Annotated in this window: 49 protein-coding genes (1 of these 49 running past the window's edge); 22 read left to right on the top strand and 27 right to left on the bottom strand. The window is 65.1% G+C overall.

Features of this window, described 5'->3' with window-relative positions; genetic code table 11:
* Positions 1–255 precede the first annotated feature (255 nt).
* The 3 genes from QRN51_RS06480 to QRN51_RS06470 all read left to right on the top strand — a co-directional run bounded on the left by QRN51_RS06480 (position 256) and on the right by QRN51_RS06470 (position 2890).
* Entirely contained in the window at positions 256–1128 is an 873-nt protein-coding gene (locus QRN51_RS06480) for an NAD-dependent epimerase/dehydratase family protein (protein WP_284989130.1), read from the top strand.
* 8 nt (positions 1129–1136) lie between these two features.
* Positions 1137–2168: an aldo/keto reductase gene (locus QRN51_RS06475; protein WP_284989246.1), complete on the top strand. Its 1032-nt coding sequence runs from the start codon at positions 1137–1139 to the stop codon at positions 2166–2168.
* Positions 2169–2245: 77 nt separating this feature from the next.
* Entirely contained in the window at positions 2246–2890 is a 645-nt protein-coding gene (locus QRN51_RS06470; RefSeq protein ID WP_284989129.1) for a hypothetical protein, read from the top strand.
* Between the two features lie 26 nt (positions 2891–2916).
* Here the strand turns inward: QRN51_RS06470 and QRN51_RS06465 are convergent, their stop codons facing one another.
* Positions 2917–3816: a transglycosylase domain-containing protein gene (locus tag QRN51_RS06465; RefSeq protein WP_059388934.1), complete on the bottom strand. Its 900-nt coding sequence runs from the start codon at positions 3814–3816 to the stop codon at positions 2917–2919.
* A 290-nt stretch (positions 3817–4106) separates the two neighbouring features.
* On the opposite strand from QRN51_RS06465, the gene QRN51_RS06460 reads away from it, so the two are divergent.
* Positions 4107–5006 carry a diacylglycerol/lipid kinase family protein gene (locus tag QRN51_RS06460; RefSeq protein WP_284989128.1) on the top strand — a complete coding sequence of 300 codons (900 nt, stop codon included), beginning with the start codon at positions 4107–4109 and terminating at the stop codon, positions 5004–5006.
* 38 nt (positions 5007–5044) lie between these two features.
* On the opposite strand, the gene QRN51_RS06455 is transcribed toward QRN51_RS06460, so the two are convergent.
* Positions 5045–5395: a muconolactone Delta-isomerase family protein gene (locus QRN51_RS06455; protein WP_084784505.1), complete on the bottom strand. Its 351-nt coding sequence runs from the start codon at positions 5393–5395 to the stop codon at positions 5045–5047.
* A 152-nt stretch (positions 5396–5547) separates the two neighbouring features.
* On the opposite strand from QRN51_RS06455, the gene QRN51_RS06450 reads away from it, so the two are divergent.
* Positions 5548–6474: a LysR family transcriptional regulator gene (locus QRN51_RS06450; RefSeq protein ID WP_284989127.1), complete on the top strand. Its 927-nt coding sequence runs from the start codon at positions 5548–5550 to the stop codon at positions 6472–6474.
* A 47-nt stretch (positions 6475–6521) separates the two neighbouring features.
* On the opposite strand, the gene QRN51_RS06445 is transcribed toward QRN51_RS06450, so the two are convergent.
* The 9 genes from QRN51_RS06445 to QRN51_RS06405 are packed head-to-tail and all read right to left on the bottom strand — an operon-like array spanning position 6522 to position 16620.
* Positions 6522–7622: an ABC transporter permease gene (locus QRN51_RS06445; protein ID WP_284989126.1), complete on the bottom strand. Its 1101-nt coding sequence runs from the start codon at positions 7620–7622 to the stop codon at positions 6522–6524.
* Positions 7622–8731: an ABC transporter permease gene (locus QRN51_RS06440; RefSeq protein WP_284989125.1), complete on the bottom strand. Its 1110-nt coding sequence runs from the start codon at positions 8729–8731 to the stop codon at positions 7622–7624. The genes QRN51_RS06445 and QRN51_RS06440 overlap by 1 nt, the downstream gene beginning before the upstream one ends.
* On the bottom strand, positions 8728–9666 hold the full coding sequence (locus QRN51_RS06435; protein ID WP_284989124.1) for an ABC transporter ATP-binding protein: 939 nt from the start codon (positions 9664–9666) through the stop codon (positions 8728–8730). The genes QRN51_RS06440 and QRN51_RS06435 overlap by 4 nt, the downstream gene beginning before the upstream one ends.
* The gene (locus QRN51_RS06430; protein ID WP_284989123.1) at positions 9663–10949 is read right to left on the bottom strand and encodes a vWA domain-containing protein; all 1287 of its coding nucleotides are present in this window, start codon (positions 10947–10949) and stop codon (positions 9663–9665) included. The genes QRN51_RS06435 and QRN51_RS06430 overlap by 4 nt, the downstream gene beginning before the upstream one ends.
* Complete coding sequence (locus QRN51_RS06425) at positions 10942–11883, bottom strand: AAA family ATPase (RefSeq protein WP_284989122.1); 942 nt, start codon at positions 11881–11883, stop codon at positions 10942–10944. The genes QRN51_RS06430 and QRN51_RS06425 overlap by 8 nt, the downstream gene beginning before the upstream one ends.
* The gene (locus QRN51_RS06420) at positions 11870–12808 is read right to left on the bottom strand and encodes an XdhC family protein (protein ID WP_284989121.1); all 939 of its coding nucleotides are present in this window, start codon (positions 12806–12808) and stop codon (positions 11870–11872) included. Before QRN51_RS06420 ends, QRN51_RS06425 begins: the two co-directional genes overlap by 14 nt.
* A gap of 1 nt (position 12809) precedes the next feature.
* Complete coding sequence (locus tag QRN51_RS06415; RefSeq protein WP_284989120.1) at positions 12810–15203, bottom strand: aerobic carbon-monoxide dehydrogenase large subunit; 2394 nt, start codon at positions 15201–15203, stop codon at positions 12810–12812.
* Positions 15200–15736 carry a (2Fe-2S)-binding protein gene (locus QRN51_RS06410; protein ID WP_284989119.1) on the bottom strand — a complete coding sequence of 179 codons (537 nt, stop codon included), beginning with the start codon at positions 15734–15736 and terminating at the stop codon, positions 15200–15202. Before QRN51_RS06410 ends, QRN51_RS06415 begins: the two co-directional genes overlap by 4 nt.
* A gap of 5 nt (positions 15737–15741) precedes the next feature.
* Complete coding sequence (locus QRN51_RS06405) at positions 15742–16620, bottom strand: FAD binding domain-containing protein (RefSeq protein ID WP_284989118.1); 879 nt, start codon at positions 16618–16620, stop codon at positions 15742–15744.
* 212 nt (positions 16621–16832) lie between these two features.
* On the opposite strand from QRN51_RS06405, the gene QRN51_RS06400 reads away from it, so the two are divergent.
* The 4 genes from QRN51_RS06400 to QRN51_RS06385 all read left to right on the top strand — a co-directional run bounded on the left by QRN51_RS06400 (position 16833) and on the right by QRN51_RS06385 (position 19563).
* Positions 16833–17159 carry a YciI family protein gene (locus QRN51_RS06400; RefSeq protein WP_350224961.1) on the top strand — a complete coding sequence of 109 codons (327 nt, stop codon included), beginning with the start codon at positions 16833–16835 and terminating at the stop codon, positions 17157–17159.
* Between the two features lie 40 nt (positions 17160–17199).
* Positions 17200–18543: an RNA polymerase sigma factor gene (locus tag QRN51_RS06395; RefSeq protein ID WP_284989116.1), complete on the top strand. Its 1344-nt coding sequence runs from the start codon at positions 17200–17202 to the stop codon at positions 18541–18543.
* A complete protein-coding gene (locus tag QRN51_RS06390) occupies positions 18540–18878 on the top strand; it encodes a YciI family protein (protein WP_059389936.1) in 339 nt (112 codons plus the stop codon). Before QRN51_RS06395 ends, QRN51_RS06390 begins: the two co-directional genes overlap by 4 nt.
* Positions 18879–18957: 79 nt before the next feature.
* Positions 18958–19563, top strand: coding sequence for a DUF1326 domain-containing protein (locus QRN51_RS06385; protein WP_284989115.1), 606 nt, complete (start codon positions 18958–18960; stop codon positions 19561–19563).
* Between the two features lie 154 nt (positions 19564–19717).
* Here QRN51_RS06385 and QRN51_RS06380 read toward each other — a convergent pair whose 3' ends face one another.
* The 6 genes from QRN51_RS06380 to QRN51_RS06355 form a co-directional block, all read right to left on the bottom strand.
* Positions 19718–21469, bottom strand: a complete 1752-nt coding sequence (locus QRN51_RS06380) for a CocE/NonD family hydrolase (RefSeq protein WP_284989114.1) — start codon at positions 21467–21469, stop codon at positions 19718–19720.
* On the bottom strand, positions 21462–22430 hold the full coding sequence (locus QRN51_RS06375; protein WP_284989113.1) for an MBL fold metallo-hydrolase: 969 nt from the start codon (positions 22428–22430) through the stop codon (positions 21462–21464). Before QRN51_RS06375 ends, QRN51_RS06380 begins: the two co-directional genes overlap by 8 nt.
* On the bottom strand, positions 22427–23368 hold the full coding sequence (locus QRN51_RS06370; RefSeq protein WP_284989112.1) for an alpha/beta hydrolase: 942 nt from the start codon (positions 23366–23368) through the stop codon (positions 22427–22429). Before QRN51_RS06370 ends, QRN51_RS06375 begins: the two co-directional genes overlap by 4 nt.
* Complete coding sequence (locus QRN51_RS06365; protein ID WP_284989111.1) at positions 23365–24519, bottom strand: FAD-dependent oxidoreductase; 1155 nt, start codon at positions 24517–24519, stop codon at positions 23365–23367. The genes QRN51_RS06370 and QRN51_RS06365 overlap by 4 nt, the downstream gene beginning before the upstream one ends.
* 69 nt (positions 24520–24588) lie before the next feature.
* The gene (locus QRN51_RS06360; protein WP_284989110.1) at positions 24589–25542 is read right to left on the bottom strand and encodes a phosphotriesterase family protein; all 954 of its coding nucleotides are present in this window, start codon (positions 25540–25542) and stop codon (positions 24589–24591) included.
* Between the two features lie 46 nt (positions 25543–25588).
* Entirely contained in the window at positions 25589–26689 is a 1101-nt protein-coding gene (locus QRN51_RS06355) for a phosphotriesterase family protein (protein ID WP_284989109.1), read from the bottom strand.
* Positions 26690–26821: 132 nt separating this feature from the next.
* Here QRN51_RS06355 and QRN51_RS06350 point away from each other — a divergent pair, with 132 nt between their 5' ends.
* The 8 genes from QRN51_RS06350 (at position 26822) to QRN51_RS06315 (ending at position 34932) form a co-directional block, all read left to right on the top strand.
* Positions 26822–28543, top strand: a complete 1722-nt coding sequence (locus tag QRN51_RS06350; protein ID WP_284989108.1) for an MFS transporter — start codon at positions 26822–26824, stop codon at positions 28541–28543.
* Positions 28544–28590: 47 nt separating this feature from the next.
* On the top strand, positions 28591–29763 hold the full coding sequence (locus QRN51_RS06345) for a cytochrome P450 (RefSeq protein WP_284989107.1): 1173 nt from the start codon (positions 28591–28593) through the stop codon (positions 29761–29763).
* Positions 29760–29954: a ferredoxin gene (locus QRN51_RS06340; RefSeq protein WP_284989106.1), complete on the top strand. Its 195-nt coding sequence runs from the start codon at positions 29760–29762 to the stop codon at positions 29952–29954. Before QRN51_RS06345 ends, QRN51_RS06340 begins: the two co-directional genes overlap by 4 nt.
* Complete coding sequence (locus QRN51_RS06335; protein ID WP_284989105.1) at positions 29951–31144, top strand: NAD(P)/FAD-dependent oxidoreductase; 1194 nt, start codon at positions 29951–29953, stop codon at positions 31142–31144. The genes QRN51_RS06340 and QRN51_RS06335 overlap by 4 nt, the downstream gene beginning before the upstream one ends.
* A gap of 354 nt (positions 31145–31498) precedes the next feature.
* A complete protein-coding gene (locus tag QRN51_RS06330; protein ID WP_284989104.1) occupies positions 31499–32113 on the top strand; it encodes a TetR/AcrR family transcriptional regulator in 615 nt (204 codons plus the stop codon).
* Between the two features lie 79 nt (positions 32114–32192).
* Entirely contained in the window at positions 32193–32396 is a 204-nt protein-coding gene (locus tag QRN51_RS06325) for a hypothetical protein (RefSeq protein ID WP_059389943.1), read from the top strand.
* A gap of 99 nt (positions 32397–32495) precedes the next feature.
* On the top strand, positions 32496–33665 hold the full coding sequence (locus tag QRN51_RS06320) for a glutamate--cysteine ligase (protein ID WP_284989103.1): 1170 nt from the start codon (positions 32496–32498) through the stop codon (positions 33663–33665).
* A gap of 151 nt (positions 33666–33816) precedes the next feature.
* On the top strand, positions 33817–34932 hold the full coding sequence (locus QRN51_RS06315) for an AI-2E family transporter (RefSeq protein WP_284989102.1): 1116 nt from the start codon (positions 33817–33819) through the stop codon (positions 34930–34932).
* Positions 34933–34978: 46 nt separating this feature from the next.
* On the opposite strand, the gene QRN51_RS06310 is transcribed toward QRN51_RS06315, so the two are convergent.
* Together QRN51_RS06310 and QRN51_RS06305 are read right to left on the bottom strand one after the other, a co-directional pair.
* Complete coding sequence (locus tag QRN51_RS06310; protein WP_284989101.1) at positions 34979–36292, bottom strand: alkaline phosphatase family protein; 1314 nt, start codon at positions 36290–36292, stop codon at positions 34979–34981.
* A 91-nt stretch (positions 36293–36383) separates the two neighbouring features.
* Positions 36384–36968: a histidine phosphatase family protein gene (locus QRN51_RS06305; RefSeq protein ID WP_284989100.1), complete on the bottom strand. Its 585-nt coding sequence runs from the start codon at positions 36966–36968 to the stop codon at positions 36384–36386.
* 161 nt (positions 36969–37129) lie between these two features.
* Between QRN51_RS06305 and QRN51_RS06300 the strand changes: the two genes are divergently transcribed.
* Entirely contained in the window at positions 37130–38788 is a 1659-nt protein-coding gene (locus tag QRN51_RS06300; protein ID WP_284989099.1) for a phosphodiester glycosidase family protein, read from the top strand.
* 26 nt (positions 38789–38814) lie between these two features.
* Here QRN51_RS06300 and QRN51_RS06295 read toward each other — a convergent pair whose 3' ends face one another.
* Positions 38815–39786 (bottom strand): magnesium transporter CorA family protein, encoded by a 972-nt coding sequence (locus QRN51_RS06295; RefSeq protein WP_284989098.1) that lies wholly within the window; start codon positions 39784–39786, stop codon positions 38815–38817.
* A gap of 146 nt (positions 39787–39932) precedes the next feature.
* Between QRN51_RS06295 and QRN51_RS06290 the strand changes: the two genes are divergently transcribed.
* The 3 genes from QRN51_RS06290 to QRN51_RS06280 all read left to right on the top strand — a co-directional run bounded on the left by QRN51_RS06290 (position 39933) and on the right by QRN51_RS06280 (position 47895).
* The gene (locus QRN51_RS06290) at positions 39933–40109 is read left to right on the top strand and encodes a CsbD family protein (RefSeq protein WP_059389945.1); all 177 of its coding nucleotides are present in this window, start codon (positions 39933–39935) and stop codon (positions 40107–40109) included.
* A gap of 176 nt (positions 40110–40285) precedes the next feature.
* Entirely contained in the window at positions 40286–45115 is a 4830-nt protein-coding gene (locus tag QRN51_RS06285) for an NAD-glutamate dehydrogenase (RefSeq protein ID WP_284989097.1), read from the top strand.
* 611 nt (positions 45116–45726) lie between these two features.
* Positions 45727–47895: a bifunctional polysaccharide deacetylase/glycosyltransferase family 2 protein gene (locus QRN51_RS06280; RefSeq protein WP_284989096.1), complete on the top strand. Its 2169-nt coding sequence runs from the start codon at positions 45727–45729 to the stop codon at positions 47893–47895.
* A 28-nt stretch (positions 47896–47923) separates the two neighbouring features.
* On the opposite strand, the gene QRN51_RS06275 is transcribed toward QRN51_RS06280, so the two are convergent.
* The 4 genes from QRN51_RS06275 to QRN51_RS06260 all read right to left on the bottom strand — a co-directional run bounded on the left by QRN51_RS06275 (position 47924) and on the right by QRN51_RS06260 (position 51548).
* Positions 47924–49516, bottom strand: a complete 1593-nt coding sequence (locus QRN51_RS06275; RefSeq protein ID WP_284989095.1) for an AMP-binding protein — start codon at positions 49514–49516, stop codon at positions 47924–47926.
* A gap of 123 nt (positions 49517–49639) precedes the next feature.
* Positions 49640–49996, bottom strand: a complete 357-nt coding sequence (locus tag QRN51_RS06270) for a YegP family protein (protein WP_284989094.1) — start codon at positions 49994–49996, stop codon at positions 49640–49642.
* Between the two features lie 195 nt (positions 49997–50191).
* Positions 50192–51055, bottom strand: a complete 864-nt coding sequence (locus tag QRN51_RS06265; RefSeq protein ID WP_284989093.1) for an HNH endonuclease — start codon at positions 51053–51055, stop codon at positions 50192–50194.
* A gap of 28 nt (positions 51056–51083) precedes the next feature.
* Positions 51084–51548: a GatB/YqeY domain-containing protein gene (locus QRN51_RS06260; RefSeq protein WP_284989092.1), complete on the bottom strand. Its 465-nt coding sequence runs from the start codon at positions 51546–51548 to the stop codon at positions 51084–51086.
* Positions 51549–51719: 171 nt separating this feature from the next.
* On the opposite strand from QRN51_RS06260, the gene QRN51_RS06255 reads away from it, so the two are divergent.
* Positions 51720–54215 carry an ATP-dependent Clp protease ATP-binding subunit gene (locus tag QRN51_RS06255; RefSeq protein WP_284989091.1) on the top strand — a complete coding sequence of 832 codons (2496 nt, stop codon included), beginning with the start codon at positions 51720–51722 and terminating at the stop codon, positions 54213–54215.
* A 44-nt stretch (positions 54216–54259) separates the two neighbouring features.
* On the opposite strand, the gene QRN51_RS06250 is transcribed toward QRN51_RS06255, so the two are convergent.
* The 3 genes from QRN51_RS06250 to QRN51_RS06240 all read right to left on the bottom strand — a co-directional run.
* Positions 54260–55126, bottom strand: coding sequence for an SDR family oxidoreductase (locus QRN51_RS06250; RefSeq protein ID WP_284989090.1), 867 nt, complete (start codon positions 55124–55126; stop codon positions 54260–54262).
* A complete protein-coding gene (locus tag QRN51_RS06245; protein ID WP_284989089.1) occupies positions 55127–55579 on the bottom strand; it encodes an SRPBCC family protein in 453 nt (150 codons plus the stop codon).
* 144 nt (positions 55580–55723) lie between these two features.
* On the bottom strand, positions 55724–57034 hold the 3' portion of the coding sequence (locus tag QRN51_RS06240) for an ABC transporter permease subunit (protein ID WP_284989088.1). 807 nt of this gene lie beyond the right edge of the window; only the last 1311 of its 2118 coding nucleotides appear in the window; its start codon lies beyond the right edge, outside the window — the gene reads right to left on this strand; it ends in the stop codon at positions 55724–55726.

The raw sequence follows: 57034 nt of genomic DNA, 5'->3' as shown, positions 1-57034 counted from the left end.
AGAGTCCGGCGGGCTTGATCGGCGGAAGCATCTTCCTGCGGATCTGTAGCCAGTGTGGATGATCGGCGGCCCGGGCACAAGGTGAAATGCCGAAAAGTCTGGCGTGTCGGCAAAATCCCGTGGTCGCACCATCGGTGGACCACCTCACGTGTCAGCGGGTGCCTGACGTTCCTAGGATCAGGAGGGCCATGCGCAGGAGCAGGCTTCTGCCCTAGTGTCGATGTGAGACCACCAAGCCGTATCGAGGGAGTACTGATGAGAATTGCAGTGACGGGTGGAAGCGGAAAACTGGGCCGGCACGTGGTGCGCCGGCTTAGCGGGGACGGGCATCAGGTGTTGAACCTGGACCGTGCGGGCGAAAGGAGCCCGGGTCTGGCGATCGTCGACCTGCGTGACTATGGCCAAGTGCTGGATGTGTTCCTGGGGCTGGACGACCGGCACAGCGGCTTCGATGCCGTGGTGCATCTCGGGGCCATTCCAGCACCCGGCATTATCCCGGATGCTGCGACGTTCGAGAACAACATGCTCTCCACGTACAACGTGTTCCAGGCGGCCCGCCGGGCCGGCATCAAGAAGGTCGTCTACGCCTCAAGTGAGACGGTGCTGGGCCTGCCGTTCGACGTCGACCCTCCCTACATTCCGGTGGATGAGGAATACCCGGCGCGGCCCGAAAGCACCTATTCGCTGGTGAAGCATTTGGAAGAGCAGATGGCCATCGAGTTGACTCGCTGGGACCCTGAGCTCAGCATCGTGGGACTCCGGTTCTCCAATGTCATGGACGTGGAAGACTACGAACGGTTTCCATCCTTCGACTCCGACGCCACGCTGCGTAAGTGGAACCTGTGGGGTTACATCGACGGCCGGGACGGCGCGCAGGCCGTGGCGCGGGCCCTTGAGAACGGCAAGCCGGGGTTCGAAGCATTCATCATCGCCAACGCGGACACCGTCATGCGCCGGTCGAGTGCGAGCCTGGCTGCGGAGGTATTCCCCGGCGTCAAGGTGATCAAGGAACTGGGAGAGCACGAGACCATGCTGTCCATCGACAAGGCCAGGCGACTGCTGGGCTTCGAGCCCGAACACACCTGGCGCACCTACCATTCGAACCGCACCACCCCCGTCGAGGATTGAGGAACATGATGCAATACCGCACTTTGGGCAACAGCGGCGCCGTGGTGTCGAACTACGCGCTGGGAACCATGACATTCGGGGCCGAGGCCACCGAGGAAACGTCCCGCGACATCCTGGATAGCTACGTTGCGGCCGGTGGCAACTTCATCGACACCGCAGACGTCTACAGCGCCGGAGTATCGGAGGAGATCATCGGCCGCTGGCTGGCCGAACGGCCCGATGCGCGGGACCGCGTGGTGCTGGCCACCAAGGGCCGCTTCCCCATGGGGACGGCCCCGAACGACGTCGGCACCTCCCGACGCCACCTCACGCGGGCGTTGGACGACTCGCTGCGCCGTCTGGGCGTGGAGCAGATCGACCTCTACCAAATGCACGCATGGGACCCGATTACGCCATTGGAGGAGACGCTGCGCTTCCTGCACGACTCCGTCAGCAGCGGCAAGATCGCCTACTACGGTTTTTCCAACTTCCTGGGGTGGCAGTTGACCAAGGCCGTGCACGTGGCCAAAGCCTTTGGCTGGAGCGCGCCGGTGACGTTGCAGCCCCAGTACAGCCTGCTGGTCCGTGAAATCGAATCGGAAATCGTTCCGGCTTCCCTGGATGCCGGCATCGGGCTGTTGCCGTGGTCTCCCTTGGGCGGAGGCTGGCTCTCCGGCAAGTACAAGCGCGACGTGCCGCCTACCGGAGCCACCCGCCTCGGTGAAAACCCGGAACGCGGCATGGAAGCATGGCAGGCACGCAACGATGACCCCCGCACCTGGGACGTCATCGGGACAGTGGAAAAGATCGCGGCAGATCATGGCGTCAGTGATTCCCAAGTTGCACTGGCATGGTTGGCGGACCGGCCTGCCGTGACCTCCGTGATCCTCGGCGCCCGAACCACGGAACAGTTGGCGGACAACCTGGCGGCGGCTGACCTGGAACTCAGCCCTGAGGAAACCAGCCGGCTCACGGAGGCCAGCCAACCGCGCGTCGGCGTCTATCCGTACGGTCCGATGGCGCAGAACCAGCGCAGCCGGAAGATCGAGGGCGGCCGGTAACGCCGAGCCCGGGTTCGACGCCTGTCCGGCCTCGCAGCCGATTGCCCGCGAGGCAGGACAGGCGTTGAATGTGCCTTATGGTCGATTGGGTTCTGATCTCCAACCTCGGCACCGCCCTCGGTACGACGGTTCTCGCCGTCGCGACGTTCATCTCCACGAGATCGGCCAACCGATCCGCGCGGCTGGCCGAGCGTGCCCTGCTGAACGGATTGCGCCCGATCCTGCTGCCCTCCAACTGGTCTGACGCGCCGCAGAAAGTGCGGTTCATGGAAGGCAAGTGGATGGTGGTGCGCGGTGGCCACGCCACGCTGGAGATCAGCAGCAACGCCGCGTACCTGTTGATGTCTGTGCGCAATGCCGGTGCAGGAGTGGCGGTCCTGCATGGTTGGCACCTGCCACCGGACGCCAGGGCTCCGCTGGCGCCTGTCGAAGAGTTCCACCGGCTGACCCGGGACATCTACGTGCCTGCCAACGACGCCGGATTCTGCCAGGTTGCGATCCGGGACCCTGAGTCGGCCGACTTCCGCAACGCCACCGCGGGAGCAGCCGGAGAAGGCTTCACGGTCGATGTCCTCTACGGAGACGCCGAAGGCTCGCAGCGCGTTGTGTCCCGCTTCTTCATCACGCCCGGACCCGGCGGAGCGGGCCACGACGACGACGTCGACTGGCTGCTGATGGTCTCGCGCCACTGGAACCTGGACTTGCCAGCGCCGCGCGGCTGAACCCGGGTACGGCGCCGGCCGCGTTCCTAGCCGGCTTCGCTTTGGATCCGGTCCTTCACGCTTTGGGGCATGGTTGAGCACGCGTCGTTGTCGGAGCGCTGGCCGGCATGGCTGTCGGCAGTGTCTGTGATGCCGATCGTTCCAACGGCCGCTTGCCATCCGCCCAGGCCATCGAGTTGCCGGGGGACCCAGACGTTCGCGGCGCCGTTCACAAGGTTCCACACGGCAGGGTTGACGCCTGTGCCAAGGTAGATGCCTCCGTTGGGATCCCGCCTGACCAGATCCGGCAGCGGAAGGACGCCCATCAGCTGGGCCGACTGGTAATCGGACATGTTCCACGGTGGTGTTCCGAAGTAGTACCAGCTTGCGGCGCAGACCCCGTACAGATGGGGACCGAACTGGGCATAGTTCAGGTAGAGCTCCAAGGTGCGCTGAGGGCTCAACGTGTAGCTGAACTGAGTTGCCAGGACGGCTTCAATTCCCTTGCGGACGGCATTCTGGTCGTCCCAAAGGAAAATGTTCTTGACCAACTGCTGGGGGATGGTGGAACCGCTGGGGTCCGGCTTTCCCTGGAAGTACGCCTGCGCCCTCGCCTGGAGGTCTCCGACGTCGAAGGCTCCGCTGCGCGTGCCGAGCTGTTCGTCCTCATGGGCGATGGTCGCCGCCAGCAAGTGCCGGCTCATGTGGTTGATCGAGACGAACTGGTAGACGTTGGGTTCACCCGCTTCCAGCATGTAGGCGGTGCGCGGTGGGGTCACGCCCATGCTGAACATGAAAGCGACGATTTGGACCAGAACAAGCGGGGCGATCAGCGCCAAGAGGAGCTTGCGGCGCCACTTCCCTTTGGATCGTTTGGCCTTCTTGCCATCCGGGGGTACGGGCGGCTGGGCCCGATCCGGCTCTTGCGGCTCCAGCGGGACAGGCACCGGGGAGGTGATGACTTTGGCCCGGGCAGAATAAGGGCGGCCCGCTGAAGGAGGTCTTCCTGGCTGCGGACGCCGAGGCGGGGTCGGTGGTGTTGGAGTGTCCATCGGTCTGCCTTTGCTTCTCGTCCCGCGCGGTTACCCCTGGAAGGGGGGAGAGGATGGCACGAGAGTCTACCGGGCCTTGCTGATTGTTCCGTCCAGCTAAGTTGGCCGGAACCCGGTCCTTAGCGTGCAGGAGAAGATTGTAAGTACACTTACCGAAGTCATCACGAGCGAATATCGGAGCGGCAATGACGTCTGCACGGACCTTTGAATCGATCGTCATTATTTTTAATCCCAACAGCACGGGGGATGCACGCAGGCTGGCTGAGGGTCTCCACAACGAGCTGGAGAATCTTCTCAGCTACACCGCGGACATCAGGCTCCAGCCAACCGCCCATGCTGGCCATGCCGTCGAGCTGGCGCGCGACGCTGTGAGCGGTGGCGGGGATGTGTTGGTGGTTTCCGTCAGTGGTGACGGCGGCTACAACGAGGTTGTCAACGGCGTAATGCAAGGAGGCAACCCCAAGGCGGTGTGCGCGGTGCTGGGGGCGGGCAATGCCAATGATCACAGGCGGAGCACGGGCACCCAGCCGCTCGGGGAGGCGATCGCCGCGGGCAGGGTGCGGAGCATCGATTTGCTGCGCGTGCACACGGGAAAGGGGTCGGGCTCGCCGGGGGAGTACGCGCACTCGTATGTCGGCTTCGGGCTGACCCCGGTAATGGCGATTGACCTGGAAAAGGGCGGCAAGGGCGCCCTGAAGGAAATGGTCTCCGTGATCCGGACCTTCTCGAAGTTCGAGCCTTTCGAAATACGCCTGGCCGACGGCAAGCGCCGCCGTTTGGACAGCCTCGTGCTCGCCAACATTCCTGAGATGGCCAAGTATGCCACGCTCAGCGACGCCGACGACAAGCTCGCTGACGGAAAATTCGAAGTGGTCCTCTTTGCCCACAAGCCAAAGTGGCGGGTCCTCTTGACGGCGCTGCGGGCGGCTACCAAGGGGCTGGGGGACCAGCCCAGCGTGAGCAGCTACTCGTTCACCACCCTCAAGCCCCTGAGCTACCAGATCGACGGTGAAGTGAAATCCGTTGACGCGGACCTGCCGGTCAGGATTGAGTGCGCACCGGCGGCCCTCTCCACCCTGGGATAGGAGGGCGCGGGGCCGTCATCGTGCTGCTGATCTTCGGCCTATTCAGAGGACGTCGAAGCAGGGTCTAGACGTGGATGGCCCGCAGATGGGCAGGCCTTCGCCGGCACAGGATCGTTCGGGTGTGGATTCAGTGGCGTGATCTCTACGGTCATCCACACGTGCAACGGGAGCGAGGCAAGGATTTCCTTGAGATCGGCTTCAGTGTCGGCGCTCCAGAGGCCGACAGTGCGCCACTCGCCCGGCTCTGTGGGCGGCCGCCACAATCGCAGGAGGTGGCCCATCTGCGCGAGTTCGGCAGCGCGGATAGCCTCGCGATCCTTGGTGGAGTCGACCGTCGATTCCGGCGTTCCATGCGGGACGTTCGTGGTGAGGGTGGTGAGGAATTCCATCGGACTGATTTCTTTTTTGTTGTGTGATTGTTGGCCTGCGGGCGGGTGCCCTTTCTCTGAGTCAACCCGAGTACACGTCTGCGGTCCACGACTTGTATCCGAGCACTGGTAGGCCCCGCCTCCCAGCGGTCATTCCGGCGTACAATCAACCCGTGGAACTCCGGCAGCTCACCTACTTTGTCGCTGTCGCCGAGGAGCTGCATTTCGGTCGAGCCGCAGAGCGGCTCCACATTGCCGGCCCGTCGCTGTCCCAGCAGATCATCAACCTTGAGCGCGAGCTCGGGACTCAGCTCCTCATCCGTGATCGCAGGCATGTCGAGTTGACGCCCGCCGGCAGCGAGTTCCTGACTGACGCCCGCGAGGTGTTGGCCGCTGCCACGCGAGCGTTCGATCGGGCTCGCAACGGAGACCGACAGTTGCCGCTGCGGCTGGGCTATGTCAGTTGGCTTCCCCCGGGGATCGCGACAATGCCCACCCTTCGGATCCGTATCGACGAGTGGGTCCTGCCATCCCATACCCAAGCGGCGCGGGTGGCCGAAGGCAGCCTCGACCTCGCCATCGCGTGGATTGAGAATGCCGACGTCGTGCGGCAGAACCTGGTGGCCGAGCTCCTAATGTACGAGCGACTGCAGGCGGTCATGCCAGGCGCCCACCACGCGACCCGTCACGACAGCGTGCCAGCAGCCGAGCTCACGGTTCTCGTCGATGTTGACGAAGCGTCCTGGGACTCGTGGAACCGCTATGCGTTGGCCTTCGCGAAGGCCAGCGGGGCGTCCGTCACACACATCGACGACGGTGGCATTACCGGACCGGCATTCTTCGAACATGTGGCCCGCTTGAGGCGGCCAGTGCTGCAATCGCCTAAACGCCATGCGGCGCCGATGCCACCCACCTTGACCCGCCGGCCCGTCACGTCCCCGGTACCGCTGTGGGCATGGGATCTGCTGCATCGCGCGGATGACACACGGCCTATCGTCACGGGCGCGATCCGAACGTTGATCGACGGTGCATCGGCGGCTGGGTGGCGAATCCCCCCGACCGAAACCCACTGGCCCCCAACCACTGAAAAGCAAGCGTGAAACGTTTCGCACACCTAGGTCAAGGGAACTGAGGCAGCCATCGGAGCCTAGTAATCGACGAGCCGCCGCCGGAGGGACACCGTCCCCAAGACGAGTCCGACGGCGGCCGTAGCCAGCAGTACCGCGAGGTCGCGGCCGAGGTTGTCGGTCGATTGGTAGAAGATCGCGGCCTCCAAGGCATCCACGCCATAGAACGTTGGTGTGAAATGCGCTATGGCCTGGATCCAATCCGGCAGGAAGGCTGCAACACTGATTCCTCCGCTGAGGAAAAACAGGTAGATGGAGAGGTTGATGCCTGCCCCGGCAACGGCTGAAAAGCGTCGCAGCGCGCCTCCCAAAGCGGTCCCAAGCCCCGCGGCCGCCAGCGCGATCAATCCGATCGCGGCCAGAGCCGGCAACCAATACCAGCCGGCAGGCCGGAGCACCCCAAAGGCGAACGACAAGGCCAGCACCACCGCCGCCGCGAGCATTGTCGTCACCCAGCACGCCAGGATTTTGCCGGCAATCAGTGTCCCGCGGCCAATCGGCGAGAGCAACAGCGCCTTGATGGTCAGGTCTTCGAATTCGCGGGCCGCGGCCAACCCGCCGTTGACGATCCCCATGATCGTGAGAAGGAGCACGAGGATCGGCACGAGCTGGAACTGGACCAGGTCGACGTCGTGCGGCCTCAGGTCCGATTCGGACACGCCGACCATGATCGGAGTGTCCGGCTGGACGGCATAAAAATTCGTAATAGCGGCTGGCACTGAACGGCGCAGATCGTTGGTGAAGTCGAGGTTCAGGTTGTTGATCTGCACGCTGACGGGGTCGGGCCGCCGGGCCCGGTAGTCGTCGTCGAACGTGGCGGGCACGGTAATGACCGCCGCAACCTGAAGGGTGTCCAGCAGCTCGGTGGCCTCAGAGGGAGTTGCCCGCTGGACGCGGAAGGCGTCCGAGTTCTCAAGGATCGAGACGAGTCTCTGCGCTTGCGGCCCGTTATCCTCGACCACCAGGGCGACCGGGTTCCGGCCGACCGCGCCGGCAACTACGAAGATGATCAGCAGGAACGCGACGGGCGGCAGCAGGCTGGCCAGAATCGCCGACGGCGTGCGGAACCAGGTCAGGATGTCTTTCGCCGCGATAGCGAGCACGGCACGCCCGGACGCCATCAGTGCCTCGCCCCCCGCCGGCTGAACACGAAGGCCGCGAACCCTACGGCCACCACGGTGAAGCCCGCCAGCACGATCGCGTCCACAGTCAGGCCCTGCGGAGCCGTCTGGTAGCCGTGGAAGGCGTGCTGGAAAGCGGCGATGGCATACGTGAGGGGCGATATCGCGGCGATCCCGCCCGGGATGGCACCCAGCCAGTTCGCCGGCCCGAACGGTCCACTCAAGAAAAACAGGGGAAGAACGGCCGCGATGGACAAGGGGATTGCCTGCTGCCTCCGGCGGACCAGCGTCCCGACGAGGACGCCGAGGGCGAGGAACGCCGCCAGTATCAGGAGTCCGAAGCCCAATACTTCGAGGGGATGGAGCGGATGGACTCCGATAAACAGGACCACGACGGCGAGTAGCAGCAGCGCGGACGCCGCCGCGAGGACCGCGGCTCCCAGTACCTTGCCTACCCCGATGGTCAAACGGCTCACAGGCGCCAGTGCGAGTTCCTTGATGGTCCCGAGCTCGTAGTCCCTCGCGGTATTGACGCTGCCTTGTAGTTGGGACGCGAGCATCAGGCCGGCAACCATGATGCTCACGGCGAGGTACGGAATGTAGCCGGTGTCCTGGGCGTGGACGTCGGATTCGCGGGCGGTCACTACTACTTGGTCCGGGAAGGCGTCCGCGTAGAAGGACGTGATGGACAGCGGCACGGCCCGGCGGATGTCGTTGGTGAAGTCGACGTTCAAGTTGTTGACTTCCACGGGAATCTCGATCCGCGCTCGGGCGGCAAGTGCGGCGTCGAACTCTTGCGGCACGGTGACGACGGCGACGATGCTGCCGGAGTGGATCTCGCTCTCCGCTTCGGTCGGGGTTGCGGTGTGGATGATGAACGAATGCGAGCCGTCCATGGCCTGGACGAAGCGTTGCGCGAGCGGTCCGTGGTCGTTCATCACGACGGCGATCGGTGCCTGGCCCCCGCTGATCGCAAAGAGGAGGAAGAGCAGCAGGAAGTTGATCGGGATGAGGACGCCGATGATCGCGAAGAGCGGCTCCCGGAGGGTGAGGCGGATGTCCGTCGCCGCCACGGCCCGTATCACGCGGAGGTCATGGCGGAGGCTCATTCCCGGAGCTCCTTGCCTGTCAGGCTGAGGAAAACCTCGTCGAGGCTCGGCTCGCGGCTCTGGATCTCCTCAAGGCTCGTGGAATCGACGACGGCGGTCACCACCCTGCCGGTGACATCGGAACCGCCTTCCACAGTGACCTTCAGCGAGCCGTCGGATGTAACTGCCGAGACGACGCCGGGGAGCGCGAGGACCTTTTGAACGATGTCTTCCCCAGGCGCCGGATGGGTGCGCATTTCGACCACCGTGTCACCGAAGCTGCGCCGCAGCTTCGACGGCGAATCGAGCGCCACGAGCCGTCCGCGGTCGATGATGGCCAGGCGATCGCACAGGGCGTTCGCTTCCTCAAGGTAGTTGCTGGTGATGAGGACCGTGGTACCGCGGTCCTTAAGTTCGAGGATCCGGTCCCAGAGGGCATGCCTGCTCTGCACATCGACGCCGAGGGTCGGTTCGTCGAAGTAGAGCAGCTCCGGTTCGTGGAGCATGGCCCGGACCAATGCCAGCCTTCGCTTCATGCCGCCGGAGAACGTGGCGACGCGGCTCTTCCGGCGCTCCTCCAATTGCGCCAACTCGAGGAGCGCGGTGATCTTCCGCTCGAGACCATGCCTGGGCACGTCGAAGAGATCGGCGTGGAACCGCAGGTTGGCCTCGGCCGTGAGTTCCTCGTACAGGGCGTTCTCCTGCGGTACGGTCCCGAGCGAGCGCCGGATCTCGCGTGGATCCTTCAGCAGATCGATGCCCAGCACCTTGACATGGCCGGAACTTGGGCGGCTGAGGCCGCTGATCATGTTGATGATGGTCGTTTTGCCTGAGCCGTTGGGCCCCAGAAGGCCGAAAATCTCCCCGCGCTCCACCTGCAGGCTGAGATCGTCGACGGCGGTGAGGGAACCGAAACGCTTGGTCACACCTACGAGCTCGATGGCCGTTTCAGTCATGCCTTATCCTGCCCGTGCTGGCGGGTTGCACTGGCCGCCACTCGCGACGGGCGCGACGGGCGCGGCCCCTCGGCGCGAATCGCGGCGGCCGCTTCCGTCAAAGCGGCGTAGTTGTGCCCGCTCACGAAGGCGTCACAATAGGGCAGCGCAGCGGCCATCCCGCCTGCCAAAGGTTGGTAGCCGGTGCCAGCCTTCCTCGGATTAACCCAGACGATCCGGTACGCAAGGCGTCGCAACCGCGCCATCTGGGCTTCCACCAATTCCGGCGCGTCCTGGGCCCAACCGTCGGAGAGCACCACAACCACCGCGCCCCGTGCCAGCCCGCGGCGTCCATGGCCGTCGATGAAATGCCGGAGGCTCTCCGCCAGCCTGGTGCCACCCGCCCAGTCCGGGGCGGCTGCGGCTCCGAGGGCCAGGGCCTCGTCGGCATTCCGGTTCGAAAGCTGCCGGGTCAGCCTGGTCAGCCGGGTGGAAAACACAAACGCCTCGGCCTGGGCACCGGCCACCGCTCCCTGCAACAGGGACAGGAAGACCTGTGTATACGGTTCCATGGACCCGGATATATCGCACAGGAACACCAAGCGGCGCGGACGCGCGCGACGGCGGGAGTAGACCAAGGAGCTTGCGTCGCCGCCGGTGCGCCGGGCCGCGCGGATGGTGCGCCGGAGGTCGAGCTTCGCACCGTTGTGCGCCCATTGGCGTGTCCGACGGCTGCGGCGCTCCGGGGTTGCCAGCACGATGCGCCGCACCAGCTGGCGCACCTGGGCACTTTCTTCGGGGGTGAGCTCGGCGAACGACTTCGCATGCAGGTGCTCGTCAGCGGAGGCCATGGCCAGGATGGCCTCGAACCCGGGTGCGTTGGATTCGTCGTCGTTCCCTTCGCCGGCGACGGCGAGGGGTGCCCGCGACGCCGGGACGTGGCCGTCGGCATGTGCCAGGCGTCGCTCGCTTACAGCGGCCCGGGCGTGCTCCGCCGCGCCGATTGCTGGAGGACTGTTGGCATCACCGCGGGTGTCTGCCGGATCGAGCATCCCGTCAAATGCCGCCGAAAAGACGGCATCGAATGCCGGCAGTTGCTCATGCGAGGAGACGAGCGCCACCCGGCAGGTCCAGTACAGCGGCTCACGCGCAGTAGGAGGAACGATCCGGAGCGCCTGGGCCAGCCAGCCCGCACGGTCCGGGGAACTCGGCAGCCCTGCACGGCGCAGGGCCATGCTGAACCCCACCGCCAAAGCCGCCGCATCGACGCCCGCCAGGCCATCACTCGGCGCGTACTCAGGCATTGCCGCCCGCCACCCATCCCGGGCCGCGGGCCCACGCAAGGTCCAGGTCATCGCGATTCTTCAGGACCGAACCCCAGGTCTGATTCACCGCAACCGGATCCAGCCGGTCGACGCCAAGCACAGTGAGGGCGGACACCCAGTCGATTGCCTCCGCGATCCCCGGAGGTTTGGCCAAGTCCAAGGATCGCAGCCTGGTGATGGCAGCTGCGGCATCCAGGGCGAGTGGCTCGGCGCTCCCAGGCACCCTACGGCGAACAATCGCGGCGATCCGCTCCGGCCGGGGGTAGTCAATCCAGTGGTACAGGCAGCGCCGGGTCAATGCGTCGTGCAGGTCCCTGGTCCGGTTGGAGGTCAGGACGACGACGGGCGGGTGCGTGGCGCGGATAGTGCCCAGCTCGGGAATAGTCACGGCGGCTTCGGCCAGCAGCTCGAAGGTGAAGGCCTCGAACTCCGCGTCGGCCCGGTCGATCTCATCCAGTAGCAGGACCGCCGGACGCGGGCCCGGATGCTCGATCGCCTTCAGTAGCGGGCGACGCAGCAGGTACTGTTCCCCGAAGAGGTCGGCCTCCTCCATACGGACGTCCCGGACTTCCGCCAATCGGATGCCCAGGAGCTGGCGTTGATGGTTCCACTCGTAGAGCGCCTCGCCCACGTCGATGCCCTCGTAGCACTGCAAGCGATACAGGGGAGTGTCGAGCACCTTCGCCAGTGCCTTCGCCGCCTCGGTCTTCCCGACGCCGGCCTCACCCTCCAGCAGGATGGGTTGCGGCAAGCGGACGGACAGGAACAGTGCGGTCGCCAGTCCGACGTCGGCAAGATAGTCGCCGTCGTCGAGCGCGGACGTGAGCGCGGAAACGTCCGGGACAAGACGCCGCACCTCGTCTTCCGCGCCTGCCCGCACCGGCCCGGAGGTCCGGGGCTCAGGACGCGGCATATCGTTCCGGATCGGCGAGGAAGGCCCTCCTGCATCCAGGGGAACAGAAGTAGTACGTCGTTCCGGCATATTCGGCGTGCAGCGTGGACTCCACGGCCGCGACGCTCATGCCGCAGACGGGATCCACGGCGCTCGCAGGTTCGGCGCTCGCCGGCACCGGATCCGCCGTCGCAGCCTCCGGAGTCGTCGTGTCCGCAGTCCGGCCGAGGTGGCGCACGGACACTAGCTCGGCCAAGATCGACAGCGCGATCTCGGCAGGAGTCCGGCCGCCCAGCAGCAGCCCCGCCGGGCTGTGCACGCGCGCACGCTGGCCGTCGTCGACGTCGAGCGAGGCCAGGACGGCGGCGCCGCGCGTGCGGCTTGCGACAAGGGCGACGTACGGCACCCCTAGCCGGAGCGCGGCCTCCAATGCGGGTTCCTCGTCCCGGCCCTGCGACGCGACGATGAGGGCGGCGTCGTCGGCCCGCGGTTCCGCCGTGGCTCCGTCGCTGAGTTCCATGTCCAGGTCGAGGATGGCACCCAAGGCACCCAACGCTTGTGCCACGGGGGTCCCGCCGACCACCACCACCCGGGGAGCGGGCATTTGCGGCTCGAGGAAGATCTCCACGGCGCCGCCGCTGAGGCAGGGGTTTGAAACCTCGACGGCGCCCTCCTCGCGGGTGCGGGACGGTTCACCGGGGACGACGCGCAGCAACAGGGGTTCGTGCTTGGAAAGCGTCTGCAGGCCGTATTCGCGCACGGACGCCTCGACGCACGTGCCACCCAGGAACCCGTCGATGTCCCCGTTGGCCAGCACCAGGGCGGTGTCCCCGGCGTGGGCGCTGGTGGGGTGCTGCGCGCGGACCACCGTGGCACGCACAAACGGTTCCCGGCGCTCCACAAGTTCCTGCACCTTAGCGGCCAAGGCTTCTCCGTGCAGCGGCATGTCACACCGGTGGCCTGGCCCGGCCCTGCATGGCCTCCCACACCCGGGCCGGCGTGCACGGCATATCCATGTGGGTCACTCCATATGGCGTCAAGGCATCCACGATCGCATTGACGATGGCCGGCGGGGACCCGACCGTGGCGGATTCACCGATGCCTTTGGCGCCGATGGGGTGGTGCGGCGATGGCGTGACGGTGAACCCGGTCTCCCAGTCGGGGACTTCCATCGCCGTCGGGATGAGGTAGTCCATGAACGAGCCGCTGAGGCAGTTGCCCTCCTCGTCGAACGCGATGATTTCCATGAGCGCCATCCCGACGCCGTCGGTCAGCCCGCCGTGGACCTGGCCTTCGATGATCATCGGGTTGATCCGGGTCCCGCAATCGTCCACCGCGATGAAGCGACGGACCTTGACGTGGCCGGTACCGGCGTCGACGTCCACCACGCAGATATAGGCGCCGAACGGGAACGTCAGGTTGGGAGGGTCATACGTCACCTCCGCGTCGAGGTTACCGTCGATGCCCTCCGGGAGGGCCACCGTGCCGTGGGCGCCGAAGGCGATCTCGGCGATCGTCTTGCCGGCGCTTGGATCGCCCTTGACGAACCAGCGGCCCTTTTCCCACTCGAGGTCCTCGGGCCGGGTCTCAAGCATCGCAGCGGCAATGAACCTCGCCTTGTCCCGTACCTTCCGCGCCACCAGCGCTACCGCGCCGCCGCTGACCGGCGTCGAGCGGCTCCCGTAGGTGCCCAGGCCGAAGGGGGTCTGGTCAGTGTCGCCGTGGACGACGTCGATGCTCTCAGGCGGGATGCCGAGTTCCTCCGCCACGATCTGGGCGAACGTGGTTTCGTGGCCCTGCCCCTGGCTTTGCACCGAGATCCTGACGACGGCCTTGCCGGTGGGATGGACGCGGAGTTCCGCGCCGTCGGCCATGCCGAGTCCCACGATGTCAAAATGCTTACGGGGCCCGGCGCCGACGGTCTCAGTGAAGAAGGACACGCCGATGCCCATCAGCTCGCCGCGCTCCCGCTTTTCGAGTTGCTCGCGCCGGAGATCCTCGTACCCGGCCATTTGCATGGACAGCCGCATGGCAGGCTCGTAGTTGCCGGAGTCGTAGATCCAGCCGGTCTTGTTGGCGTAGGGGAACTGCTCGGGTTTGATGAAATTCTTGAGCCGGAGCTCTGCCGGATCCATCTCGAGTTTCCGGGCCAGGATGTCCACCATGCGCTCCACGAGGTAGACCGCTTCCGTCACGCGGAAGGAACAGGCATAGGCGACGCCACCGGGGGCCTTGTTGGTGTAGACACCAGTGACCTTGCAGTAGGCCGCCTTCAGGTCGTAGCTCCCGGTAAAGATGGAGAAGAAGCCGGCCGGGGTCTTGGTGGGCTGTGCGGTCGCGTTGAAGGCGCCGTGGTCTGCCAGCACGCTGGTCCGGACTGCCAGGATCTTGCCGTCGTTGGTGGCCGCGATCTCGCCCTGCATGATGTAGTCTCGGGCGAACGACGTGGACATCAGGTTTTCCGAGCGGTCCTCCACCCACTTCACCGGCTTCCCGGTGACGATCGAACCGACGACGGCCAGGACATAGCCGGGATAGATGCCCACCTTGTTGCCGAAGCCCCCGCCGATATCGGGGGAGACGATCCGGATCTTGTGCTCCGGAATGCCGGCGACTATCGCATACAGCGTCCGGTGGGCATGCGGGGCCTGGGTCGTTTCGTAGAGGGTCAGCCTGCCGTCGATCGGATCGAAGTCCGCCACGGCGCCGCAGGTTTCCATGGGCGCCGGGTGCACGCGCGGATACACGACCTCCTGGGCGACGACGACGTCGGCAGCGGCGAACACCGCCTCGGTTTCGGCCGCATCGCCGATCTCCCAGTCGAAGATCCGGTTGTCCGTCCGGCCCTCGATATCGTCGCGGATGACCGGCGCGCCGGGATCGAGGGCGCGGCGGGCATCAATCACCGGAGGCAACATGTCGTATTCGACGTCGATCAGCTCCAAGGCGTCCCGGGCGGCGTAGCGGTCCTCCGCGACCACGAAGGCGACTTCCTGGCCCTGGAAGCGGACCTTGTCCGTGACGAGGACTGCCTGGACGTCCGCGGACAGGGTGGGCGCCCACGCGAGGTTGAGGGCCTGCAGGTCCTTGCCGGTGATAACGGCGAGGACCCCGGGATGCGCCAATGCTTCGGACGTGTCTATGGAAACCAGTCGGGCATGCGCAACGGGAGCGCGCAGAATGGCCCCATGCAGCATGCCGGGCAGCACAATGTCGTCGAGGTAATTGCCCTTGCCGCGGACGAACCGCGGGTCCTCCTTGCGCTGGAGGCGGCCGAACCCGATCGGGCGGCCCGGGTCTCCGGCCGCCGGGTTGGGTGCATGCTCCTGGACGGTGGTCATGCCGTCACCTCTTCTTCGATGGTCCCTCCGGCACCGCCGTCGTCCGCCTGGGCGTCTGTCTCAGCGTCCCAACCGGGCGGGTGGGCTGCGGCCCACTTCACCGAGCGGACGATCGTCGCGTAACCTGTGCACCGGCAAATCTGGCCGGAAATGGCTTGGCGGATCTCGCCGTCGTCGGGATGCGGGTTGCGGTCCAGCAGGGCCCTGGCCGTGAGCATCATGCCTGGAGTGCAGAATCCGCATTGCAGGCCGTGCTCCTCCATGAACCCCTGCTGCACCGGATCGAGCGTGCCATTGACGGCCAGTCCCTCGACGGTCCGGATGTCGTGCCCGTCGGCCATGGCTGCCAGCACGGTGCATGATTTCACCGGTTGTCCGTCCATCAGGACCACGCAGGTTCCGCAGTTGCTCGTGTCGCATCCCCAGTGCGTGCCGGTCAATCCAAGGTTTTCGCGGATGAAGTGGACCAGCAACACGCGGGGTTCGATCTCCCGGGTCACCTTGTCCCCGTTGACCGTCATGCTGACCTGCATTGCTTTCAGCCTTCCTGTGCGCCTGCCGCGCGTGCACAAGCACGGCGCAGGACCCTGCGGGTGAGTTCATCGGCCAAGTGCCGTTTGTAGTCGACCGGCCCGCGCTGGTCGTCCACCGGGTGGCAAGCGGCTGCTGCGATGCGGGCAGCCTCGGCGAACAGGTCTTCCTGCGGCTGCTGTCCGCGGAGCACGGCTTCGGCCTCGGGGATAGTGCCGTCCAGCCCGACCGCCGTCAGCCCGATGGCGGCCTCCTCCACCGTGCCGTCTGCGGAAAGCCCGACGGCGGCCCCGGCCGCGACGACTGCCCAGTCACCCACCCGGCGCTCCACTTTTTCATAGGCGCTGCCCGAGCGCGGGCGGATCGTGAAGCGGACTTCGTACAACAGTTCGTTTTGCGCCACGGCGGTTTCGTAAGGGCCGCGGTGGAAATCCGACATCGCGACGATCCGTTCGCCGTCGGGCCCGCGGATCACGGCCTGGGCGCGCAGGACATCGCAAACGGTAGACAGGTCTTCGGCCGGATCCGCTTGGCAGAGCGAGCCGCCGATCGTTCCACGGTTGCGGACCACAGGGTCCGCGATCACCTGCTCGGCGTCGCGGATTATCGGAAAGAGCTCGGCGACTTCGGCTGACTCGAGGAGCGCCGTGTGGCGGGTTAACGCGCCCACACGCAACTGCTCGCCTTCCCTGCGGATGAATTCCAGTTCCGTCAGGTCGTTGATGTCGATCAGCCACTCCGGCCGCGCCAGGCGGAGCTTCATCATCGGCAGCAAGCTGTGCCCGCCGGCGATGATGCGCGACTCGGGACCGTGGCGTTCGAGGAGGGACAGCGCGTTTGCGACGTCGCTCGCGCGCTCATAATCAAATGGAGCCGGAATCTGCATTGTCCACCCCTTAGGGGCCAGACGTCCTGCACCTCGTAGGACGCGGACCTATGATCAGTCTTGCCCGCGTCATTGTGGGTGTCAACATAGTCAAGGGGCAAGATCACAGCCATTTTGACCCGAAAAAGAATTTCCCAGGCAGTGTCCTTTTCGCGACGTCCCGCCCGTCGTCATGGTGTATCAACCGAGAAGAAGGAGTCATCGTGGAGTACATGCTTTTCATTTGCAACGACCCGGCAGCGCCGGAATATGTCGCCGCCGAGGACAATATCGTTGAATGGGTGGCCGAGATGGAAGCCCGCGGCGTAACCCGTCACGGCGACCGGCTGCGTCCCGTCGAGGACGCCACCACCGTCACGGTGCGGGCGGGCGAAGTGGTTGTCTCGGACGGGCCGTTTGCGGAGACGAAAGAGTGGATCGCGGGCTACGACGTCATCGCGTGTGCCGATCTCGATGAGGCCATCGAGGTGGCGTCCAAGCATCCCATGGCACGATTCGGCAAGATCGAGATCAGGCCAGTGTGGACGCTCGGGCTGTAGCGGCTCGCCCGGCGTCCGGCGTCTTGAGCGGGGAGATGAAATGGCGAGAGAACTGACGGATGCCCGGACCGCCGTCGAGGCTGCCTCCGCCGAGGAGAACGCCCGGATCACCGCAACCCTCATCCGGGTGACGGGAGACTGGAGCCTGGCGGAGGATTGCGTCCAGGACGCGTTCGCAAAGGCATTGGTCGACTGGCCGGAGCACGGCGTTCCGCGGAACCCCGGGGCTTGGCTGACCACAGTGGCGAGGAACAGGGCGATCGATCGCATGCGGAGTGCGGCCAGTGAAAAGAGGGCTGTCCGTGAACTCGCGATCATCGCCCAACTCGAAGGCCTGGGGGATGGGGGCAGCAATGATCCGGGTGCGGAAGACGACCGGCTGCGGCTGATCTTCACCTGTTGCCACCCTGCCCTCCCGCTCGACGCAAGGGTTGCGTTGACGCTGCGCACCGTCGCAGGGCTGACGACGGGTGAGATTGCGCGTGCGTTCCTCGTCTCGGAGGCAACCATGTCAAAGCGGCTGGTCCGCGCACGGGCCCAGATACGTGACGCAGGAATCCCGTATCGGGTACCGCCCCCGGAGCTGAGAGCCGAACGCACGTCCGGGGTCCTGGCGGTGCTCTATCTCATGTTCAACGAAGGCTATTCCGCCACGGGCGGCGATTCCTTGATCCGGGAGTCCCTTGCGCGGGAAGCGATTCGCCTCAACCGCTTGCTCGTTTCGTTGCTTGCCGGTTCACAGCAGGAACCGGAGGCCATGGGCCTCCTCGCGCTCATGCTGTTCCACCATGCCCGGCGAAGCTCTCGAACGGACGCGGCGGGGGACTTGGTGACGTTGGAGGAGCAAGACCGCGAATCGTGGGACCAGGCTGAGGTTGCCGAGGCCGTTGCGCTCCTTGCCGCTGCCGAACGGCTTGGCATTTCACACCGATCCCGGCCAGGGAGCTACCGTGTCCAGGCCGCTATTGCGGCATGCCATATGACCGCCCGCACCCCAGGAAGTACAGACTTCGCCCGGGTGGCCTTGCTGTACGACTCCCTTGCGCAGATTGCGCCGTCGCCGGTTGTCGAACTCAACCGCGCTGTCGCCGTCGCAATGTCCCAAGGTCCGGAGGCCGGGCTGGCCCTCATCGAGCAACTGGACCGATCCCGCTCGCTCGAGGGGTACTACCTTCTGCCCGCCGCGAAAGCGGACCTCCTGAGGCGGCTCGGCCGAAGGTCGGAGGCGAGGGACGAATACCAGCGGGCCCGCGAACTCGCACCATCCGAGGCGGAACGCCGCTACCTTGGCAAACGCCTGGCGGAGACTGGTTCTGCGTCCTCGTCCTCATCTGAATCCACGCCGAATAGCAATGCGACATCCGCCGTCAAGGAGAAAAGATGAAACATCTCTTGCTGATTCAAAACAATTTCGACGCCTGGAACGCCCTTCCAGAGTCCGAGATCGACGCGATCATGGAGGCGCACACCTCCTTGCAGCAGGAACTCAGGGCCTCCGGAGAATTTGTGGAGGCTCATGAACTCGGTGAAGAAGCGAAGTTCGTGAGAAACAACGGCAGCGGGCCTACGGTGACGGACGGCCCGTTCATCGAGACGAAGGAAATCGTGGCCGGCTACTACGTGGTTGACTGCGTGGACATGGCAAGGGCTGTGGAGATCGCCGGCAAGTTCGGAGAGGCCAGGCTGTGGCCTATCGAGGTACGACCCATGGACCCGTGAGCGATCCGGAGACCGTTGACACTGTTCCGGGCCGCGAGGAGACTTTTTTCTGGGGATGCCTCGCCGAAAGGAGCCCCAGATGTCGTGGCACGTCGAGGGTACGTATTTTGAGAATTGCAACTGCGACATGGTCTGCCCGTGTTCCACTTCAGGGCTGACCGCACCGGCGGATAACGATCGATGCAACGTGGCCCTGGCCTTTCATGTGGACACAGGTGAGGTAAACGGCGTCGACGTCGGTGGCCTGACGGTCTGCGTCGTCGCCGATACGCCTGCCCTCATGAGCGACGGGGGATGGAAACTCGGCGTGCTGATGGACGCCGCCGCCTCACCCGAGCAAGCCGAAGCGCTCGGCGCTGTTTTCGGTGGCCAGCTCGGCGGACCGATGGAGGGCCTCACACCTCTGATCGGTGAAATGGCGGGAATGGAGTCCCTGGAAATCGCCTACACCGAAGACGGTCGTTCGCACCAGGTCCGCGTCGGCAGTGCCGTCGACTTGGCCGTTGAGGACTTCGTGTCTCCGATGGATGCCACAGGGCTCGGAGTGAAAGTCAGCGGGGTAGGATTCCCGGCGGACACCTTGGCCGCGGGCACAGCCAGCACGGCCCGCGTGGACGTGTTCGGGATGACCTGGGACAACGCCGGAAAGAACTCCTTCTCCGCTCCCTTTGCCTGGTCGGCCTAGGTGCCGCTTCCTGGACGCCCGCTCGCTTATACGGTCAAATTCCACGACGCTCGCTCTGATATGTCGTCAAATTCCGGGACGCTCGCTCACATCGTGTGAGCGAGCGTCGACGGAAAGCACCCTAAAAGTGAGCGAGCGTCCCGGGACGCGAAGCTTAGTCAAACGGTCCGACAACCCGGTGCGCTGAGCCGTCCACCCTCGTGAACGGCAAGACGAGCCGCGACTGGTGGGTGGCGTCGCGGTAGATCTTGTGCGTGACGGGGCGGCCTACCGGCAAGTGGAAGGCGTCAGGCGGGAGTAGTGCGTTGTGCTCGTCGGCCAGCGGCTCATCGTTGGACAGTTCAACCGTGAGGCGATGACCTGCCTTGAACGTGTTGGCGAACGGGTAGAGGCGCAGTACGTACTCCTCGATCGTCCCGGGCTCCACCGGCACTGATCGGGTGTGCGGGTGGTAGGGGTTGCCCTCGGTAGTCCGTTCGTCCAGTTCACGGTGCGATGCCTTGAGGTAGCCGGTGGTGATCAGCTGGCGTTCCCCGTTCGGCGCGGTGTCCCAGAGGCGCAGGATGAAGTTTGTGTCGGCCTGGTCGATTTCCGCGAAGATGTGGGCGGCGCCTGCGCCGATCAATTCCGTGTCCTGCTCGAACGGCTGGGTGCTCCACGAGAGGATCTCCACCTTATCTGTCACCGTTAGCGGGGCTTGGTAGAAACCGTCGGGGGCGGCGTACTCCGCACCCATGGGCTCCGGCTCTTCCGACAGCTTGTGGCGCGGCCGGAGGTAGAGGGACTTGTACTCGATGTCCTTCGGCGGCCACTGCCCGGCGGTCACCACTTCGCGCGAGCCCTCCACGAAGACGCTGACGGGCGGCTCGTCCATGACCCCGTTGTCGATGCCTTTGATCCAGTAGTCATACCACCGGAACATTTTGTCGTGCTCCTCGATGAAGGGGCGTGATTGCATGGGCGGGTAGGGGCCGATGGTCAGCTTTTTCGGGCCCTTGAGTGCGTTGTACAACTCGATGGTGCCGTCAAGGGTCCACCCGCGGCCTTGGTCGAGCTGCAGCCAGACCGGGATGTCGATGTTCGGGGCCAGCGTGATGGGGTTGCGTTCTTCGTACCATTCACCGTCCAGTTCGTTCATGACGATGTCGAACCAGGCCTCGTGGTTCTTGGGGTAGTTCAGTACATGGACCAGGTTCGGCCAGGCCGCGATGTCCGGATCCTCGAGGCGCTCGGCGACGAGCTTCTTGAGTTCCCCTGGAGAATGCTTCTCGATCATGCGGGACTTCACGTTGTCGGTGAACGCCCAGCCCGAGTCCCCTCCGCGTCCTTCGCGGGCGGCACGCGGCATGAACCACATGATGCCGCCGTGGTACGTCGTTTCATAGAAGTCGTAATGGCCGCCGGAGACGAAGATCGCCTTGAGGTGCGGCGGACGCTCGGCGGCGGCCAGAACCTGCATCGAACCGAAGTAGGAGATGCCCACCATGCCGACGTTCCCGTCGCACCATGGCTGCGCGGCGACCCATTCGATGAAGTCGTAGGCGTCCTGGCCAAGCGACACACCGCCGGCGTTGTAGTTGCCGATGTGCTCGCCGCCCGAGAAGCCCGAGCCTCGGAGGTCGCCGATGACATGGACGTAATCTTCCTTGACGATCCTGGCGATGTCCCCGGCCTCGATGCAGCCGTCCCACATGGGGCTGGGACGCCGCTGCGGGGGAGTGGTGAGGGCAAGGGCCTGCAGCTCCTTGCCGTACGGGCTGAGTGCCACCAATGCCGGGCGCGGCTTGTTTTCGGGGCCGTGGTAGGCGTCCGCGGCGAGCTCGACGCCGTCCCGCATCGGGACCCGAAGGTCCTTGCGGACAGCTATGGATTGCCCGCTGGCATTCAGCAACTGAAAGTCATCCATGAGTGGTGGTCTCCTCATCTTCGATCAAATGGTCCAGCGACGTGCGGTACCCCTGCAGGGTGGTGAAGAACGGGGAGGGCTCCAGCGTGGGGTCCCCGTCGTATCCAAGCTCCTTTGCCACGGGGGTGAAGGGGGAGTAGGGCGAGTCCGTATCCTGCAGGCCGGATGCTATGCAGCCGTAGGCCGCTTTGCTGACACGGGCCTCGATGTCCAGGCTCCCTTGGAGCGCTTCCCTTGCCTGTCCGGCGTCGAGCTCCACGCCGTAGGGCGTGCCGTCCCTGCGGCGGTACGGGTGCCCCAGGTACAAGTGCCGTGGACGGACCTCATCGCGCAGGTACTCAAGGCTCGAGCGGTAGGCGGCCGGGTCCACGAACCCCGGAAAGCCGTTTGCCGCGCCGTGGATTTGGACCGCGTCGCCGACGAACACGTCATTCTGCCCGTCGAGGACGTATGCCACAGACCCCGGGGTGTGGCCCGGAAGCGAATGGACCGAAACCGTCGCGCCACCGCCCAGCGGGATGGTCTCGCCGCCCCGCACCAACAGCGTCGGCTCCATCTCGCCCGAGATCACGGCATTCGTGGCCGCGGTGAGCTTCGCCTCGCCGTCGGGATCCCGCAGATACTGCGCCCGCCCGGAAAGGTATTCGTCCACATGGGCCCGGCGCGAGCGCAAGAACGGTGCGTCGGCCTCATGAATGACCACTTGGGCGCGCCGTCCGGTGAGCTCCCACAGGGCGTAGGCGCCGCCAATGTGGTCGATGTGTCCATGGGTCAGCAGGATCCAGCGGACGTCTTCGATCCGGCGTCCGATTGCCTCCAGTGCCGGCACCATGCCGTCGGCGGGGGAGGACGCGATCCCGGTGTCGACAATGGCCGGTTCGGCGGTGTCGATGAAGAAGCTGTAGAGACCGAAGCGGCCCCACGGCGAGACGAGGGGATGCACAGCGACCGGCGTCGTCATTGGCCGGCCCTCGCGTTCAGGAATTCGCCCGTCTCCTCGAATGCCCGGTACAGCTCCGGTATCCAGGAGAAGTGCTGGACAAAACCATGATTGGCGCCGGGGTAGCGGGTCACTTTTGTCTCGACGCCGGCCTCCGCCAAGCGCCGGCCATAGAGTTCGCCCTCGTCCCGGACGGGATCGTGCTCGGCGGTGATGACCAGCGCTGCCGGCAGCCCGGCGAGATCTTCCCGCTTGATGGGGGAGACACGGGGGTCTGCAGGGTCGGCCCCGTTCTCAAGGTAGAACGAGTTGAAGGGTTTGAGGCCCGCCGTCTCCAGCCCGTATCCATCGGCGTTTTCGCGCAGTGAGGGGTAACGCTCGACGTCGAAATCCAGGTCCAGCGACGGGTAGAAGAGAACCTGGTGGGTGATCCGGTTGAACCCGTCGTCGTGGGCTATCGCGGCGACGGCGGCGACGAAGTTGCCGCCGGAACTGTCGCCGGCAATCGCGAGGTTCTTCCCGTCCCACTTCAGGTTTCCGCCCTTCCCGGCCGCCCAGCGGACCACTCCATAACAGTCATCGAGCCCTGCAGGGAACACGGCCTCGGGAGCCAAACGGTAGCCAACCGAGATGACCTTGTGTCCGGTTTCCTTTGCCAGGGCGCGTGCCACGTGGTCGTGGGTGTCCAGGCCGCCCAGGAAGAAGGCGCCGCCGTGGAAGTACACCAGCAGGCCATAGGAGTCGGCCTCCATCGGCGTATAGATCCGCACCGGCACTTCGCCCGACGACGTGACAGCCGTGGCGTCGTCCACCGAGTACAGCGGTAGCCGCTCCGCCAGCGGCGGGACCTGGGCTGCCTCGCCGGCGCGCATGGCTCGAGGGTCCAAGGGCGAACCATCGGGTGCCGGCAAAGTGGCCAGGACCTTGGCGATTTCCGGATGGATGGCCATGGCGTTCATGCCCTCGCTTCTGCTGTTACGGGCGCGCTGGCGGGCTTTTGCGACGTGGGCTTCTGACCCGGGAAGACATCGTTGACCTCTTCCTCGCTCCAGCCTTGACGGGAGATGCGCTGCAGCTCATCCGTCACCGGCTTGCGGGTTGCCTGGAACAGGGCCAGCGCCTCCTTGACCGTGGCGGCCTGGGTGAGCGCGTCGGCGAGTGCACCTGCGTCCTCAATGGCCGAGTTTGCGCCTTGTCCCTGGTGGTGCAACATGGAGTGCGCCGCGTCGCCCATGAGCACCACGGAGTCGGTGTGCCACGAGTCGACCGGGTCGATGTCGTAGACGGCGCGGACATTGACCGTGTTCATGTCGAGGCCCCTTGTGATGTTCACGATGCGCTCGTCGAATCCGCTGACGGTTTCCAGGAGGCTTTCCTTGCTCACCTTCGGCGCCCAGGTACCGTCCGGGTTCAGGGCAGTAATGTCGAAGGACACCTGGTTCCGGTGGCGAAGCGGCAACAGGTAGACCTTGGTGCCCTTGCCGATGTACATCCGTAGGTTGTCGTCAACCACCAGGCCGTGGGCGTCGTCGGCGGAAATGACCACACGGTAAGCGTGTTCTCCCGAGAACACGGGGCCTTTGTCGCTGAAGAGCTGCTCGCGGACCACGGATTTGATGCCGTCGGCACCCACCACGAGGTCTGCCTCGACGGTATTGCCGTTCGTGAAGCTCAGCACGGAACGGCCGTCCATTTCCTCGATCTTCTCGAGCTTGTGGCCCAGGTGCACCATTCCCTTCGGGAGCACGCCGAGCAAGGCCTCGATGAAGTCCCCCCGGTGGATGAGGTAGGTGTGGGCCTGCTCGCCGAACTCCGGCCACGTGTCCTTCAAGATCGGTTCACCGCTGGCCGTGAGGATTTCGAAGTAGTCGCTCGGCGAACTGACCTTGGCGATAGCATCGAAGATCCCCCACCTGTTGAAACGGTCCATGGTGGCGGGACGCAGTCCAATGCCGGCGCCAACCTCCCGCATCTGCGACGCTTGCTCGTACACGTTGACGTTCGCACCGAGCAGGCTCAGGGCTTTGGCCGCAGCTGCGCCCCCATACCCTGCGCCGACGATGGCGATGTTGAGGTTCTTGATGTCTTCAGCCTTCATTGTTTGGATCACTTTCTTGACTCTTCCTTGGCCTGGGACCAAGTCTGGAGAAGCGGGTAGATTGTAGTGCCCGTCCGGAAGTCAGGCGTCCAGCGACAGGAAGCCGGCCGGGTTGTCTTCGAGCAGGAGTTTGAGAGTGGCGTCGTCGATTCCCGCGGCGCGCATGTCGGGGATCATGTCCTCGAAGAGGTAGTTGATGGTGTGGCCCTTGACCCCCGGCCAGCCCAGCGGGCTGCAATTCGCGTCCGCCGAAACGAGCAGCTTGTCTGCGTAGCCCTTTTTCACGAGGGTCACGAAGTGCTGCATGCGTTCGGCGCGCTTGCGGCCCCAAAACGGGGGATCCGGAAGTTCGAGGTCGTAGCCGAAGGTATCGAAGCCGATTCGGCCGCCCTGCTCGTAGATCCAGTCATGCGGGGTGATCGGAGCGTTCAATCCGTCGTCGGCGTGGCCGAAGAGCACGCGGTCCAGGGAGAGGCCCTCTTCGTTGAAGATGGAAACCGCCGGCTCGGGATCGATGGCCAGGTGGGTCAGTATTGGCGCACCGGTGACGACGGCGGCGCGGGCCGCGGCCCGGTAGACTCGTTTGTCCAGCTCTGTCATTCGTCCACCGCGGCTCACGCCCACCTTGATCACGCCGGCTTTGGCGCCGGTGTTTCCGATGCCCGCAGTGATCTCGTGGATGAACACTTTCGCGAGGTAGTCCACGGTGGCGCGGGAGAAATGCGGCAGGGCGGTGTCGCCGCCGACGAACCCGGTGCAGGCCACAATGTGCACCCCGGTCTTCCGGGACAGGGACTTGTAGTAGTCGACGTCACGGCCGTTGCAGATACCCGTGGCGTCCACTAACGTGCCGCCGCCGTATTCGCGGAACTTCCGCAACTTCGGCACGGTTTCTTCATAGGCCTGTTCCGGGGTCTTCCACCATTTGCTGTCGAGTTCGGACCCGGGCATGCCGTACCCGATGTGTTCGTGGACCGCCACGATTTCCAGTTCTTCGGCCGGAATGGTTCCGAGCACTGTATTGACCTTGGTCATTCGTTCACCTCAGGGGTTCTCAAGCTTGTTGCGGGTGGGCGGGTGCTTAGCGCACGGTCAGGAGATTGCGCGGATTGTCCACGAGGATGCGTTGGGCGTCTTCGTCACTCAGGCCCTGGGTCTTGAGGTGGGGCACGAACGTGGCCACCACGTGGCTGTAGGGCAGCTCGTACTCCGGGAGGCCCTTGGCCACTCCGATTGAGTTGCCCGAGAGGATGATCTTGCCGGCGTGGCCGGCGCTGACGAGTTCGAGTACCAGTGCAGTGCGTTCCTGGTCGCTGAGGTAGCCCGGATGGTCGTTCAAGCCCACGTGGTCGATGCCGACGAATGCTCCGCGGCGGGCCACCTCAATGGCCGTTCCGGCGGCGTCCTTGCGGTCCAAGTCACCGACAAGCACCCGCTCGGCCCCGATCTGCTCATCCAGGACGATGTCCAAGTCGTGCAAGGCGTCGGCGCCGAAGCGGATGGAGACCGGAATACCTGTGTCCCTGGCGGCGCGGGCGGAGCCGCGGAACAGGCTTTCCTCGGTGGGGGTCAGCCCGGCACGGTCGGCGATGGCGGCCACGATGCCCGCGGCGGCGCGGCGTTCAAGCCGGGGAATCACCATCCCCTCGCTGACCTCCCTCCCGAAGAGATCGGCGAACTTTTCGGCCGGCCACGGGGTGGGCGGGTTGGTCTGTGGCGTCAGGAAGTACCCGCCGAGTTCTTCCTCCGGGCCCAAGCCCGTGGAGGCCACGATGTGGACGCCGGTGGAGCGGGAGAGTGCCTCGTAGAGTTTGAGGTCGCGGCCGTGGAACATGCCGGTGCTGTCGACGATCGTTTGCCCGCCGAACCCACGGAACTCCGTGAGTTTCGCAGCCAGGGCCTCGAAGATCTCCGCCCGGTCCATCGAGATGTCGGGAGCGTACTGGGCGCCCGGGAGCACCGACAACAACGCTTCATGGACCGCAACGACGCCCAGTTCAGAAGCAGGTACGGGGCCCAGGACCGTGTTGACGGTTTGCCCGGCGGGGGCATCAATCACGTCGGCGGTGCCGGTGGGGGTGGTGTGACTCACGGGGGTCTTCTCCCTTGAAGATCGGATGTTGAATGCAGGGACGCCGCGCAGTGTGACCGCGCCGTCGCTCCGTTGCGATGCAGCCAGCATCACACTTTCCTTTACATACTGTCAAGAAATTTATACAAGAGAATTTTCCTTGACATGCTGTAAGAATTAACTCCACACTGTCTCATATAGTCCCCACGAACCAGATCGAACAGAAACAAGGGAGTTTCATCGATGAGTCAAACCATTTCGGTAGCGAGCCGCGGCTCTGTACGGGCCACTTTCGTGGCCGCCTACAGCGCTGTCACCCTCGCGCAGATCACCAACGCGTTGCCAGGGGCCCTCAGCGGCACCTTTGCCGTGGAATTCCACACCTCGGGCGCTGGCCTGACCTGGATCGCGGGCATGTTCCTGATGGGCATTGTGGTGTTCGAGCTCAGCTGGGGACTCCTGGGCGATATGTTCGGGCGCAGGAAGCTGCTCTATGTCGGCGCTGCCGTCAGCGTCATCGGCTCGGTCATGGCCGCGATGGCGCCCTCCACCGGCGTGATGATCGTCGCGCAGGCCATCGGCGGCATAGGGGCGGGCATACTCTTTCCCATTTCGCTTTCCATGATCGCGGCGATCACCCCCGACCACCGCGCCCGGGCGAAGGTCATCGCCACCTGGGCAGGGTTCCTGTCACTGGGCGCGGTGATTTCCCCGGTGCTTGCCGGGTTCACTGCGCAGTTCTTCACCGTGCCCGGCGGTGGACCAGGCGCCTCGAACGCCTTCAGTGGCTGGCGTGCGGCCTATTTGATTGCGGCCGCTGTTGCCGTCGTCGTTCTTCTCATCGCGGTCCGCGCGAAAGATTCCGCAGCCGCCGAGGGGCGCAAACTGGACATGCCCGGCCAGCTCACTCTCGCCGTCGGCCTCATTGCCGTCCTTTACGCCACGGTGACGGCGGTCGACGCCGGCTTCGGCAGCGCGCAGGTTATCGCAAGCTACATCGCCGGCGGAATCCTGCTCATCGCTTTCATCATCATCGAGTCGCGCACCGCGCAGCCACTGATCCACCTCTCGCTGTTCAAGAACAGCTCCTACTCGATCACCGGGATTGTGGCCGTCACTGGGATGTTCGCTTTCCTTGCGATCTGCTTCAGCACGAGCGTCGCCGTCAGCGGCCTGGCCCTGGCCGAGACCTGGAAGGTCGGAGTTCTGTTCGTCTTCATCCAGGGCCCGGCATTCGCCTTCATCCCGGTGGTCGGGTGGCTCATCCACCATGTTGCCCCACGCTGGGTACTGACGGCCGGCTTCGCTTTCATGGCCGTCTCCGGGCTCTGGCTCTCCACGTTCGCACTCGGCACCCCGGAGACTTTCGGCGGCACGCCGTGGACAGCATTCATTCCGCCTCTGCTCGTGCTGGGTGTCGGCTTCGCCCTCACGGTCGGCTCCGTTACCGCAGTGGCCATCAACACCGTCCCGGCCCAACAAATCGGCATGGCGTCCGCCACGACGAATCTCCTGCGCGACCTCGGCTTCGCCCTCGGTCCTGTGATCGGCTCGGCCATCGCCTTCGGCATTGGAGCCACAGTCTTCGCTGGTCCCCTTGCCGGCATCCTCGGGGCGGCCGGAATGCCCGCAGATGCAGTGGCCGGACTGGCGCACGTGCCGCCGCTTGGTTTCCTCTCAGGCTGGGACGGCATCGTCGCCCAATTCTCCGGCCAGGCAGCGGGAGGCGGTGCTCCGGCCCCGGCGGTCGATGGCATGGTCAAGGCCCTCGCCGCAGCCAAGCCGCGGATCCAGGGGGTCGCCGGGACGTCCCTCGGCGAGGGTTTCCAGACCGTCTATCTCTGCGCGGGCGTCGCGGCGACCCTCTCCGCCGTTCTCACCCTCTTCATCTCCGCACGGTCCTCAGCGCCTACCGCCGATGCCATCACGGAGACCACCGAAGCAAGCGCCGAGGCCGCCGTCTAAGACCTCCGGCACTGACCCGACCACTTACTATCCACAAGGAGAACCCCGTGATCGCACCTATCGAGTCAGACATCGACATCTGGGCTGACGACATCCTCGTCGACCCCTACCCCACCTATGCCGCGCTCCGCGAGCAGGCTTCCGTGGTCCACCTTCCGAAGAACGAGCTGTACGTCCTGACGCGCTACGACGCCATCCGCAATGCCCTCGGCGATCCGGCGGCCCTCTCGTCCACCAGCATCGGATTCAACCCGATGGTCAACGAGGCACTGCAGGGCACCTCCCTTGCCTCCGACCCGCCGATCCACACGCAGCTCCGCGCCACGCTGTCCCAGAACCTCACCCCCCGGGCCCTTCGCGGCCTCAAAGTCGTCATCGACGAAAAGGCGGACAAGCTCGTCGCGGAACTGGCCACCAGTGGCGGCTTCGAGGCCATCGATGCCCTGGCCCGGGCCTTCCCGATCGAGATCGTCGCCGATCTTGTTGGTTTCAGCGGCCACGTCAAGGACAACATGCTGCGCTGGGGCCAGGCCGCGATGCAAGTCATCGGTCCGCTGAACCAGCGCACCCAGGAGAGTTTCCCGATCGCCGGCGAATTATACGGCTGGTGCTCCTCGGTCACCGCGGATGACCTCGCTCCGGGCTCGATCGGCCGCGGCATCTTCGACGCCGAGACCCGCGGTGACATTCCCAAAGGCTCAGCAGGCCACATCATCCACCAGTATCTTGGAGCCGGCGTCGACACGACCATTGCCTCCATCGGCAACATAGTCGCGCTGTTCGGCCGCCACCCCGATCAGTTCGAGCTGGTCCGGGAGAACCCGGAATTGGTTCCCGCGGCGTTCGCCGAAGTGCTGCGCTATTGGGCTCCGGTCCACATCTGGGGACGCAAGGCCACGCGCGACGTGGAGATCGATGGAGTCACGATACCCTCAGGTGCCCAGGTCGGCATCCTCTTCGGCGCGGGCAACCGGGACCCGCGCCACTACGCGAACCCCGACACCTTCGACGTGAGACGAAACCCCGTGGACCACCTCTCCTTTGGTTATGGACCGCATGGCTGCGCCGGCCAGGGCCTCGCGAAACTCGAGGCACACGCGATCATCGAAGCGCTTGCCCGCAGGGTGAAGACCCTGGCCCTCTCCGATGAGGTCCGCGAGCCGAGCAATATTACGCGGAGCTTCGAGGTTCTCCAGGTTGAGAAGGTAGTGGCGTCATGAGGATCGAACTGGACCGTCCCCGCTGCGAAGGCCACGGCCTGTGCGAGGAAGCCGCGCCCTCGCTGATGCACCTGGATGACGACGGCGAATTGGTCATCGATGTGCCGGACGTGGACGGTGCCGGGCTTGATGCCGCGAAGGCGGCGGTCAGGGTTTGCCCGGTCGCGGCGCTCCGATTGGCTGCGGCATGACCATGCGCAGGATTGTGGTGGTCGGCAACGGCATCGCCGGACTCACAGCATGCGACTCGCTGCGCGCGGCGGGCTTCGACGGCGACTTGACGGTGGTTGGCGACGAGCGCCACCAACCGTACAGCCGTCCCGCCCTGTCGAAGGCGCTGCTGCACAGTGTTAACGGGAGCAACGCCGACGCCCTCCAGGCCCACGAGCTTCCCGAGCCGGGCCACGGAGCGAGCGAGTTGCTCGGCGTCAGTGTAACGGGGCTGGACGTCGACTCCAGGCTGGTTCATCTGGACGGTGGCGATGAATTGCCGTATGACGGCCTCGTGATCGCCTCCGGTTCCCGGGCGAGGCGCCTCAGGGAGGGAGCGCAAGGGAAAGGCTCCTCCAGGGAGCTCACTTTGCGCACCATCGAGGATGCGATCCTGCTCAGGGAGCGACTCGCATCGCGTCCTTCGGTGGTCGTGATCGGCGGCGGGCCGCTCGGAATGGAGGTCGCATCGGGCTGCCTGCACCTTGGCTGCGAAGTCACGCTCGTTTCCGACGGCAAGCCCCTCGCGCGCCAGCTCGGCGACTACCTGGGGCATATGTTCACCTCCTCTGCGATCAGGCAAGGCCTACGAGTGGTTGTCGGCGGGAAAGCCCGTCTAATGGAGTCCGACGCCGGGACGCGGGTTGTCTTGGCCGACGGCACCGAGCTTGAAGCGGATCTGGTGGTCACCGCCGTCGGCGACGAACCGAACACCGATTGGTTGGCCGGAACCCGGCTCCTCGTCGATGGCGCGCTGCGGGTCGATACCCGCGGCCGGCTTCGGTCGGATATCGTCGCCGCCGGCGACGTGGCGTTCTTCCCGGGCAGTCGCGGGGTACGGCGGGTGCCCCTCTGGACGAGCGCGATCGACCAGGCGAAGGCCGCCGCCGTCGGGCTGCTCAAGGGCGACGCGGCCCCCGAGTTCACTTTCCAGCCGTACTTCTGGACCGAGGCCTTCGGCCTGTCGCTCAAGTCGGTCGGCTTCACGCCCATGGTCGGCGCACCGGACTACTGCGAGCCGGGGGAGGACAGCGACTCGATGCTCTTGCGCTGGGAGGACAAGGACGGCTCCGGGACCGCTGTGGCGATCAACTACCGGATCCCCGTCCCGAAATTGCGCCGACTGGCCGACGCCGGCCCGTCACCCAGGACTCTCGCTCACATGATGTGAGCGGGCGTCGGCCGGAAACACCCCAAAGGTGAGCGAGCGTCTGGAAGGGGACGGCGCGACGGCGGAACGGCGGCGGAAGGGGGCTCCGCCGCCGGGCGCTGACGCCCCCGCCCCGTTCGCCACCCTGGACGCTCGCTCACATATATGGCCATCCACCAGCACGCTTACTCACATATGTGGCCATCCACCCAGGACGCTCGCTCAGGTCTGCTGCCAAACACCAGGACGCTCGCTCAGGTCTGCTGCCAAACACGTGGGCGCGTGCGTTCTTTACGGCTTGTCAGCTCGCTTGGCGACGCGCATCCTTTGCTCTTGCTCCGCACAATTGCCGCACACCACGGTTAGGATTGACCCATGTCGTCGTTGCGAGAAGCCCAGAAGCAGCTGACCCGCGACGTGATCGTCGAACGGGCACTCGAACTCTTCACAGAGAAGGGCTACGCGGCAACCACGATCGACGAGATCGCCGCCGCTGCCGGCACCACGAGGGTGACTTTTTACGCGTACTACCCCTCGCGGAGCGATCTGATGAGGGACTTCATGGCGCGCGTCAACGCCGTGCTCGACCGCGCGGATGGTCCCGACAGTGCGTCGACCGCCGTCGAGCTCGTGGACGTGGTGCGGGATGGCAAACTGCCGGGAATCCTTGCCTGGCTCGAGTCGCGCGCTGCGCTCTGGCCGGTCTTCCGTCCGTACCTCGACGTCCTCGACGAGGCTGCTGCGGTTGATCGCGAAGTGCGGACATTGGTGGAGGGTTGGCATGAGGAAGTCATCTCCGACCTTGTCCGCGGCATGCAGCTGGCCGGGCGCTTCCCTGAAGAAACGCACCACATCCGCGGAACACTCGCCTTCACCCAGCTCGACTACGTCGCCACTCTCTGGACGCGGCGCAAGCTCGAGCCAAACCGCGACCACGCGCTAGAAGTGCTCGCCGACAGTTGGTACCACTTGCTCTGCGACGCAGGATAATCAAGCTCCACGCAGCTGCCCAGCTGGTCTTTGCGCTTCACAGGAGTAGCGTTTGCTGTGGCTGACGAGAGGGGTCCACATGAGCTACAAGTATCGAACCGTCAGGGTTCGCGGCACCGAGTTGGTAGGAACCATCGCCCGAAAACACGGCAGCGCGCCGGAAATCTACGAAACCTCGAAGGACGCGAACACATCGGTAGTTCCCGTGTTCTTCCAAGCGACCGGCGAGATCCGATTCTTCGACAGGTCAGTCCTTGAAGACGTCGTGACGCCGGCCAGCTAGCAGCAGTTGCCCGTCTCGGAACTGACCAGAGACGTATGATGCCAGAGGTCCTGCGACTTGTGGTCGTGGGGCATAGCTTTTGTGGCCCACACTTGGCAAGTGCGTACTTTTGGTGTTGAAGAAGAATTCCTGATCGTAGATCCTGACAACGGCAGTCCCGTGCCCCTCGCCGGCGATATCGTGCGCCTTCATGGTGCCGGTCCCCAGGGGGTGGCTCCTCCTTTCGGCCCGACGTTGGCGATCGAGCTTCAGCAGGAGCAAATCGAAGTCATCACCTCCCCGCACAGCAGCCTGAGTGCCCTCGGCGCTGAAATACGTGCCGGACGCTCTTACGCAGATTCGCTGGCCCGAAGGGCGGGCGCGAGAATTGCAGCCCTCGCGACGTCGCCGCTGGCGATCGCTCCGCATGCAACAAACACCGAGCGCTACGACGCCCTCCTGGAAAAGTTCGCTATGACTGCCAGAGAGCAGCTGACCTGCGGATACCACGTCCATGTTTCCGTTGACTCGGATGAGGAAGGCGTGGCAGTGCTGGACCGGATCAGGTCCTGGCTGCCGGTGCTGACTGCACTGAGCTCGAATTCACCGTTCTGGAATGGGTCCGACAGTGGTTACGCCAGTTTCCGGACCCAAGCTTGGAACCGATGGTCCAGTGCCGGTCCCACCGATGTCTTCGGATCTGCCGCGGCCTACCACTCTTTGGTGGCCGACCTGTCGGCAACGGGAGTGATCATGAGCCCGGATTTCGACGCTCGCCTGTCTGCCCGGCACCCTACGGTCGAGATCCGTGTCTCGGATGTTTGCCTTGATGCCCGGGATGCCCTGCTGATCGCGGCCTTGGTGCGTGCCTTGGTGGATACAGCCGCCAGGGAATGGAAATCCGGACAGCGTCCGGACATGGTTTCTGTCCCCGTACTGCGCCAGGCCACGTGGCGGGCCAGCCGGTTCGGCCTGCACGGCGAGCTGCTCCACCCGAGAACGCACAAGCCCGCCACAGCAAGGCACGTCCTTGCCGCACTCCACTCCCACGTCCGCGATGCCCTCGAAGGGACCGGGGACGCACACTACGCCAACGAGGGACTGCAAAGGATCCTCAGCCAAGGCACGGGAGCCGCGCGGCAACGGCAAGCCCACCAACGCACCGGCAGTCTTGCCGGCGTCGTCGCATATGCAACGGGCGTCACCCACCTCGAACCCATTGATCACGAACACACCGACGAACCTTATTTCGCGGCGGCCTCGGGGACTGCCGCGCTCGTGGCGAGCTAGCCGTCGGCCGAAATTGCGGCTCCATCGGAGCTCGCCGTTAGGGTGAGGCATGAGCGATAAGGGCAAGAGCTCCGACCGTTCTTAGCGCACCGTGCCTGAATGCACGACGGCGGGGCGTTCAGTGCCGGAGCCACCACCAGGAAGGAATCCAATGACTGAAAGCAACAATTCGCCGAGCAAACGCACGATGTCGGCGATGTGGTCCGACGGCCTTGGCCGGGCAGGGATCCGTTCAGGGCAGATGCTCCTGGTCATCACCCTGGCATCGGTGATTGTGTGGGCGATGACCAGCGTTCCGCTCGTCATGATCCCGGTCACAATCGCGCTCATTCTTGCCTCGGCAATTTCGCCTCTTGTGCGTTGGCTGACTGCGCACCGGTGGCCCCGGGCCCTCGCCGTCGCAGCGTCGTTCGTGGGGATCCTTGCAGTCTTCGGCGGAGTCATCACCGGAATCGTCTTTCTTATCAGGGCGCAATCCAAGGAGCTTGCCGTGAAATTCACTTCCGGCATCGAGCAACTGCACCAATTCCTGAACAACGGCCCCTTCAAAGTCAGCGACGAGCAGCTCCGATCCGTGGCCGATTCCATCCAGCGCTTCTTCACGAGCAGTAGCTTCGGCGCCGAAGCGCTGACCGGCGCGCGGACGGTCGCTGAAATCCTGGCCGGCTTGGTTCTTATGGTGGTGATCCTGTTCTTCTTCCTCAAGGACGGCGAGAAGATCAGGAACTTCCTCTTCGGATTCCTTCCCGCGGCTCACCGCGGAAAGGCCCACCTGGCCGCGGAACGAAGCGCCGTCGTTCTGGGAGGATACGTCCGCGGCACGGCTCTGATCGCAGCAGTGAACGGCGTGATCATAGGAACAATGCTGGCCATCCTCGGCGTCCCGCTTGCCCTGCCTCTGGGGGTTTTTGTGTTTATCGGCGGGTTCATTCCCATCGTTGGTTCCACCGCTGCGGGTACCCTCGCCGTGGGTGTCGCCTTGATCTCGAACGGTCCGGTGACATCGCTCATCGTTCTCGCTGTCCTCATCGCGGCCAACCAGCTTGAGCACCATTTCCTCCAGCCCGTTTTGATGGGCAAGGTGCTGAGCATCCACGGACTGGCCATTTTGCTCGCCTTGGCCATTGGCACGATGCTCGCAGGCATTATCGGGGCCTTGTTAGCCGTACCGACTGCCGCCGTCGCGTGGACTGCCATCAAGACGTGGACCGGGCGCGGAGACACGGCGCCCGCCGGGATCGGCCCCGCCGACGGAACCGCGGCCTGAAAAGGACTCACACAGCCAAAGCCCGATCCTAGGGCGGCACCCGGTCTTACGCTTGCGCTAGGAGCTCCTCGCGCAGTTGCTCCAGGTGGGACGGTTGTTCTGCCAGGGCCCGCGTGGTCGGCGGGGGACTGGGTGCCCGAACGCCCGCGAGGGGGTCGTCGGCGCGGGGGACGGCGAGCCTCAAGGCCCCGCCGACGTCGGGCGCCGCGGCATCGCGGCGGGTGAGGGCCGGCAGGTTCCAACGATGTTCGATGGTCGCAAGGATGCTCGTGTGATCGAGCGGGACAGCGCCGGAGGCCCGAAAGACGGTGCCGGCGGGGATGAGCGGACTGATCAGCACGGTAGGCACCCGCACCCCGAAGCGGGTGAAATCGAAACCGAATTCCCCCGCGGCGTCGTCCGGCGGTGTCGCGCCCCATGGCGGGGCGACGTGGTCGTAGCAGCCCCCGTGTTCGTCATACGTGATGATGAGCAGCGTGGAGTCCCAAGCTGGCCCATCGCGAACGGCGCGATAGACGTCGAGAAGGAATCGCTCACCGAGAGCGACGTTGTAGTTGGGATGTTCGCTGTTGCCCGTCGAGGACCAGGACGGCTCAAGGAAAGCGTATGCAGGGAGCTTCCCTGCTGCCGCGTCGGCTTGGAAGTTCGCGAACAGGCCAATGTTCGACGGCGGGGCGTGCCGGGTGTCGTCGAAGTCGAGTTTCGTCAGGGGCGACTTGGTTTCGCCGTAGATCTTCCACGGGATGCCGTGGTTGCCCAGGTGCCCAAAGATGCTCGGCACGGTGAACCGCTTGGCCTTGTCATCCAAGTTGCCCTGGCTGGTGCCGGCGCAGGCGAAGGCCCGGTTAGGCATCGTCATCGTCGGAGCGGACGCGAACCAGGCGTCGCAGACGGCGAATCCCTTCGCCATCGCCGACAACACCGGCAGCGTCTGCGGGGTGAAGCAGCCCATGATCATGTGCTCGCTTGTTCCAGGCACCACGTGCCAGCCCTTGGCGAGGTTGTCCTTGATGGCGCCGGCGTAGTTGCCCACAAAACCGGTCATCGAAGGAAGAGCCCCCACCTTCGGCGCGCCGGCGCTCCCATAGAGCTGGGCGTTCGTTGCCTGGTACCCCTCTCCGGGGTCGGCGCCCGGCATGAAGTAGAGGTCGGGGGTCGAGGGAGTCAGCTGATAGACCGTCACCGGACTGCCGTCGGATGCGGGGCAGGACTCAGTGCCGGTCAGGCCCTCGAACGGGTCCCCCGAAGGCGAAACATTGCCGGAATCGGCATAGAGGTATCCGAGCATGTGATCGAATGAGCGGTTTTCAAGCATCAAGACGACGATGTGCTCGACGGCGTTAAGACCAATTGCCGCCACGGTGACCATCCCCTTCGGAAAGAGTTCCTGTCCGTGCTGAACAGTCTCCCACGCCGCTGTCCCGGTGGATATGCCTTCGACCCGGTGCGGCTCAGCCGGGAATAGTGGCCATGACGCGTTCGCCGTTGAAGTATTCGAGATGCCAGCCGTCAACGGGATGGTGGTGGGCAAGGTTGAGCACGGCGTTGTCGATGCTTTGCAGAGTGCGGCCCACCGCACGGCCGAGGCTCACGCGGAGGAGCGTTCCGTGGGCGACCACCAGGACGCGGCGGCCGTTGAACTCCTTGGCCAGCGCTTCCAGCGCAGCCAAGCCGCGGGAGGCTGCCTTGTCCTCGCTTTCCGCGCCGCGGAAACCGCCGGGGATGCGCAGGGCGTCCAATTCAGGTCCTGCCTGCAGGCCCTCGGCAGGTCCAAAACGGCGCTCAGTGAGCTCCGGCACGCGCCGGTCCACGGTGAGTCCCAGCCCTGCGGCGATCAGCTCGGCGGTCTCCGCAGCCCGGCTCAGCGGCGACGAAACGATGGCGTCCCACTCGTAGGCGGACAGGACGCCGACGGCGTCGCGCGCCTGGCCGCGGCCGACGTCGTTCAGCGGTATGTCGGTGGATCCCTGCAGCCGGCGCTGGGCATTCCAGTCTGTCTGGCCGTGGCGTACGAGGGCGAAGGTAGTGAGGGGCATGCCTTCCATTCTGCCCTGAACCCAATCCGCGGACAGCCAACGCCCATGCTTCGGACGGTCTTCGTCCTGCAGGTGAACGCGGCATGAAGCTTCGGTCAACAGGTGCCTCGAAACCCGGAAAACCTGTCCGAACGACCGGCCGGCCTCTATACGGTGGACGCATGAAAGCCTCCCTCAAGCGTCGCAGTGCCCTCACTGGCGGACTCATTCTGGCCGTCTCTTCAGCGCTCCTCACCCCGGTGGGCCCCACCCATGCGGACGATGTGCGCTCAAATAGCAACAGCACGGACCAGGCTTCCCACCTCAACCTTGGCGCCGCAGACCTCCCTGAGAATCGGACCGTGACAACCCTCGCTCCGGGCGTCACGCTCACCAAAATCAGCAGGGGAGGGGCTGACTCTTCGCTCTTCTGGACAGCCGAAGTGGCGATTCCCTCTGATTCGCCGGATCCGGATGCTCCGACGTCGGCGCTCTCGAGCCAGGCCACGGCGCAGCGCACAGCCGACAAGCTCAAGGCCGCCGGCGTCGATGCCCGCGTTGAACATGTCCAGTCGCCGCAGCTTGCCGACGCCGGAGGCGATTTGGGCTTCCGGGTCCGTGCCGGCCACTTTGCCGCACAGGCCGACGGTGCCTCCGTCGTCGCGAAGATCAAGGCCGCCGGTTTTGCCTCCTCAGTGATCTATACCGGTTGGGACGGTGACTCCGAACCCAGCACAAAGACGCGCGGACCGTGGAATCTTGATGTCATCACCATCGACCCCCGGAAGTACGACGGCCAGCTAGCCGCATCATTCGGCCCGGACCTGGAGAAGCGGGAGACAACCAGCCAGCTGGCCGCGGACGCCCACGCCATCGCCGCCGTCAACGCAGGCTTCTTCGTCTTCGACCCGAAGGCCGGCGCCGAAGGTGACCCCGCCGGCGTCGGTGTGTACGGAGGCAGGATTCTCAGCGAAGCCGTGGCGGACCGTCCTGCCCTCGTCATTGACGGAAAGAAGAATGCCAGCAGTATCCAGCGATTGACTTGGTCAGGGAAGATCGCCTCCCCTGCCGGAGAAGCCGCTCTGGACGGCATCGACCGGGTACCCGGGCTGATCCGAAACTGTGGCGGCGCCAACGACTTGCCTACCTCAGGCCCGCTCCAGGACGTCACCTGCACGAACTCCAGCGAGCTCGTCACGTTCACCCCGGAGTTCGGGCCGGCCACGCCTGCCGGTCCGGGTCTTGAAGTGACCGTGGACAGCAAAGACACAGTGACTTCCGTCGCCGAAACCCGTGGCGTGGCCGTGCCTGCGGGCGGACACACCATCCAGGCCACCGGAACAGACGTCGCCAGGCTCCGCGCGCTCGCTCCCAGAGGCGCGAAGCTGAAGATCGACGCCGGATTGCTCGGCCAGGATGGGAAGCCCTTGCACACCGACAAGGCCACGAGCGTCGTGAACGGCGGCCCGCTGCTCGTCAAGGACGGCAGCGTGGACGTCACCGCCCGGCATGACGGCATGGTGCACCCGAACGACGGAAACAGCTTCTACTACGGTTGGGTCCACAAGCGGAACCCCCGGACCTTCGCCGGTACCGACGCTCAGGGCAGGACCATGCTCGTCACGGCGGACGGACGCTCGACTGCCTCCCTGGGATTGAGCTTGAAGGAAGAGGCTGACGTCGCGGTGTCGCTCGGCATGGTCCAGGCCATGAACCTCGACGGCGGCGGCTCAACAACGGCCGTTGCCGAAGGAAGAGTCCAGAACAGCCCGTCGGGCGGTTCGGAACGCGCGGTTGGGGATGCGCTCCTGGTACTTCCCGCCCGTAAGGACGACCAGTAGGGCAGAGGACGTCCCAGGGGAACCAGCTAGATCCAGTCCCGTTTCTTGAACGCCAGGTACAGGAAGATTGAGCCGCCGGCCATGAGCGCGCAGGATAGCCAGAGCCCATAGTCGCTCTGGAAGCCGAAGAAGGGCACGTTCTGCCCGAAGAAGCCCGTCACGGCAGTCGGGACGGCGATGATCGCAGCCCAGCTGGTGACCTTCTTCATGACGAGGTTCATCTGGTTCCCCTGGATGCTGATGTGGGTTTCCAGGATGGTGGTGACCAGGTCGCGGAGCGATTCCGTCCATTCCGAGGCACGCAGCACATGGTCGTAGACGTCCTGCAGGAAGGGCTGCATCGCAGGGCTGCAGCCGACCAGGTCTTCGCGCCGGAGCAGGGTGTTGAGGACTTCACGCATGGGCAGGACGACGCGGCGGAGCCGGACGAGGTTCTTGCGGAGTTCGAACGTCTTCCGCTGCAGGTCATGGTCGGGGGAGTGGTCGTCGAAAAGCGACTCTTCGAGGGCGTCGATGTAGCCATCGAGTTCCTGGACGGCGTCGAAATGCCCGTCGACGATCATGTCCAACAGGCCCCAGAAGAGGAAGGGCACCCCGTGTTGGGCGAGGTCGGTTTCCGAGTCCCAGTGCGCCGTCAGCTCGTCGGTGTCGAACTCCGGCCCGTGTACAGTCACCAGGGCGTTATGGGTCACGAATGCCGAGACCTCGACGACGGTCAGCTCGCCGGTGCCAGGCTTTAGAGCCGCTTGGTAAGCCGAGAGGAAAAGGTGGTTCGGGTACCGGTCCAGTTTGGGCCGCTGGAAGTCGTGGACGGCGTCCTCGACGGCGAGGCGGTGAAGCCCATACACGGTTTCGACGCCGAGCAGGTCATCCGCCGTCGGGTCCGTGTAGTCGATCCACAGGACCACATCGTCCTGGCGGGCCAGGGCTTCGATCTCGTGGGCCCGGACATCGTCGCGTTCGAGTTTGCCTTCGCGGTATAGCCGTATGAACACCATCCGCCCCATGGTACGGGACCCGTATCCGTGCTCCCTGAGTGTCAAGGCTTCCCGGCCGGGACGTGCCTTTGCCGCAGTTCCGTCCCTACAATTTAAGTGCGGCCTCGCGGTGTCCCGCCGCGGGCCGCCGACAAAGGAGAGCCATCATGGGTTGGGGTGAGAGGATCCATCACGCTGCCGGTAAATTCCACGGCAAGGCCACGGAAGCGGCCGGCGAAGCCACCGGCAATGACCGGCTGAAGGCTGAGGGCAAGTCCCGTCAGGTCAGGGCCGATCTGAAGCTGGCAGGTGAAAAGATCAAAGGCGCCTTCAGGAAGCACTAGTCCACCGACGCCGACAGCAGGGCGCGGGCCATACGGCCCGCGCCCGCGTCATGTCCTGGTACTTTGTTCCGGCATCTGGACTCGGTCTGTGCGGCCAGCCATGATGAAGGGAGGCGCGGAGGGCTGGATCGTCAACCCCAGTTTGCGAGTGGCACCCGCAGTGGAGGCGCGGTGACATGACACGCGGATCGGTGCCGGCGGAGCAGACGAAGGCAGCATCTTCGCTTGAGCCCAGTGAAGCTTTCCTGGCCGAATACTTTGCCCAGGTGCCCCCGGAGGATCTGAGGAGCTATAGTCCCGAGACGCTCCGTGCGCGGGCCGGGCACCATCTGAAACTGGCGTCGTCGCGCGCGCCCGGGCAAGCCGCCGTCGGGATCTTGACCGAATTGGATGCCAGCATCGTCGCAGTCGTGACGGACGACATCCCGTATCTGGTCCACTCCGTCACGGCGGAGCTCACCCGCGACGACACGTCCATCAATCTGCTGGTTCATCCCAGCTTTAGGGTGCTTCGTGACCCGGTGTCCCACGAGCTACTGGAAGTCCGCCTTGGAACGTCCATGGAGGGCGAAACCCCTCCGGAGGCCGGGGAAACCGAGGTCTGGATTGCCGCGGAGATCGGCAGGCTGCCCGATGCGGCTGCCGTGAGGCGACTGACGGATAACCTGCAGAGAGTGCTGGATGATGTCCGGGTTGCCACCCGCGACGGATCCGCCATCCGTGGCAAGCTCGCCGAAGCCGTCGCCTCGGTGGACGGGTTCCCGCGCGATGTGGCGCCGCCACCGAAACAGCTCAGGGAATTGCTCCTCTGGCTCGACGACGGAAACTTCCTTTTTCTCGGTTACACCGAAGGCAAACTCACGACGGCGGGTGGCCAGGACCTGCTCGTCGAACGGCAAGGCGCCGCGCTGGGTCTGCTGAGGCGGCCAGAGGGGGACGCCGCCGGAGGCGTCGGGCCAGGCGTGCCGGGTATCCACGGCTCCCAAGCACTCGCCCTTTCCACCTCGGAGGTCAGGTCCACAGTCCTGAGGCACTCGTACCTGGACGAAGTTCGCGTGAAAATGTTCGATCGGGCCGGCCGCACCACCGGCGAACGACGCTTCTTGGGCTTGTTCACGGCCGGTGCCGCTCACCAGTCGGTCCGCCGGATTCCGGTTCTCAGGGAGAAGGTCCAGGCAGTCAGCGAAAGGCTGGGGTTTACGCCCCGATCGCAACAGGCCAGGGAATTGATGGCCGTCCTGGAGACCTTTCCGAGGGACGAACTGTTCCACATCGAAGCGGATGACCTCGCGCGCCTGGCGGGCGAAATTCTCCGTGCCGAGGTGCTGCAGCGGATCCGCGTGTTCCTTCGTCCGGACAGCTTTGGACGGTTCGTGTCCGCGCTCGTCTTCTTCCCGCGCCGCCGCTACAGCACGGCGGTCCGGCTATTGATGGAAGATGAACTCAAGCGGGCGTTCGGGGCGGACTCTGTAGACTTCGAGGTCCGTCTGACCGAGTCACCCATGGCCCGGGTGTTCTTCCGGATCCATGTAGGTGCCGCGCCCGACGCTCCGGCGTCCAGCACCACCGTCGTCGACCCTTCCCAACTGGAGCGGCGCCTGATCGCCGCTACCCGCTCATGGTCGGACGGACTCGACGACGCGATCCGCGACCGCTTCCCGGCGGCGGAGGCCGCACGGCTCGCCGGGCTCTGGTCTGACGCGTTTCCTCCCGCTTATCGTGCCGTCTACGAGGCGGAGGCCGCGGTCGGGGACATCATCAATTTCGAGGCGTTCGACCTCGACAGCGCGGGCGGCAGGCCGTTCGGGGATCCCCTGCTCACGGTATACATCAGGACGGGTGCGCCGAGCACCCTCGTGGAGGACGCCCGGATCCGCCTTTACCTGACAAGGCCCAGGAGCCTGACGCAGATCCTGCCCTTCCTGCATAACCTCGGGCTCGAAGTGCTGGACCAGCGGCCCTTCGAACTCCGGCGTGGTAGCAGTCAGGACGTGTTTCTCTACGACCTTGGCGTGAAGTATCCCGGCGGCGTTGACCCCGAGGAAACCAGCGGACTGCTCGCGGACGCTTTCACGGCCGCCATGCGGGGGGACATCGAATCCGACCGGATCGACGCACTCGTCATCCGGGAACGGCTTGCATGGCGGCAGGCCGCGATCCTGCGAAGCTACGCGAAATACCTCCAGCAACTGGGAACCACCAACTCGTACGGATTCATCGCGGACACGCTGATCGGCAACGTCCGGGCAACACGTGCGCTCCTGGCCCTGTTCCAAGCGAAGTTCGATCCAACGCTGAACGGGCCTGACCGTATGCGGAACACCGCGGGCGCGAAAAAGGAGTTGCTCGCCGCGATCGACGACATCCCTGTCCTCGACGCAGACCGGCTGCTGCGCACGTTCATGAACCTCGTCGAAGCCACAACGCGGACCAACTACTTCCAGGGCAAGGCCCACCTGAGCTTCAAACTGGATCCTGCCGCGATTGCAGGCGCCCCGTTTCCGCGGCCGAAGTACGAGATCTGGGTGTATTCACCGCGGGTGGAAGGCGTCCATCTGCGTTTCGGAACCCTGGCACGCGGTGGTTTGCGCTGGTCTGACCGAAGCGAGGATTTCCGGACCGAGGTCCTGGGACTGGTCAAGGCACAAAATGTGAAGAACTCCGTCATTGTGCCCACAGGAGCAAAAGGAGGCTTCTATCCAAAGCGATTGCCGGACCCTGCCATGGACCGCGAGGCCTGGCTCGCCGAAGGCCTGGAATGCTACAAGATCTTCATCAAAGGCATGCTGGACCTCACCGACAACCTGCTCACCACGGCGGACGGGGAAACGGTGGTGCCCCCGGGCGGCGTGGTGCGCCACGACGGCGATGACTACTACTTGGTGGTTGCAGCTGACAAGGGCACAGCGTCATTTTCAGACGCGGCCAATTCCGTGGCCCGGGACTACGGCTTCTGGCTCGGCGACGCCTTCGCTTCCGGGGGATCCGTGGGATATGACCACAAGCAGATGGGCATCACGGCCCGCGGCGCGTGGGAATCCGCGAAACACCATTTCAGCGAGCTCGGCATGGATTCACAAGGCGAAGACTTCACCGTGGCCGGCATCGGAGACATGAGCGGCGACGTCTTCGGAAACGCAATGCTCCTCTCCCCGCACATCCGACTGGTGGCGGCATTCGACCACCGGGACATCTTCCTTGACCCGAGCCCCGACGCGGCAACGTCCTTCGAAGAACGCAAGCGCCTCTTCGGTCTTCCCCGTTCGTCCTGGGCCGACTACGATCCTTCACTGATCAGCAAAGGCGGGGGTGTCCACTCCCGCCGGGCCAAAGCCATCGGGATCACGGAACAGGTCCGGACCGCCCTCGGCCTGGATCCAGGGACGGCCTCGCTGCCACCCCACGCCCTGATGCAGGCCATTCTTAGGGCGCCCATGGACCTGCTCTACAACGGTGGCATCGGAACATACGTCAAAGCCTCCACCGAAGGCCAAACGCAGGTGGGGGACAAAGCCAACGACGCCATCAGGGTCAATGGCAGCGAACTCAGGGCCCGGATCGTGGCCGAGGGCGGGAACCTGGGCGTCACGCAGCGCGGCCGAATAGAGGCGGCACTCGCCGGTGTCCTTCTCAACACCGATGCGATAGACAATTCGGCCGGCGTGGACTGTTCGGACCACGAGGTCAACATCAAGATCTTCGTTGACCGGATGATTGCGGCAGGGAAAATGGGGCCCGAGGAACGAGCGGGCTTCCTGCATTCCCTGACCGACGAAGTAAGCCGCCTGGTCCTGGCAAACAACATGGACCAGAACGTCCTCCTTTTCAATGACCGGCACCTGGCGCTGGAGTTGGGTCCCGGCTTTGAGCGGATCATGGACTGGCTGGAGAACGCAGCGGACCTGGACCGCGGCCTGGAGGCCCTGCCGAGCACGGAACAACTCCAGGACAGGCTGCGGGCAGGCACTGGGCTGACCTCTCCGGAGCTGTCGGTGCTCGCCGCCTACGCGAAGATCGAGCTGGCGAGGGAGCTCACCGCAAGCGACCTCGCCGACGATCCCTGGTTCAAGCGGGTCCTCCGTGGCTATTTTCCCCGCCAGTTCTCCGAGCGCTTTGATGCCGAACTGGACTCCCACCCGTTACGTCGGCAGATCATCTGCACGGTGGTGGCCAACGACATGATCAACCTTGGAGGGATCACGTTCGCCTTCCGCGCCATCGAGGAGACCACGGCCACCGCGGCGGCAGTGGCCAGGGCTTTCGTGGTTGTCCGCGAGGGTTATGAGCTGCAGCGCTTCGTGGACAGGATCGCCAGCCTGCCTCCCGGGTTTCCCAGCGAACACGCCGCCGCGGTGGCTCTTCCACTGCGCAGGCTCCTTGACCGTGCAACCCGCTGGTACGTGACGCATGACCATCGGGACCAACCCGTCGCGGAAGCCCTAAGGAGGATCGGGCCGACCGTGGATCTGCTGCGGACCCGGACCACGGAATTCCTGCGCGGCTCGGACCTTGACCGCGCCGAGCAACGGCTGGCGCATTGGAACGACGTCGGGATGCCGGGTGACCTGGGGCGGCGCGCCTCCGATTTGCTGGAGAGCTTTTCCCTCCTGGACATCTCGCTGGTGGCGGAGCAGGTGGATGAACCTCTCACCACGATTGCCGATATGTACCACACGGTCATTCATTGGATCGGTGTGGGAACGCTGTTGCTGCGCATCACTGACCTGCCGCGGCAAAGCCGGTGGGAAGCCCTGGCTCGGGCAGCCCTCCGCGACGACGCCTATTCCGCCGTCGTCGACATCACGATTTCCGTCATGCGGACGACCCGGGCGAGCGGGGCCTCCGGAGCCTCTGCCGTGGACCGCATCGTGGAGTGGGAGAGCGGGCGCCAGGAACAACTCGGGAGGATCAAGGACACCTTCGTGGAGGTCACCAAACCCGGGCAAGTAGACCTCGCGTCGATCTCCGTGGCCCTGAAACTCCTGCGAACGCTGGCGAAGCGCTAGCCGTTTTGAACCTTGAACCCTGGGGATCGTCGCACAAGACGCTTTTTGGGCTACGGGATGCGAATCCTCTAAGGTTGGTGCCCGATGGCAGCTTTTAATAGAACGTCCGATCAGCCTGGATCCGCGTCGCCGCGTGGGCCTGTCTTCGTCGACGCCTCAGGCCGACGCCTGCGGAGGCTCAAGCTTATTGGGCTCGGGGCCCTTGTGCTCGCAGGAGGCTATGTCATCCTCCTGCTGGTTGCGTTCATGGGAGGGCCCAACGTTGCGGCGCCGTTCCTACCTTTGCCGGCCGCAGTGAAGCCCTTGGCGCCACCGGCCGCTCCGGTAGCCCGTGGTCTTCCGTCATCCCCATCGACTCCGCCTTCCAACGCGGATGGGCTCCCGACCGGCGAGGGCCGATTGCCTGCGCCTTCGACGCCGCCCGCTTTCGGTGTTCCGGTGACTTCTCCTTCGCCCGCTGCTGTGGGACAACCGATCAACGGTGCGGCCGCGCAGCACGCTGCCTCGTTTGCGCCGGTTGCGTCCTCTGCGCCGAGCACGTCGCCGACGGGTCCGGGCAAGAGCGGGTCAGCTCCGGGCCAGGCCACGCGGCCGTCCACGCCGACGCACCCGTGAGTGCGCGCCGCCTGAGCAAGCGCACTGTTCCGGTCAGTGTCAGGGCGCACTGGTTCATCCTTCTGGCCGTCCTGTTGGCACTGGGTGTCGCACTCGTCGTGCAGGGGTACATGCATCACCTCGCCGGGATCGCCGATGACTCGGTGCCCGGGGGTGGCTCCGCGAGTACCGTCCCGGACGCGGTCTCGCACGGTGGGCCGGTGGTTGATTCCCGCGGCGGCTCCGTTCGTACCGTCGGTCCGCCGGACCGCACGCTCGCGCTGACGTTCGACGACGGTCCGGACCCGGTCTGGACTCCCCGGATCCTTGACGTCCTCCGCAAGCACCATGTCCATGCCACGTTTTTCGTGGTCGGTTCAGCTGCCATCGACAATCCCGACCTCGTGCGCCGCATCCTTGCGGACGGCAACGAGATCGGGGTGCACACGTTGACACATGCGGACCTTGGGAGCGCCCCGGCTTGGCGCCAGCAGCTTGAGGTCCAGGGTGACCAGCAAGTGATTGCCGGCATCACGGGCCGTGCCTCGACGCTCCTGCGTCCGCCGTACAGCTCCGAGAACGACGCCGTCCGGGACGGCACGTGGGCGGCGATGCGCACCGCTGCGGACCGGGGTTATCTCACTGTGCTCACCACCCAGGACAGTGAGGACTGGCAGCGGCCCGGAGTCGCCGCCATCGAGAAGAACCTCACCCCTTCAGGCCCGCAGGGCCAGGTGCTCCTCATGCACGACGGCGGCGGAGACAGGGAGCAGACGGTCACGGCGCTCGACTCCGTCCTCACCAAGGTCGCGGATCAAGGCTTCCGGGTCACGACGGCGGGCGACGCCGTCGGGATCGCAAGCATGCGCGATGCCTCGGTGGGAGAGCAGATCAGCGGAAACGCGTTGGTGTGGGGAATACGGCTCAGCGATTTCTTCATCGCCGCCATCTCCTGGGCGCTCGTTGCGGCCGGAGTCGTGACAGTGGTCCGGGCCGTGCTCGTGGTGGTGTGCGCAGCGCGCCACCGGAGAGCGGCGCGCCGGTCCCTTGCGACGGGCCGCAGCCGACGCCGGGTGGACGTGCCGGTCCGGCCCGAGGTCACGGAGCCGGTCAGCGTCATCGTCCCCGCGTACAACGAGGCCGCCGGCATCGAAGCCGCAGTCCGGTCTATCGCCGCATCAAGCCATCCGGTGGAGATCATTGTGGTTGACGACGGGTCGACCGATGACACCGCGGACATTGTCGAAAAGCTCGGCTTGCCGGGTGTTACGTTGATCCGGAAAGAGAACGGCGGCAAACCCTCCGCGTTGAATGCCGGGCTTGCAGCCGCCGGCCACGATCTCGTGGTGATGGTCGACGGTGATACCGTCTTCGAACCGGAAACGGTTCACGCCCTCATTCAGCCCTTCGCCGACCCTCGAGTGGGCGCAATTTCAGGGAACACCAAGGTTGCCAACCGTGGAGGGATCCTCGGAGCCTGGCAGCACATCGAATACGTCGTCGGCTTCAACCTGGACCGCAGGTTGTTCGACATCGCCGAGTGCATGCCGACCGTTCCAGGGGCTATTGGTGCCTTCCGCCGCGATGCCCTGTTCCGGGTTGGCGGAGTCAGCGACGACACGCTCGCTGAAGACACGGACCTGACCATGGCACTGTGCCGCGATGGCTGGCGGGTCGTGTACCAGGACGATGCGAGGGCCTGGACCGAAGCTCCCGCGAGCCTTGGCGCGCTTTGGAAACAGCGATACCGCTGGTGCTATGGCACGCTTCAGGCTATGTGGAAGCACCGGGGCGCGGTGGTGCAGGGCGGGCAGGCTGGAAAGCTCGGCCGGCGCGGGCTCGGCTATCTGCTCGTCCTCCAGGTGCTGCTGCCGCTGTTCGCTCCAGTAGTGGACGTCTTCGCCATCTACGGCCTGGTCTTCCTTGATCCCGTCCGGATCGCCGCGCTCTGGCTTGTCTTCCTCCTCGTGCAATTCCTCATGGCGGCCTATGCGTTCCGGCTCGACTATGAGTCGCTTCGTCCACTGTGGACCCTTCCGCTTCAGCAGTTCGTCTATCGGCAGCTCATGTATCTCGTCGTCATCCAGTCGGTAGTCACGGCCTTGGCCGGCGTGCACCTGCGGTGGCACCGAATGGAGAGGTATGGAAGCCTGCGCGTGCCGCCGGCTTCGCAGGGCCAAGCGTAGCCACGGAGAGTGCCGGCGCGGACTGTCCCTAACCCCTAGCGCGCAGCTCCCGCCGAAGGATCTTTCCTGACGCCGACTTGGGAATCACCTCGACGAACTCCACCGATCGCACGCGCTTGAACGGAGCCACCCGCCCGGCGACGAACTCCATGACCTCCCCGTCCCCGAGCTCGGCCCCCGCCTGCCGGACGACGAACGCCTTCGGCACCTCTTCGCCGTCGTCCGCGTGGGTGCCGATGACCGCGGCGTCCGCAATCCGCGGGTGGGTGAGCAGGAGCGCTTCGAGCTCGGCGGGCGCAATCTGGTAGCCCTTGTACTTGATCAGCTCCTTGAGTCGATCGACGATCGTCACGACGCCGTCAGCCGTAACGGTCGCTATGTCGCCGGTGCGGAGGAAGCCATCCGGATCGATAGTCGCCGCTGTTGCGTCGGGCCGGTTCAGGTAGCCGAGCATGACCTGCGGGCCGCGGACAAGGAGCTGCCCGGGGGCGCTCGGTCCTTCGGCCGGGATGTCGATTTCTTCGTCCGTGGCGGGGTCGAGGAGCTTGCACTCGGTGTTCGGCACGGCGTAACCCACCGAGTCGAGCGGGACGTTCTCAGCGCCGTCGCGCGGGATGGCGTGGGAGACTGGGCTCAGCTCGGTCATGCCATAGCCCTGGAGCATCGTGCATCCGAGGCGCTTCGCAACAGCGTGTCCCAGTTCGCCATCGAGGGGAGCTGCTCCTGAAAGCACGACGCGCACGGACGAGAGATCGAATTGGTCCACCAGCGGATGCTTCGCCAGTGCGACGGCGATGGGCGGAGCGATGAAGAGGTACGTGCAGTGGTGGTCCTGGGTGATGCGGAGGAACTCGGCGAGGTCGAACTTCGGCATCGTGACGAGCCGGGCCCGCTCGCCGAGGGCCAGATTGAGCAGCACTGTCAGGCCGTAGATGTGGAAGAACGGCAGGACGGCGAGCAGCACGTCGTCGGGAGTCACGCGGAAGAAGGCACTGGACTGCGCGACGTTCGCCACGAGGTTGTACTGGCTCAACAGGACGCCCTTCGGTGTGCCGCTCGTGCCCGAGGAGTAGGGCACGACGGCGGCGGCATGCGGATCGACGCTCAGCGTGGGCGCGGGAAGGCCGGCGTCAATGATGTCCGCGAGCGAGGGATGACCCGCGGCCGAGGCGAGGTCGCCGCCGTCGAGCACCACGAGGCGCTCCGACGGAATGCCGGCGGCCTGGGCGGCGGCCGCCGCGCGTTCCAGGAAGGGCGAGACGGTGAAGAGCCAGGAGGCGCCGGCGTCGCTGAGCTGGCTGCCGACTTCATCGGCGGTATACAGCGCGTTGACCGTGGTGACGACGGCGCCCGCGCGGAGGACCCCGTGGAAGACGACCGCGAACGCGGGCACGTTGGGGCAGAAGAGGCCCACGGTGGTCCCGGGGCCGGACCCGTGGCCCGCGAGCCAGCCTGCGGTCGCGTCGATTCGGGTGACGAGTTGCCGGTAGCTCATTTCCGCGCCGGACGTGCCGTCCACGAGTGCGATCCGGTCAAGGTCCTCGCCGCTCAGCCCACCGAACAGATACTCATAGATCGTGACTTCGGGGATCTCGACATCAGCGTACGGGCTGGTGAACATTGCGGCTCCTTCAGCGCACGACGGCGGGAATCGCCGTCGTGCCACCATTACACCCGGCGGCGCGGGGCCGGGACAAGGGGCGCCGCGGCGGGATGGCCTGCAGCTTCCGGCTTCACGCCTCGTCTAAACCGGTGCGGGATGGTCGACCAGGGCAGGAGTATGCCAGGGTCGGGTGCGATCCCTTTGGGGGAGGGGACTGTGGTGCCGCGGCGGTGCGGGAAGCGGTGGCATCGCGGTGGGACCGGCTTGCCGAGCAACGGGGACCGGAGGCGTGGGCGCTGGTCCGCGTAGTGGGACTTCGGGGCAGAGATCGGTGATCAGGCCCATTCCTGCGTATTCGCGGACGTCACTGATGCCGCTCACTGCAGCGCGCTTGTCGGGAAAGGACTTGGAGACGGCTACCACCGTTCCGTCCGGCGCCTTGAGCCTGAATCTGAAGCTCGTGTCCTCGTCGATGAAGAGTTCAAACATCCCGGTCATGCATATCCTCCTGAACAGCGGGCGGCGCGTGACGCCCGGTAGGTCTCGCCGGGACCGGGGCGCGACGTTGCGCCCCGGTGTTTCAGCCGGCAAATGGATCATCTGACTCACAGTGCGTGGTGCTCGCCACACGGTGTAGTTAACCAAAATACGGTGAAGAACCCTGGCTGGCTAGTGCAATGGACGGCCCAATGGTCACCGTTGCTCGAGGATCCGGTGCGCGGCGTCCTGGGCCGCCAATGCCCTGTCGTCTACAATTTGGCCGGGCAAGTGGCCGGCGGCGGCGATGGCCCGCCGCAATTCCGCCACGGTACGAGGGGTGCCCACGCCCCGGTGCGCCATCGCGTGGCAGTTGGCACACAACGGGACGAGGTCCGCGATCGGGTCCAGCCGGTAGTCGCTGCCAAGCTGTGAAACCGGAACCACGTGATGGACGTGGATGTAGTCTTTGCCGATGTCGCCGTAGCTTACTTCGAAGGAGAAGGTGCATGCGGCACAGGACGTTCCGTGGAAAGCCAGGCAGATGCGGCGGGCTTCAGGGTCCCGCTCGTAGCGGTTCGTTTCAATGCGGCTGACGGCTCCTTCCGGGTAGGTCCCCGGAACAGTCTGGAACGGCTCGGACGCCGCTGGGCCGTGCTCCCGCCACACGCGCTGAAGAGCAGGTTCTGACGATGACGGAATAGACCGCCCCGAACCGCGGAAGCGATTCCAGGCCACGTCCGGCACCTCCCTGGAGAGGACACTCGACGGGATCTGGCCGCCGAGGGGGAGCAAGGCATCGAAGGCCACGCTCACGTACCGCGCAATACCCTTCGGCTCGGTGCGTTGTGGCGCTTCGTAGCTTTCGGACATCACGACGCTGTGTCCGATCAGCCCGCGTCCGTGGACTCCTCCGCCTTGCAGGAGAAGCCATGCTTGGTTGCCCGGCTGGATCTTCCGGTGTTGCCCGACGTTCCACCGCTCCAGGAATTGACCGGTTTCGGCGACCTGCTCGATCACAGCCTCGTAGTTCCAGTCGTTCCAAAGCCGTGGATTCCATCCCAGGATGATGGCTGCCATGGCTGCTCCTCCCTGCGTGCCGGTGAATCTATGCGAGCCGGGTCCGGACGATTTCGCTGACGGCCTTGCCGTCGAAGCGGCCGGCGACCTTTGCTGTGACGGGCTTCATCACGGCGCCCATCTGCTTGATCGTGGGTTCCTGGCCGCTGGCTTGCAATGCGGCGATTGCCTCGTCGACGATGCCCTCGACTTCGGCGAGCGTCAGCATTTCGGGCAGGTACGCCTCTATCACTTCTGCTTCGGCGATTTCCGCCGCGGCGCGCTCGGCCTCGCCGGCCTCCGTGTAAATGCGGGCAGTGTCCCTGCGCTTGGCGGCTTCCTTCTGCAGCAGGGCCGTCACCTGGGTGTCGTCCAGCTCGATGGGTGTCTTTCCGGACTTCTCTCGCGTCTCGATTTCGCCCAGGACGTTACGGACCGTCGTGAGCGCAGTTTTGTTGCGGTCCTTCATGTGGACAACGACGTCGGCGTGCAGGCGTTGCTTCAGGGTGCTCATGGTAATTCCCTCTACTTGGTGGTTGTTTTCATTCTTCACGGTCTTGACCGTCCGCGCGGAAGAGCCATGCAGGCGGCTGGACCGTTATCTAAAATTCTGCGTCCGGCGATCCCCCACGAAGGCCCTCAGCGACGTAGCATCAAGGTAGGCGGCTGCCAGGAGTGTGGCGAAATGTTTGAGAGATTTACGGACCGTGCCCGTCGCGTTGTTGTGCTTGCCCAAGAAGAGGCACGCATGCTCAACCATAACTACATTGGTACTGAACACATCCTGTTGGGACTGATCCAGGAGGGTGAGGGGGTCGCCGCCAAGGCGCTTGAGTCGATGAGCATTTCGCTCGATGGCGTCCGCGAGCAGGTGCAGGAGATCATCGGCCAGGGCCGCCAGGCCCCCTCCGGGCACATCCCCTTTACGCCGCGCGCCAAGAAGGTGCTTGAGCTCGCCCTCCGGGAAGCCTTGCAGCTCGGCCACAACTACATCGGTACCGAGCACATCCTGCTCGGCCTCATCCGCGAGGGTGAAGGTGTTGCCGCGCAGGTCCTGGTCAAGCTTGGTGCCGACCTCGGTCGGGTCCGCCAGCAGGTCATCCATTTGCTCTCCGGCTATGAGGGCAAGGACCCCAGCGGGATGGTCGCCGGACCGAGCCAGGCCGAGGTTGCTCCCGCCGGTTCGGTGGTGCTGGACCAGTTCGGCCGCAACCTTACCCAGGCAGCGCGTGAGAACAAGCTCGATCCTGTGATCGGCCGCGAGCTGGAGATGGAACGCGTCATGCAGGTCCTCTCCCGCCGCACCAAGAACAACCCCGTGCTGATCGGTGAGCCGGGCGTCGGCAAGACGGCCGTCGTCGAGGGCCTTGCCCAGGCGATCGTCCGGGGCAACGTGCCCGAGAGCCTGAAGGACAAGCAGCTCTACACGCTCGACTTAGGCTCCGTGGTGGCCGGTTCCCGTTACCGGGGGGATTTCGAAGAGCGCCTGAAGAAGGTCCTGAAGGAAATCCGGACCCGTGGGGACATCATCCTCTTCATCGACGAGATCCACACGCTCGTGGGTGCCGGTGCCGCCGAGGGTGCCATCGATGCCGCGTCCATCCTCAAGCCGTTGCTGGCGCGTGGTGAACTCCAGACCATCGGGGCCACCACCTTGGATGAGTACCGCAAGCACATTGAGAAGGACGCCGCTTTGGAGCGCCGCTTCCAGCCGATCCAGGTCCAGGAACCGTCAGTTGCCGACACTGTTGAGATCCTCAAGGGCCTGCGTGACCGTTACGAAGCGCACCACCGGGTGACCATCACCGACGGCGCACTGGCGGCCGCGGCGAGCCTCTCGGAGCGGTACGTTTCGGACCGCTTCCTGCCGGACAAGGCGATCGACCTGATCGATGAAGCCGGTGCACGGCTTCGCATCCGCCGCATGACCCGTCCGCCGGAGCTCAAGGCGATGGATGCACGCATCGCCGAGGTGAAGATGGAGAAGGAATCCGCCATCGACGCCCAGGACTTCGAAGGCGCCGCGTCGCTGCGCATGAAAGAGCAGAAACTTGTCGCCGAGCGCCGGGAAAGGGAGCTCAAGTGGAAGTCCGGCGGCACCGACGGCAACGCCGAGGTGGACGAGGAGCTGATTGCCGAAGTTCTCGCGAACTCCACCGGCATCCCGGTCTTCAAACTCACCGAGGAAGAATCCAGCCGCCTGCTCAAGATGGAGGAGGAGCTGCACAAGCGCGTCATCGGGCAGAATGAAGCGATTAATTCCGTGTCGCGTGCAATCCGCCGCACGCGTGCCGGCCTGAAGGATCCCAAGCGCCCGGGTGGCTCGTTCATCTTCGCCGGGCCCACGGGTGTCGGCAAGACCGAGCTCGCCAAAGCATTGGCGGAATTCCTCTTTGCCGATGAGGATGCACTCATCACGCTGGACATGTCCGAGTACTCGGAAAAGCACACCGTGTCCCGTCTCTTCGGTGCCCCTCCGGGCTACGTCGGCTACGACGAGGGCGGGCAGCTGACCGAGAAGGTCCGGCGTCGTCCGTTCTCCGTGGTGCTGTTCGACGAAGTGGAGAAGGCCCACGCCGATCTCTTCAACTCGCTGCTGCAGATCATGGAAGACGGCCGCCTGACGGATAGCCATGGCCGCGTGGTGGACTTCAAGAACACGGTGATCATCATGACCACCAACCTGGGCACGCGGGACATCTCCAAGAGCGTCGCGACGGGCTTCCAGTCCGGCACGGACACCACCACCGGGTACAACCGGATGCGGGCACGGGTCACGGAGGAGCTCAAACAGCAATTCCGTCCCGAGTTCCTCAACCGCGTTGACGACGTCATCGTCTTCCCGCAGCTCACGCAGGACGAGATCATCGAGATCGTGGACCTGATGATCCGTCGCTTGGAACAGCATCTGGCGGATAAGGACATGGGCATCGAGCTTACGGACGCGGCCAAGGTCCTGTTGGCCACCCGCGGCTACAACCCCGCCATGGGTGCCCGGCCGCTGCGCCGGACCATCCAGCGCGAGATCGAGGACCAGCTTTCCGAGAAGATCCTCTTCGGCGAACTGCACCCGGGCGACATCGTGGTGGTCGACGTCGACGGCGAAGGCGACGAGGCCAAGTTCACCTTCGCGGGCAACGCCAAGCCGCGCATCCCCGACGCGCTGCCGGCCGTGGGCTGACGCGGGTCAACAGACTGCGCCGTGCGGCCGCCGTCGTGCCTGCCTCAGAGAAGTTTGTGCCCGAGGCTGGTGAGCAGGCGCGCGACGGCGTCCTCCGCGGTTGGCGGCGGGCCGAAGACCTCGCGCTGCAGTGAGGTATCGGCGACGTAGCGGCCGGTCCCGAACCACTCCATCATCGCCTGAAAGTCCGGCCCCATCTGGTTGATCGGGTTAAGGACGAGCTCGATCTGCCGGCCGAGCATTCGGGAAGAGATATCGGCGATGTCCTGCATGGTGACCGGCCGGTCCCAGCCGATGTCGATGCGCTGCCCCTCGACGCCGCTCGCGTCGACTGCCGCCGCGAGGTACCCGGCGAGGTCACTGGCAAGAACGTACGTCAGGGGAACACTCGAAGACCCGAACCACCTGAGCCGCCCTTCGCTGAAAGGGTCGCCGAATCGAGCGATCTGCTCAAGGAAAGCGCCCGGGCGCAGGGCCACAAACGGGACGCCGAGCTCCTCCAGGCGATCCTCGGTCAGTTTCTTGTGCCAGAAGTGTGGAACCTCCGGGGTCTGATCGCACGTGAGGATGCTAGTGAGGACAAATCGGCGAATACCGGCGCGGCTGGCCGCGTCGACGAGGTTGATGTTGCCCACCGTGTCCGTGACAGGGGTGTCGCCTTCCCGGTGATGGGTGTATCCGGCCGCCGAGGTGATCACAGCGTCGACGCCGTCCATGGCGTGCGCAAGCGACTCGGGGTCCATCATGTCGCCACGGGCGATCGTGGCCCCTAGCGGCTCAAGGCGGCCCGCATCCGAACCGGGCCGCACCAACGCGCGGACCTGTTTTCCGCCCGCCAGCAGCCTCGACACCACCTGGCTGCCAAGCATCCCGGTGCCGCCGACCACAAGCACTGGTCCACGGTCGGTCATTTATTCCTCCACCTCGCCGCGCCACCCACCGGTTTCGTTTCCACGCGACTCGATGAACTCCTTGAATTTCTTCAGGTCGGCCTTCACCTGCATCTCGTCTATCTGGAGTGCGGCTCCGGCCTTCTCCATAAAAGTCTCGGGCGACCATTCGAAATGGACCTTGACGTGCGTGTGGTTGTCGTCGAGCGGCGAAAACCTGATGATGCCGGCGTGCGATTTGCCGTCAATACTGCGCCACGCAATCCGGTCGTCGAGTTCCTGGTCGACTATCTCCGTATCGAAGGCCAGTTCCACGCCTCCTACCTTGGTGACCCAATGGTTGGTCGTGTCGCTCAACTGGGTTACGGATTCCACCCCGGACATGAATCGGGGAAACGACTCAAACTGCGTCCACTGGTTATAAGCCGTACGGACGGGGACCGCCACATCAATCGTTTCTTCAACCTTTCGCATCTTTCCTCCTCGCTCGGACTTGCGTGGGCTGGCCGCAGGGAGTGCCGCTCGGACCACCCCTCCGGGTAGCCAGCCACTCTTGAACGTTAAGCCTGCTGATAATCCAAGTCCAGACCTGCCACGACCGCTGGGCCCGGCGCCTCCTCAGGTCCGGGAGCGTCCGCGGCGCGCGACGGCGTCGATCGTCACGGCCGCGACGAGAACCAGCGCCGTGACCACGTACTTGGCCGGTGCGCTGTAGCCCTGCAGGCCCATGCCGTTATCGATCGTGGCGATCACGAGGCCGCCCAGGACTCCGTGCAGCACCTTGCCGCGGCCGCCGAACAAACTGGTCCCGCCGATCACCGCGGCGGCCACGGCGTAAAGCACCAGCGTGCCGCCGTCGTACGAGGTCGAGACGGAGCGGAGGCGCGACGCGTAGACGATTCCGCCGATCCCTGCAGTGAAGGAAGCGAGGATGAAGGCGAGGGTGCGAATACGGGCAAGGTTCACGCCGCCCCGCCGAGCGGCCTCGGCGTTGCCGCCAATGGCGTAGACGTAGCGACCGAACCGGGTTCGCCCAAGCAGCAGGGTCCAGGCGGCGAGGACTCCGAGCACCACGAGAAGGACCCACGGAACGCCACTGATTTCGACCAGGATTCCGCGGTCCGTATTGCAGAGCCAGACGATCGCCACACCGGCGGCGAGCACCGCCGCGATCTTCAGGGCGCTTACACTGGCGGGCGGCGCGACGAGCCCGGTGTTGCGCCGGCGGGCGTCCCGCAGCCACGTCCACGTGCTGAACGCGCCGACGACCACGAGCATGAGGATCCAGCTGGTGACCGGGCTGAGGTTGCCGCTCGCGATGTTATTGATGACATTGTCGTTGATGGGCACGACGCCGCCGCTGCCAAGGATGATGAGCATCACGCCAAGCCAGCCGAGCTGGCCGCCAAGAGTCACGACGAACGACGGCAGGCCGAGCCGAGTGATGATCGTCCCGTGGAGCAGTCCGATCCCGGCGCAGCCAAGCAGGCCGACGGCGATCGCCGCCCACCACGGCCAACCGGTGGACTCCTGCACGAGTTCGGCCATGATGACGCCGCCCACTCCACCGACGTACCCGATGGACAAGTCGATTTCGCCGAGCAGGAGCACGAAGACCTGGCCCATTGCGAGCAGCATGAAAACGGAACCCTGGATGAGCAGGTTCACCATGTTCCCGGGAGTCAGGAAGTTCGGGTTCAGCGATTGGAATAGTACCGAGATGAGCAACAGGCCCGCGAGAACCGGAAGCACTCCGCTCTCGCCGCCCCGGACCCGCGCGAACGCAGCGCGGAAATATTCGGGGAGCGACGTCGCGGTGATGTCCGGATTCAACGCCAAGGCGGCCTTCCGCTTGGCTGCCGCCGTGGTCGGCTCGTCCTGGAGCACCGCCGCTGCGGAAGGGAGCGGACCCTTGGCGGCGGTGAGCTG

The organism is Arthrobacter sp. efr-133-TYG-120, assembly GCF_030209785.1.
Lineage (GTDB): Bacteria > Actinomycetota > Actinomycetes > Actinomycetales > Micrococcaceae > Arthrobacter.
The sequence above is the reverse complement of the archived record's forward strand: the minus strand, read 5'-3'. Positions and strand labels throughout refer to the sequence as shown.

What these genes read in the sequence shown, in the direction of transcription:
- QRN51_RS06245 (WP_284989089.1), bottom strand. Translation starts at nt 55,579, where the DNA reads ATGCGAAAGGTTGAAGAAACGATTGATGTGGCGGTCCCCGTCCGTACG.
- QRN51_RS06445 (WP_284989126.1), bottom strand. Translation starts at nt 7,622, where the DNA reads ATGGCGTCCGGGCGTGCCGTGCTCGCTATCGCGGCGAAAGACATCCTG.
- QRN51_RS06380 (WP_284989114.1), bottom strand. Translation starts at nt 21,469, where the DNA reads ATGGATGACTTTCAGTTGCTGAATGCCAGCGGGCAATCCATAGCTGTC.
- QRN51_RS06420 (WP_284989121.1), bottom strand. Translation starts at nt 12,808, where the DNA reads ATGCCGCTGCACGGAGAAGCCTTGGCCGCTAAGGTGCAGGAACTTGTG.
- QRN51_RS06325 (WP_059389943.1), top strand. Translation starts at nt 32,193, where the DNA reads ATGAGCTACAAGTATCGAACCGTCAGGGTTCGCGGCACCGAGTTGGTA.
- QRN51_RS06360 (WP_284989110.1), bottom strand. Translation starts at nt 25,542, where the DNA reads ATGACCAAGGTCAATACAGTGCTCGGAACCATTCCGGCCGAAGAACTG.
- QRN51_RS06315 (WP_284989102.1), top strand. Translation starts at nt 33,817, where the DNA reads ATGACTGAAAGCAACAATTCGCCGAGCAAACGCACGATGTCGGCGATG.
- QRN51_RS06265 (WP_284989093.1), bottom strand. Translation starts at nt 51,055, where the DNA reads ATGGCAGCCATCATCCTGGGATGGAATCCACGGCTTTGGAACGACTGG.
- QRN51_RS06470 (WP_284989129.1), top strand. Translation starts at nt 2,246, where the DNA reads ATGGTCGATTGGGTTCTGATCTCCAACCTCGGCACCGCCCTCGGTACG.
- QRN51_RS06385 (WP_284989115.1), top strand. Translation starts at nt 18,958, where the DNA reads ATGTCGTGGCACGTCGAGGGTACGTATTTTGAGAATTGCAACTGCGAC.
- QRN51_RS06350 (WP_284989108.1), top strand. Translation starts at nt 26,822, where the DNA reads ATGAGTCAAACCATTTCGGTAGCGAGCCGCGGCTCTGTACGGGCCACT.
- QRN51_RS06455 (WP_084784505.1), bottom strand. Translation starts at nt 5,395, where the DNA reads ATGGAATTCCTCACCACCCTCACCACGAACGTCCCGCATGGAACGCCG.
- QRN51_RS06255 (WP_284989091.1), top strand. Translation starts at nt 51,720, where the DNA reads ATGTTTGAGAGATTTACGGACCGTGCCCGTCGCGTTGTTGTGCTTGCC.
- QRN51_RS06400 (WP_350224961.1), top strand. Translation starts at nt 16,833, where the DNA reads ATGCTTTTCATTTGCAACGACCCGGCAGCGCCGGAATATGTCGCCGCC.
- QRN51_RS06480 (WP_284989130.1), top strand. Translation starts at nt 256, where the DNA reads ATGAGAATTGCAGTGACGGGTGGAAGCGGAAAACTGGGCCGGCACGTG.
- QRN51_RS06275 (WP_284989095.1), bottom strand. Translation starts at nt 49,516, where the DNA reads ATGTTCACCAGCCCGTACGCTGATGTCGAGATCCCCGAAGTCACGATC.
- QRN51_RS06410 (WP_284989119.1), bottom strand. Translation starts at nt 15,736, where the DNA reads ATGCAGGTCAGCATGACGGTCAACGGGGACAAGGTGACCCGGGAGATC.
- QRN51_RS06395 (WP_284989116.1), top strand. Translation starts at nt 17,200, where the DNA reads ATGGCGAGAGAACTGACGGATGCCCGGACCGCCGTCGAGGCTGCCTCC.
- QRN51_RS06440 (WP_284989125.1), bottom strand. Translation starts at nt 8,731, where the DNA reads ATGAGCCTCCGCCATGACCTCCGCGTGATACGGGCCGTGGCGGCGACG.
- QRN51_RS06335 (WP_284989105.1), top strand. Translation starts at nt 29,951, where the DNA reads ATGACCATGCGCAGGATTGTGGTGGTCGGCAACGGCATCGCCGGACTC.
- QRN51_RS06425 (WP_284989122.1), bottom strand. Translation starts at nt 11,883, where the DNA reads ATGCCGCGTCCTGAGCCCCGGACCTCCGGGCCGGTGCGGGCAGGCGCG.
- QRN51_RS06475 (WP_284989246.1), top strand. Translation starts at nt 1,137, where the DNA reads ATGCAATACCGCACTTTGGGCAACAGCGGCGCCGTGGTGTCGAACTAC.
- QRN51_RS06285 (WP_284989097.1), top strand. Translation starts at nt 40,286, where the DNA reads ATGACACGCGGATCGGTGCCGGCGGAGCAGACGAAGGCAGCATCTTCG.
- QRN51_RS06405 (WP_284989118.1), bottom strand. Translation starts at nt 16,620, where the DNA reads ATGCAGATTCCGGCTCCATTTGATTATGAGCGCGCGAGCGACGTCGCA.
- QRN51_RS06375 (WP_284989113.1), bottom strand. Translation starts at nt 22,430, where the DNA reads ATGACGACGCCGGTCGCTGTGCATCCCCTCGTCTCGCCGTGGGGCCGC.
- QRN51_RS06460 (WP_284989128.1), top strand. Translation starts at nt 4,107, where the DNA reads ATGACGTCTGCACGGACCTTTGAATCGATCGTCATTATTTTTAATCCC.
- QRN51_RS06330 (WP_284989104.1), top strand. Translation starts at nt 31,499, where the DNA reads ATGTCGTCGTTGCGAGAAGCCCAGAAGCAGCTGACCCGCGACGTGATC.
- QRN51_RS06270 (WP_284989094.1), bottom strand. Translation starts at nt 49,996, where the DNA reads ATGACCGGGATGTTTGAACTCTTCATCGACGAGGACACGAGCTTCAGA.
- QRN51_RS06435 (WP_284989124.1), bottom strand. Translation starts at nt 9,666, where the DNA reads ATGACTGAAACGGCCATCGAGCTCGTAGGTGTGACCAAGCGTTTCGGT.
- QRN51_RS06290 (WP_059389945.1), top strand. Translation starts at nt 39,933, where the DNA reads ATGGGTTGGGGTGAGAGGATCCATCACGCTGCCGGTAAATTCCACGGC.
- QRN51_RS06355 (WP_284989109.1), bottom strand. Translation starts at nt 26,689, where the DNA reads ATGCTGGCTGCATCGCAACGGAGCGACGGCGCGGTCACACTGCGCGGC.
- QRN51_RS06305 (WP_284989100.1), bottom strand. Translation starts at nt 36,968, where the DNA reads ATGCCCCTCACTACCTTCGCCCTCGTACGCCACGGCCAGACAGACTGG.
- QRN51_RS06390 (WP_059389936.1), top strand. Translation starts at nt 18,540, where the DNA reads ATGAAACATCTCTTGCTGATTCAAAACAATTTCGACGCCTGGAACGCC.
- QRN51_RS06260 (WP_284989092.1), bottom strand. Translation starts at nt 51,548, where the DNA reads ATGAGCACCCTGAAGCAACGCCTGCACGCCGACGTCGTTGTCCACATG.
- QRN51_RS06295 (WP_284989098.1), bottom strand. Translation starts at nt 39,786, where the DNA reads ATGGTGTTCATACGGCTATACCGCGAAGGCAAACTCGAACGCGACGAT.
- QRN51_RS06430 (WP_284989123.1), bottom strand. Translation starts at nt 10,949, where the DNA reads ATGCCTGAGTACGCGCCGAGTGATGGCCTGGCGGGCGTCGATGCGGCG.
- QRN51_RS06370 (WP_284989112.1), bottom strand. Translation starts at nt 23,368, where the DNA reads ATGAACGCCATGGCCATCCATCCGGAAATCGCCAAGGTCCTGGCCACT.
- QRN51_RS06415 (WP_284989120.1), bottom strand. Translation starts at nt 15,203, where the DNA reads ATGACCACCGTCCAGGAGCATGCACCCAACCCGGCGGCCGGAGACCCG.
- QRN51_RS06300 (WP_284989099.1), top strand. Translation starts at nt 37,130, where the DNA reads ATGAAAGCCTCCCTCAAGCGTCGCAGTGCCCTCACTGGCGGACTCATT.
- QRN51_RS06340 (WP_284989106.1), top strand. Translation starts at nt 29,760, where the DNA reads ATGAGGATCGAACTGGACCGTCCCCGCTGCGAAGGCCACGGCCTGTGC.
- QRN51_RS06250 (WP_284989090.1), bottom strand. Translation starts at nt 55,126, where the DNA reads ATGACCGACCGTGGACCAGTGCTTGTGGTCGGCGGCACCGGGATGCTT.